52 protein-coding genes, 2 pseudogenes, 1 riboswitch and 1 other annotated feature (1 of these 56 running past the window's edge) are annotated in these 57671 nt (G+C 34.6%); of the genes and pseudogenes, 36 read left to right on the top strand and 18 right to left on the bottom strand.

The window, feature by feature from the left end:
* Nucleotides 1-732, top strand: partial view of a glycoside hydrolase family 18 protein gene (locus SB717_RS00270; protein ID WP_410902940.1) — the 3' portion only. 531 nt of this gene lie to the left of the window's left edge; 732 of the gene's 1263 nt are visible here — the last part of the coding sequence; its start codon lies off the left edge, out of view; the stop codon is at nucleotides 730-732.
* A gap of 119 nt (nucleotides 733-851) precedes the next feature.
* A complete protein-coding gene (locus SB717_RS00265) occupies nucleotides 852-1187 on the top strand; it encodes a L,D-transpeptidase (RefSeq protein WP_013056432.1) in 336 nt (111 codons plus the stop codon).
* Nucleotides 1188-1334: 147 nt separating this feature from the next.
* Here SB717_RS00265 and SB717_RS00260 read toward each other — a convergent pair whose 3' ends face one another.
* The 3 genes from SB717_RS00260 to lgt all read right to left on the bottom strand — a co-directional run bounded on the left by SB717_RS00260 (nucleotide 1335) and on the right by lgt (nucleotide 4910).
* A complete protein-coding gene (locus SB717_RS00260; RefSeq protein WP_410902939.1) occupies nucleotides 1335-2294 on the bottom strand; it encodes an aldolase catalytic domain-containing protein in 960 nt (319 codons plus the stop codon).
* Between the two features lie 473 nt (nucleotides 2295-2767).
* A complete protein-coding gene (locus SB717_RS00255; protein WP_410902938.1) occupies nucleotides 2768-3814 on the bottom strand; it encodes a YeiH family protein in 1047 nt (348 codons plus the stop codon).
* 280 nt (nucleotides 3815-4094) lie between these two features.
* The gene (gene lgt, locus SB717_RS00250) at nucleotides 4095-4910 is read right to left on the bottom strand and encodes a prolipoprotein diacylglyceryl transferase (RefSeq protein WP_410902937.1); all 816 of its coding nucleotides are present in this window, start codon (nucleotides 4908-4910) and stop codon (nucleotides 4095-4097) included.
* Between the two features lie 414 nt (nucleotides 4911-5324).
* On the opposite strand from lgt, the gene SB717_RS00245 reads away from it, so the two are divergent.
* The gene (locus tag SB717_RS00245) at nucleotides 5325-6143 is read left to right on the top strand and encodes a mechanosensitive ion channel family protein (RefSeq protein ID WP_074682993.1); all 819 of its coding nucleotides are present in this window, start codon (nucleotides 5325-5327) and stop codon (nucleotides 6141-6143) included.
* A gap of 226 nt (nucleotides 6144-6369) precedes the next feature.
* Nucleotides 6370-6723: a hypothetical protein gene (locus SB717_RS00240; protein WP_410902936.1), complete on the top strand. Its 354-nt coding sequence runs from the start codon at nucleotides 6370-6372 to the stop codon at nucleotides 6721-6723.
* Nucleotides 6724-6863: 140 nt separating this feature from the next.
* Here the strand turns inward: SB717_RS00240 and speG are convergent, their stop codons facing one another.
* Nucleotides 6864-7388 carry a spermidine N1-acetyltransferase gene (speG, locus tag SB717_RS00235; RefSeq protein ID WP_013056444.1) on the bottom strand — a complete coding sequence of 175 codons (525 nt, stop codon included), beginning with the start codon at nucleotides 7386-7388 and terminating at the stop codon, nucleotides 6864-6866.
* 175 nt (nucleotides 7389-7563) lie between these two features.
* Between speG and SB717_RS00230 the strand changes: the two genes are divergently transcribed.
* Entirely contained in the window at nucleotides 7564-8883 is a 1320-nt protein-coding gene (locus SB717_RS00230) for a DUF1565 domain-containing protein (RefSeq protein ID WP_410902935.1), read from the top strand.
* A 173-nt stretch (nucleotides 8884-9056) separates the two neighbouring features.
* Here the strand turns inward: SB717_RS00230 and arsC are convergent.
* Both arsC and SB717_RS00220 read right to left on the bottom strand, forming a co-directional pair.
* Nucleotides 9057-9470, bottom strand: a pseudogene (gene arsC, locus SB717_RS00225) (arsenate reductase (thioredoxin)); the annotation flags it as partial.
* 108 nt (nucleotides 9471-9578) lie between these two features.
* Entirely contained in the window at nucleotides 9579-9956 is a 378-nt protein-coding gene (locus SB717_RS00220; RefSeq protein ID WP_264133440.1) for a winged helix-turn-helix transcriptional regulator, read from the bottom strand.
* Between the two features lie 102 nt (nucleotides 9957-10058).
* Here SB717_RS00220 and SB717_RS00215 point away from each other — a divergent pair, with 102 nt between their 5' ends.
* Nucleotides 10059-10718 carry an MBL fold metallo-hydrolase gene (locus SB717_RS00215; protein ID WP_074682989.1) on the top strand — a complete coding sequence of 220 codons (660 nt, stop codon included), beginning with the start codon at nucleotides 10059-10061 and terminating at the stop codon, nucleotides 10716-10718.
* 11 nt (nucleotides 10719-10729) lie between these two features.
* A complete protein-coding gene (locus SB717_RS00210; protein WP_074682988.1) occupies nucleotides 10730-11536 on the top strand; it encodes a carbon-nitrogen family hydrolase in 807 nt (268 codons plus the stop codon).
* 215 nt (nucleotides 11537-11751) lie between these two features.
* On the opposite strand, the gene SB717_RS00205 is transcribed toward SB717_RS00210, so the two are convergent.
* A complete protein-coding gene (locus SB717_RS00205; RefSeq protein WP_410902934.1) occupies nucleotides 11752-12795 on the bottom strand; it encodes a PocR ligand-binding domain-containing protein in 1044 nt (347 codons plus the stop codon).
* Between the two features lie 311 nt (nucleotides 12796-13106).
* Between SB717_RS00205 and SB717_RS00200 the strand changes: the two genes are divergently transcribed.
* Together SB717_RS00200 and dhaK are read left to right on the top strand one after the other, a co-directional pair.
* The gene (locus tag SB717_RS00200) at nucleotides 13107-14240 is read left to right on the top strand and encodes a glycerol dehydrogenase (RefSeq protein WP_014460629.1); all 1134 of its coding nucleotides are present in this window, start codon (nucleotides 13107-13109) and stop codon (nucleotides 14238-14240) included.
* 1 nt (nucleotide 14241) lies between these two features.
* Nucleotides 14242-16005 (top strand): dihydroxyacetone kinase subunit DhaK, encoded by a 1764-nt coding sequence (dhaK, locus tag SB717_RS00195; protein ID WP_410902933.1) that lies wholly within the window; start codon nucleotides 14242-14244, stop codon nucleotides 16003-16005.
* A gap of 613 nt (nucleotides 16006-16618) precedes the next feature.
* On the opposite strand, the gene SB717_RS00190 is transcribed toward dhaK, so the two are convergent.
* Nucleotides 16619-17464, bottom strand: a complete 846-nt coding sequence (locus SB717_RS00190; protein WP_410902932.1) for an isocitrate lyase/PEP mutase family protein — start codon at nucleotides 17462-17464, stop codon at nucleotides 16619-16621.
* 96 nt (nucleotides 17465-17560) lie between these two features.
* Nucleotides 17561-18037, bottom strand: a complete 477-nt coding sequence (locus SB717_RS00185; RefSeq protein ID WP_074682985.1) for a DinB family protein — start codon at nucleotides 18035-18037, stop codon at nucleotides 17561-17563.
* Between the two features lie 160 nt (nucleotides 18038-18197).
* On the opposite strand from SB717_RS00185, the gene SB717_RS00180 reads away from it, so the two are divergent.
* The 3 genes from SB717_RS00180 (at nucleotide 18198) to SB717_RS00170 (ending at nucleotide 21804) form a co-directional block, all read left to right on the top strand.
* Nucleotides 18198-19109 carry a DNA-3-methyladenine glycosylase family protein gene (locus SB717_RS00180; protein WP_410902931.1) on the top strand — a complete coding sequence of 304 codons (912 nt, stop codon included), beginning with the start codon at nucleotides 18198-18200 and terminating at the stop codon, nucleotides 19107-19109.
* A 332-nt stretch (nucleotides 19110-19441) separates the two neighbouring features.
* The gene (locus tag SB717_RS00175; RefSeq protein WP_074682983.1) at nucleotides 19442-20548 is read left to right on the top strand and encodes a HesA/MoeB/ThiF family protein; all 1107 of its coding nucleotides are present in this window, start codon (nucleotides 19442-19444) and stop codon (nucleotides 20546-20548) included.
* Between the two features lie 17 nt (nucleotides 20549-20565).
* Nucleotides 20566-21804, top strand: a complete 1239-nt coding sequence (locus SB717_RS00170; RefSeq protein ID WP_074682982.1) for an MFS transporter — start codon at nucleotides 20566-20568, stop codon at nucleotides 21802-21804.
* Nucleotides 21805-22071: 267 nt separating this feature from the next.
* Here the strand turns inward: SB717_RS00170 and SB717_RS00165 are convergent, their stop codons facing one another.
* Nucleotides 22072-22506, bottom strand: a complete 435-nt coding sequence (locus SB717_RS00165; RefSeq protein ID WP_410903429.1) for a hypothetical protein — start codon at nucleotides 22504-22506, stop codon at nucleotides 22072-22074.
* A gap of 18 nt (nucleotides 22507-22524) precedes the next feature.
* Nucleotides 22525-22875: an ASCH domain-containing protein gene (locus SB717_RS00160; protein ID WP_410902930.1), complete on the bottom strand. Its 351-nt coding sequence runs from the start codon at nucleotides 22873-22875 to the stop codon at nucleotides 22525-22527.
* Between the two features lie 514 nt (nucleotides 22876-23389).
* On the opposite strand from SB717_RS00160, the gene recA reads away from it, so the two are divergent.
* The 6 genes from recA to SB717_RS00130 all read left to right on the top strand — a co-directional run bounded on the left by recA (nucleotide 23390) and on the right by SB717_RS00130 (nucleotide 28885).
* The gene (gene recA / locus SB717_RS00155; RefSeq protein ID WP_410902929.1) at nucleotides 23390-24430 is read left to right on the top strand and encodes a recombinase RecA; all 1041 of its coding nucleotides are present in this window, start codon (nucleotides 23390-23392) and stop codon (nucleotides 24428-24430) included.
* A 497-nt stretch (nucleotides 24431-24927) separates the two neighbouring features.
* Nucleotides 24928-25956 (top strand): ROK family transcriptional regulator, encoded by a 1029-nt coding sequence (locus tag SB717_RS00150; protein WP_074683248.1) that lies wholly within the window; start codon nucleotides 24928-24930, stop codon nucleotides 25954-25956.
* A 60-nt stretch (nucleotides 25957-26016) separates the two neighbouring features.
* Entirely contained in the window at nucleotides 26017-26397 is a 381-nt protein-coding gene (locus SB717_RS00145; protein WP_410902928.1) for a VOC family protein, read from the top strand.
* Nucleotides 26398-26498: 101 nt separating this feature from the next.
* Nucleotides 26499-27704: an MFS transporter gene (locus SB717_RS00140; RefSeq protein WP_410902927.1), complete on the top strand. Its 1206-nt coding sequence runs from the start codon at nucleotides 26499-26501 to the stop codon at nucleotides 27702-27704.
* Between the two features lie 266 nt (nucleotides 27705-27970).
* Nucleotides 27971-28201 carry a hypothetical protein gene (locus tag SB717_RS00135; RefSeq protein WP_410902926.1) on the top strand — a complete coding sequence of 77 codons (231 nt, stop codon included), beginning with the start codon at nucleotides 27971-27973 and terminating at the stop codon, nucleotides 28199-28201.
* A gap of 18 nt (nucleotides 28202-28219) precedes the next feature.
* Complete coding sequence (locus SB717_RS00130) at nucleotides 28220-28885, top strand: DUF3885 domain-containing protein (protein WP_410902925.1); 666 nt, start codon at nucleotides 28220-28222, stop codon at nucleotides 28883-28885.
* Between the two features lie 190 nt (nucleotides 28886-29075).
* Here SB717_RS00130 and SB717_RS00125 read toward each other — a convergent pair whose 3' ends face one another.
* The gene (locus SB717_RS00125) at nucleotides 29076-29267 is read right to left on the bottom strand and encodes a hypothetical protein (RefSeq protein WP_410902924.1); all 192 of its coding nucleotides are present in this window, start codon (nucleotides 29265-29267) and stop codon (nucleotides 29076-29078) included.
* Between the two features lie 106 nt (nucleotides 29268-29373).
* Here SB717_RS00125 and SB717_RS00120 point away from each other — a divergent pair, with 106 nt between their 5' ends.
* The 3 genes from SB717_RS00120 (at nucleotide 29374) to SB717_RS00110 (ending at nucleotide 30858) form a co-directional block, all read left to right on the top strand.
* Entirely contained in the window at nucleotides 29374-29643 is a 270-nt protein-coding gene (locus SB717_RS00120; protein ID WP_074683242.1) for a hypothetical protein, read from the top strand.
* A gap of 345 nt (nucleotides 29644-29988) precedes the next feature.
* Nucleotides 29989-30174 carry a hypothetical protein gene (locus tag SB717_RS00115; protein ID WP_410902923.1) on the top strand — a complete coding sequence of 62 codons (186 nt, stop codon included), beginning with the start codon at nucleotides 29989-29991 and terminating at the stop codon, nucleotides 30172-30174.
* Between the two features lie 240 nt (nucleotides 30175-30414).
* A complete protein-coding gene (locus SB717_RS00110; RefSeq protein WP_410902922.1) occupies nucleotides 30415-30858 on the top strand; it encodes a hypothetical protein in 444 nt (147 codons plus the stop codon).
* 326 nt (nucleotides 30859-31184) lie between these two features.
* Here the strand turns inward: SB717_RS00110 and SB717_RS00105 are convergent, their stop codons facing one another.
* Nucleotides 31185-32561, bottom strand: a complete 1377-nt coding sequence (locus SB717_RS00105; protein ID WP_410902921.1) for an amino acid permease — start codon at nucleotides 32559-32561, stop codon at nucleotides 31185-31187.
* A 43-nt stretch (nucleotides 32562-32604) separates the two neighbouring features.
* Nucleotides 32605-32819 (bottom strand) — a binding site (T-box leader).
* 522 nt (nucleotides 32820-33341) lie between these two features.
* Here SB717_RS00105 and SB717_RS00100 point away from each other — a divergent pair.
* Nucleotides 33342-33857 (top strand): DinB family protein, encoded by a 516-nt coding sequence (locus SB717_RS00100; RefSeq protein WP_410902920.1) that lies wholly within the window; start codon nucleotides 33342-33344, stop codon nucleotides 33855-33857.
* A gap of 773 nt (nucleotides 33858-34630) precedes the next feature.
* On the opposite strand, the gene csaA is transcribed toward SB717_RS00100, so the two are convergent.
* Together csaA and SB717_RS00090 are read right to left on the bottom strand one after the other, a co-directional pair.
* Nucleotides 34631-34960 (bottom strand): chaperone CsaA, encoded by a 330-nt coding sequence (gene csaA, locus SB717_RS00095; protein ID WP_410903428.1) that lies wholly within the window; start codon nucleotides 34958-34960, stop codon nucleotides 34631-34633.
* A gap of 300 nt (nucleotides 34961-35260) precedes the next feature.
* On the bottom strand, nucleotides 35261-35668 hold the full coding sequence (locus SB717_RS00090; protein WP_144646316.1) for a hypothetical protein: 408 nt from the start codon (nucleotides 35666-35668) through the stop codon (nucleotides 35261-35263).
* A 1076-nt stretch (nucleotides 35669-36744) separates the two neighbouring features.
* Nucleotides 36745-36845: riboswitch (SAM riboswitch) on the top strand.
* 81 nt (nucleotides 36846-36926) lie between these two features.
* On the opposite strand from SB717_RS00090, the gene SB717_RS00085 reads away from it, so the two are divergent.
* The gene (locus SB717_RS00085) at nucleotides 36927-38054 is read left to right on the top strand and encodes a 5-methyltetrahydropteroyltriglutamate--homocysteine S-methyltransferase (RefSeq protein ID WP_098623050.1); all 1128 of its coding nucleotides are present in this window, start codon (nucleotides 36927-36929) and stop codon (nucleotides 38052-38054) included.
* Between the two features lie 357 nt (nucleotides 38055-38411).
* On the opposite strand, the gene fabF is transcribed toward SB717_RS00085, so the two are convergent.
* The gene (gene fabF / locus SB717_RS00080) at nucleotides 38412-39647 is read right to left on the bottom strand and encodes a beta-ketoacyl-ACP synthase II (protein ID WP_074683234.1); all 1236 of its coding nucleotides are present in this window, start codon (nucleotides 39645-39647) and stop codon (nucleotides 38412-38414) included.
* A 122-nt stretch (nucleotides 39648-39769) separates the two neighbouring features.
* Here fabF and SB717_RS00075 point away from each other — a divergent pair, with 122 nt between their 5' ends.
* The 5 genes from SB717_RS00075 to SB717_RS00055 all read left to right on the top strand — a co-directional run bounded on the left by SB717_RS00075 (nucleotide 39770) and on the right by SB717_RS00055 (nucleotide 46117).
* Nucleotides 39770-40624 (top strand): helix-turn-helix transcriptional regulator, encoded by an 855-nt coding sequence (locus SB717_RS00075; protein WP_074683233.1) that lies wholly within the window; start codon nucleotides 39770-39772, stop codon nucleotides 40622-40624.
* A 1175-nt stretch (nucleotides 40625-41799) separates the two neighbouring features.
* Nucleotides 41800-43365: an L-glutamate gamma-semialdehyde dehydrogenase gene (pruA, locus tag SB717_RS00070; RefSeq protein WP_074683232.1), complete on the top strand. Its 1566-nt coding sequence runs from the start codon at nucleotides 41800-41802 to the stop codon at nucleotides 43363-43365.
* Between the two features lie 75 nt (nucleotides 43366-43440).
* The gene (locus SB717_RS00065; protein ID WP_098623048.1) at nucleotides 43441-44361 is read left to right on the top strand and encodes a proline dehydrogenase family protein; all 921 of its coding nucleotides are present in this window, start codon (nucleotides 43441-43443) and stop codon (nucleotides 44359-44361) included.
* 171 nt (nucleotides 44362-44532) lie between these two features.
* Nucleotides 44533-45921, top strand: a complete 1389-nt coding sequence (locus tag SB717_RS00060) for an amino acid permease (RefSeq protein WP_074683230.1) — start codon at nucleotides 44533-44535, stop codon at nucleotides 45919-45921.
* Between the two features lie 34 nt (nucleotides 45922-45955).
* Complete coding sequence (locus SB717_RS00055; RefSeq protein WP_178390268.1) at nucleotides 45956-46117, top strand: hypothetical protein; 162 nt, start codon at nucleotides 45956-45958, stop codon at nucleotides 46115-46117.
* 400 nt (nucleotides 46118-46517) lie between these two features.
* On the opposite strand, the gene SB717_RS00050 is transcribed toward SB717_RS00055, so the two are convergent.
* Entirely contained in the window at nucleotides 46518-47348 is an 831-nt protein-coding gene (locus tag SB717_RS00050) for an STAS domain-containing protein (protein ID WP_410902919.1), read from the bottom strand.
* A 316-nt stretch (nucleotides 47349-47664) separates the two neighbouring features.
* Here SB717_RS00050 and SB717_RS00045 point away from each other — a divergent pair, with 316 nt between their 5' ends.
* Both SB717_RS00045 and SB717_RS00040 read left to right on the top strand, forming a co-directional pair.
* A complete protein-coding gene (locus SB717_RS00045) occupies nucleotides 47665-47901 on the top strand; it encodes a pre-toxin TG domain-containing protein (protein WP_081351012.1) in 237 nt (78 codons plus the stop codon).
* 257 nt (nucleotides 47902-48158) lie between these two features.
* Nucleotides 48159-48935, top strand: coding sequence for a DUF4046 domain-containing protein (locus tag SB717_RS00040; protein WP_251462081.1), 777 nt, complete (start codon nucleotides 48159-48161; stop codon nucleotides 48933-48935).
* A gap of 89 nt (nucleotides 48936-49024) precedes the next feature.
* On the opposite strand, the gene SB717_RS00035 is transcribed toward SB717_RS00040, so the two are convergent.
* Nucleotides 49025-49249, bottom strand: a complete 225-nt coding sequence (locus tag SB717_RS00035) for a YczF family membrane protein (protein WP_045295366.1) — start codon at nucleotides 49247-49249, stop codon at nucleotides 49025-49027.
* Between the two features lie 132 nt (nucleotides 49250-49381).
* On the opposite strand from SB717_RS00035, the gene SB717_RS00030 reads away from it, so the two are divergent.
* The 6 genes and pseudogenes from SB717_RS00030 to SB717_RS00005 all read left to right on the top strand — a co-directional run bounded on the left by SB717_RS00030 (nucleotide 49382) and on the right by SB717_RS00005 (nucleotide 57474).
* A complete protein-coding gene (locus tag SB717_RS00030; protein ID WP_098623043.1) occupies nucleotides 49382-51004 on the top strand; it encodes a spore germination protein in 1623 nt (540 codons plus the stop codon).
* Entirely contained in the window at nucleotides 50994-52220 is a 1227-nt protein-coding gene (locus SB717_RS00025; protein WP_410902918.1) for a Ger(x)C family spore germination protein, read from the top strand. Before SB717_RS00030 ends, SB717_RS00025 begins: the two co-directional genes overlap by 11 nt.
* 21 nt (nucleotides 52221-52241) lie before the next feature.
* Nucleotides 52242-53354 (top strand): GerAB/ArcD/ProY family transporter, encoded by a 1113-nt coding sequence (locus SB717_RS00020; protein ID WP_410902917.1) that lies wholly within the window; start codon nucleotides 52242-52244, stop codon nucleotides 53352-53354.
* A gap of 211 nt (nucleotides 53355-53565) precedes the next feature.
* Nucleotides 53566-54678 carry a GerAB/ArcD/ProY family transporter gene (locus SB717_RS00015; protein WP_410902916.1) on the top strand — a complete coding sequence of 371 codons (1113 nt, stop codon included), beginning with the start codon at nucleotides 53566-53568 and terminating at the stop codon, nucleotides 54676-54678.
* A 211-nt stretch (nucleotides 54679-54889) separates the two neighbouring features.
* The gene (locus SB717_RS00010) at nucleotides 54890-55990 is read left to right on the top strand and encodes a GerAB/ArcD/ProY family transporter (protein WP_410902915.1); all 1101 of its coding nucleotides are present in this window, start codon (nucleotides 54890-54892) and stop codon (nucleotides 55988-55990) included.
* A gap of 365 nt (nucleotides 55991-56355) precedes the next feature.
* Nucleotides 56356-57474 (top strand): annotated as a pseudogene (locus tag SB717_RS00005) (GerAB/ArcD/ProY family transporter).
* Nucleotides 57475-57671: the final 197 nt, after the last annotated feature.

Genomic DNA, 57671 nt, shown 5'->3' with positions numbered 1-57671 from the left:
GCCTATCAAGTTTTAAATAATCCTCAGGCAAGAAACAATCTTGTTAATAATATTTTTTATTTAGTATCTAGAAAAGGATACGGAGGGGTGAATATTGATTTTGAACGTGTAAAGGCCGAGGATAGAGATCTTTTTACAGGATTTTTACGTCAGTTGGGTGAACGTTTAAAACCTGCAGGATACGTGTTGACCATAGCGGTTCCAGCCAAGACAAGCGAAGATATTCCTTGGTTAAAAGGGTATGATTACGGGGGAATAGGTGCAGTTGTTAACTATATGTTCATTATGGCATATGATTGGCATCATGCAGGCAGCGAACCAGGGCCTGTTGCACCTATTACTGAAGTACAAAGAACAATAGAATTCGCGATAAAAAGTATTCCTCGAAGAAAACTTATCATTGGAGTCCCGTTGTATGGATATAACTGGTCAATTCCTTACAGGCCTGGCACAGTAGCATCTGCTATATCGAATCAAAATGCGATTAAAACAGCGATGAGATATCAGTCGCCCATCCAATATTCTAAGGAGTATAAATCCCCATTTTTTCAGTATAGAGATCAAGCGGGGCAGATGCATGAAGTATGGTTTGAAGATGTAAGAAGCATGAGTGAAAAAATGGTGTTAGTTCGTAAATTTGGTTTGCAAGCAATAGGAGCTTGGCAATTAACACTTGGATTTACGCCAGGACCTTGGCTTTTAAAGAAATTTTTCACTATTAGAACGGTATAAATAGCACTAATTTTTCTGAATCAATTTAAATATTTTTTAGTTAATAGTTATTCGATATACGTTGTTAACAATAAAAAAATTCTATTTATAGTAACTTATAAGAAGTTGGAGGTACTACCATGGCAAAAAGGATAGATGTCTCAATAAAGCAGCATCAATTAAAACTATATGATGGAGCTAAATTAGTAAAGACATATCCTATTGCTGTAGGGAAAATGATTACTCCAACTCCAACTGGAAAATTTAAAATTATTAATAAAGATACTACCCCTCCAGCTGTATTTGGCCCCCTATGGATGGGACTGTCAAAACCTACATATGGAATACACGGGACTAATGATCCAGCTTCTATTGGCAGAGATATGTCACATGGATGTGTCAGAATGGACAATGAAGATATTCTAGAACTTTCCTCTGCAGTTCCCATTGGAACGCCGGTGTATATACATAAATAATAGTTTAAGAAGAGTACGACTGTTTATATTTAGCTAATTGTCGAGGTCGAGGGCATCAAAGTTTATGCATATACGATCCAATCATGGGGTTTTTGTATAATAATAAAAAAGTACCCCCATTAACAGAGGTACTTTTAGCATTTTAACTTATTTTAATGCTGGAGACGTAGTAACTTCTGGAGACGTTACTTTGTCATAAAAATCTACAAATTTGTCACGATCCTCGCTATCACGGTAAGCCATAGCAACACGTGGATGTTCATTCAGCACACCAGAAATCATGTAAGGAATAATATAGCCCCATTCCCACTTTTGACGCATTTCAAGCATATGCTTTTCAATTACTCCAAGAATCGGCTTCATTTCATAGCTTGGTTTTGGTATGTAGCTAACAAGCAGCTCTGTGTTACAGTTACCAGCTGCACGCCCCATACCATAAACAGATGAATCAAGGAATGTAACGCCATTACGCATCGCAGTTAATGTATTAGCAAAAGCTAGCTGCATGTTGTTATGCGTATGGATCCCAAGCTGTTTGCTAGGAATCATAGCTTGGAACTTTTTCACTTGATGCTCAATATCCGCAGGGTCTAGGCTTCCAAAGGAGTCAACAATATATACAACATCTACGGGGCTTTTCTTTACCATTTCAAATGCTTCAATAAGCTGATTTTCCGGTACGCTAGATAGTGCCATAATGTTAAGTGAAGTCTCATAGCCCAAATCGTGAAACATTTTTATAAGCTCTAAGCCTTTATCTACTTCGCGAATATAGCATGCCACTCGAATCATATCTAACATACTTTGTTCACGCGGCAGGATGTCATTCGGATCTACACGACCAATATCTACTAAGGCAGATAGCTTCGTGAACTTTTTCTCAGGGATAATTTCTTTGAGAAAGTTATCATCAAGAAATCTCCATGGATTGGGCTCAGTTGCTTGAAGAAGCTTAGGTGAATTTTTATAACCAATCTCCATATATTCAACGCCGGCTGCGCTTAGGCCGTTATATAAGTCTTGCACAAATTCAACGCTAAAATCCCAATTATTAATTAAACCTCCGTCACGAATGGTACAGTCTATAATTTTGCTATTATGTTCCATAATAGTGATTTCCTCCTATGTAGTCTATTTATGTATTATTTTAAACTTTATCGCTTTTATGCTTTTAAGCACTAAACTCTCCTACTGTGTTTATACCATGACTGATTCAAAGGCGTCAATGTATTTTCTACATGTGTCTCTGCTTTACTGTATTTTATGGGTAGGAGATGCTTCGGCTTTTTATCCGATTGATGCTCTTAAAACAACACCAAGTTCAGCAGTACAACCCCTAGTATATACAAAAACAACCTTTATTACATCACTACCTACTGCAAAAAAGGTTGTTTTTTAAGTGAAACTGTTTATTAAGGAGGGAACTGCCATTAGTATCTAAGTTATAGGTTTAGAGTGCTCTATAATTAATCGATAAATTTGGGAAGAGATTCAAAACATGAGAAATAAGAGACTTTTTCCACATTAACAGTTGTATAAGAAGTATTAGCTGTTGCTTAATCATTCTAATTTACTTGTCTTTACATCATCCAAAATGTAAGGAATGATAAGAGTATAGAGGTAATAAACATCGCAATCAACGGCTTTAATGCTTTTGTTCGAAGAGCCTTCATGCTTACATTTAACCCTAATCCGACCATAGCCATTGTTAAAAGAAAGGTAGTTAGAGTTGAAATATTATTCATGATCGTTTTAGGTATTATAAGGTGCTTACCAACGACATAACTCCCAAAAATACTCATAATTATAAAGCCTATTAAAAACCAAGGGAATTCAATCTTCGTATCCTTTTCAGTTTTTCCTGTTCGCTTCATCCAGTATATTAAGATAAAGCTTAATGGCACAAGCAAGAGCACTCTGCCTAACTTAGCCAACAGGCCAATAGCCAGGGCATCGCGTCCAGCCGGTGCTGCAGCTAGAGCTACATGCGCAATTTCATGGAGGCCCACGCCTGACCAAATTCCATATTGAATATTCGTTAAATGTATATAAGGTCTTAAAATGGTATACCCAATCGCAAATAGAGTTCCCACTAAAGCAATAACACCAGCTCCGATAGCTGTATCTTCTTCTTTTGCTTTTACAATTGGAGAAACAGCTGCAATAGCTGCAGCACCGCATATTCCTGTTCCTATCCCTAAAAGAAGGGATAAACCGCTATCAGCCTTCATCCATTTGGCTAGAAAAACCGTTAAAACAATCGCAAATACAGCCGTTCCCACATCGCGAAGCACCAATCCTAACCCGTGATGAATAACAACATCAATATTAAGCTTTAGTCCATATAAAACAATCGCATAGCGCAACAGCTTTTTAGAAGAAAACTCAATTCCACATCTTATTTTTTCAGGGTACCCCCAAATTTGACGATAAATGACTGCTATTATAATTGAACAGGCTAGTGGACCAATATGATCGAATCCCGGGACTTTCGCTAATCCATAAGCCAGTAAAGCAAAAAGAAAAGTAAAAGCAATTCCTCCGGCCCATAAAGAAATATTAGATGACGTCTGGGTATTTATTCGTGAGAATACAGTCCGCTTTTGGGCTTTATTTATATTTATCATATCTTTCATCTCCAATATAGATTCTTATCAAGCAAAGTTTCACACAAGAAATATGTACCTTAACTATAAAAGACAGTTTATCATTAGTAAAATACAGATAAATCATAATTATAATTAATAATAGTAATGATTGCATCAATAAAAGCAGCCACCTGATTTTCAATGACTCTGAAGATCAAGTGGCTGCTTTTATTGGTTTGTATTCTTTAATACCTGCTTTTATATTTAAAGCATTGTCCATAGACTACTAATTCTACAGACGAAGTGAAAATGTATATTCTTATGAGAGAGAGGCAGCCATGCTAATTGCTAGACCTTTTTTGCGTCTATACCATAGCAATATCAAACTGCCTAGCACGCAAAGGAAAGAAACTAACTGAGCTATTCTGATATGAGAAGTTAGCATTAAGCTATCCGTACGCAATCCCTCTATAAAAAATCTTCCTATCGAATACCATAGTAGGTAAGTAAGAAAGACTTCGCCTCTTTTTAATAAGGATTTTCTTAGTACAATTAGCACAAGAACACCTATAATGTTCCAAAGTGATTCATAGAGGAACGTAGGATGATAATAAGTTCCATGGATATGCATTTGGTTAATAATAAAATCAGGTAAATGTAAAGTTTCTAAAAACTGACGTGTAACAGGTCCGCCATGTGCTTCTTGATTCATAAAGTTTCCCCACCGGCCAATAGCTTGGCCTAATAATAAGCTAGGAGCTAAAACATCAGCCATTTTCCAAAAAGAAAGATTCTTTTTTTTGCAAAACCATATGGCTGTTAGTACAGATCCAATAATTCCACCGTGAATGGCTATGCCCCCATGCCAAATTGCGATAATTTCACTCGGGTGTTCTTTATAATAACTCCATTCAAAAAGCACGTAATAAATTCGAGCAGTAACGATAGCAATGGGTAGTGCTAGCAGAAGTAAATCAGAGATGGTTTCTGAAGAGATACCTCGTTTCTTTCCTTCTTTCGAGGCTAACAAAAAGCCTAAGAAAGCTCCTATCCCTATGATAATTCCATACCAATGAACTTCAAGTGGACCAAGGTGGAAGGCGATAGGGTTTAAAGGTTGTGTGTGCTGGTTCATGTCTTTTCTCCTTTACTTCATATCGGTTTTCTTACACTTTTTAGAGTAATATTAAATTAGAGTGCCTTTTTAGTATATCTAATTAAATAAAGAAAGGGCAACTTTTGCTTACGAACGTCCACTATTTATTTGCCCAGTTTAGTGTAACAGAATAGTCTCCTTAGAATTGTCAAAATTAAAATAAGATAACTACAAAAGTGATGAGAATTAATCCATAAAGTTATTAAGACGCCTTCTTAACTAGAAGATAATTTGAAAGACTATCGCCGAATATAACAGACCTTCAAGAAGCGTAGATACCGCTTCTTTTTTTGATGAAACCGTGCTATTATCATTAAGGTTTGTAAGGAACAGAAGATTTTTGTCTTTACGTACATTCTTTTGGTATAGTGTTAGAAATAAGGAGTGGGTAAGTTGGTTTTTACTGAATTTTTCCAGCAGTTTCCCGTAAAGGTTTTAACGGTAGGGCTGCTGATTGTACTTATCGTTTATTTTATTCGCAAATTCATTAAGCTTTTCTTTGATAAAACGAGCTTTTTAGATGAAAAACGAGAAGAGACGCTCATGCACTTTTCTAATCAGGTCACAAGAGTATTAGGGCTGGCTTTTTTCTTTATTTATGTGCTTAGCCATTTCTTTGACTTCGGAAAGATTCTCACTAGTTCGGTAGTGTTGGCCAGTGCCCTGGCAATAATCCTCCAGCATATCATCCGTGACTATATAATGGGACTGACTTACTTGTTTGAACGCCAGATCCACCACGGAGATTATGTTATTCTCAACGGAAACCGTCAAGGGAAAATAGAAGAAATTACTATGCGCTACCTAAAGATTCGCCAGTATGACGGCTACCTCTATACCGTCTCATATAGCAACATTACGGAACTTCAGAACGGAACCCGAGGAAGACGCCGGGTAAATGAAAGTCTTATTCTCAACTATAGACAAAACCCGGACGATGCCTTTAAAGTAATGGAGCAGGTAGCACAAACATGTAACGAGAAATATGGACAATATTTGCTGAAAGATGTGAATGGAATCCCTATAGAAAGTTTTCGATTCAATCAAATTACTGAACTGAACGTAGGTTTTAAAGGTCACCAATATTCATTATCGGGCCTTGTGAAGGAAGCTGATTTTGTTGAAGCGAGCCAAAAGGTGCGATATGAACTCGCAATGGCTGCCTACAAAAATGACCTTATGATGGCTGAAAGCTTCGAGACAAGCCATTAAAATAAAACTCGTACTTTATTTATATACAAGTTTTTATATTTAAGATAAAAACACCCTTTTGATTTTTCAAAAGGGTGTTTTTTATTTTTGAAAATATCTATTAAGTATCTCTCTAGTACAGGTTAATTATCTGAAACAGAACAAATTAATTAGTACATCTAAATTATTCTTCTGGTGACATGGTAAAATTAAACAAAGCACTTAAAAAGGTAAAGGGGGATTAACTATGGCGCAAAAATCTCATTATACAAAAATCAATTCCGAAATGTGGGATGAATGGGCTTCAGCTGGAGGAGAATGGTCATCAGCTATTAATCATCAAGAATTTGCAGATGCAACTCAAGGTCATTTTGATATCTACTTAACACCTTGTAAGCCTGTTCCACATAACTGGTTTATTCCATTTAAAAAAGCAAAAATATTGGGACTTGCTAGAGGAGGAGGACAGCAGTGCCCAGTCTTTGCAGCCCAACATGCGAAAGTTACGGTTTTTGACTACTCTGATAAGCATACAGAGCAACAAAAATACATCCCAATATTTGAAGGCCCGAGACCGGATGTTTATAAGCATGCAGAATAGAAATTTGTATATGATTTACAGCTTAAAAAGAGAAAAACTCCTGTTGCGTCTGAACAGGAGTTTTTCTCTTTTCATTAACAGAAGTCCAATCTCATTCTTTCTTCTTTTTTAATGAGCAGGAAGCTTATACTAATTCAACCTTAGTTTTTATTTTTTGTTTGTAAATATTCTTTTTGAAACATACACATTCTTATAGCGTTATGATAGCTTCCATCGACAAAAAATTCATCTTTTAACTCACCTTCAATAGAAAAACCGACCTTCTTATAGATATGAATTGCTTTTTCGTTTTCCTTGTCTACAATTAAGTAAAGTTTATGCATATTCAATACCGAAAAGGCATAATTCATTGCTAGGTTTGTGGCAACCATGGCGTAACCATGACCTTGATATGTAGGGTCAATGATAATTTGAAACTCTGCTCTACGATGAATATAATCAATTTCAACCAATTCCACTAATCCAAGCATATCCCCGTCCTTTTCTAGTATGAAACGACGCTCACCTTGATCGTGAATATGTTTATCATATAAGTCTTGTAGCTCTACAAAAGCTTCATAAGGCTCTTCAAACCAATAAGACATAATATTTGCATCATTATTGAGTTCATGGACAAATTTTAAATCTTCTCTTTCCAAAGGACGTAACTTAAGTTCCTTATTCATTTTTCAAACCTCCATATTCTAGCATTACTTTAGCACTTTCCGTTTTAAATGTAAAAGTTGCTGTAGTTTTAAAAAATAACAAGACATAATGCGATGTTTTACATACTTATTAAAAGAGCCATAGTATAATTTAAAGATCTTGTAAGTGAAATTCATTAACTTTAAGGAGTATCTTATGAAAAAAGCAGCTGGTATTTTTCTTATTTTACTGTGTTGTATAAACCAAAGGGCTGAGGCAGCTAATCAGCCTTCAGTAGAACCTATATATCATGAGATCTACGTTTCTCCTACAGGGGACGACAAAAACTTAGGTACTAAAAGCAAACCTTTTAGAACATTAAGAAAGGCAAGTGCAGCAGTTCAACCCGGAACTACGGTTTACATCAGAGGTGGTATTTATTACGAACAATTAATTATTAGCCGTTCAGGTACTAAACAAGAGCCTATTATTTTTAGGAACTATAAAAGTGAAAAGCCCCTTATTAGTGGAGAAAAAATAAAAAGCCGTTCTATAGATGGAGGGCTAGTTAGCATAAAAAATAAGAGCTACATAACAATTCAAGGTTTGAATATAGGTCATTTTTCTACTTCTAAGCAACAAAATACACCATGTGGTATTTTAGTAGAGGGAAGTGGAAAGAACCTTCGAATCATTAATAATCATATTTTCGATATTAAGACTGCACATAAAAATGGAAACGCTCATGGAATAGCTTTTTATGGTTCTAAAGCGCCGCGTTCATTAGAAAACATTGAAATATCGGAAAACCTACTTGAAAACCTAACCTTAGGTTTTAGTGAAGCGTTGACTCTAAATGGGAATGTTAAAGATTTTATGGTCAATGCTAATATAATTCGAAACGTTAATAATATTGGGATTGACGTAATTGGCTTTGAGAAAGTAGCTCCTATTGAGAAATATGACCAAGCCCGTGAAGGACTTATTAGTGAAAACCATATTTACAATGTCAGCAGTTATTCAAACCCTGCTTACAAACATGAATACTCCGCTGGCGGAATCTACGTAGACGGAGGAAAAGATGTTGTTATTGAGAATAACGTTTCAAGTCATAACGATCTAGGAATAGAAATCGCAAGTGAACACCATGGTAAACAAACTAGAAATGTTCAAGTCATACGGAATATGATTTATAAGAATCGTTTTACAGGAATTTCAATTGGAGGCTATGATAAAAAACGTGGAGGAACGATAAATACTCTTATTGAACATAATATTTTATATGGAAATGATACGATGAACATGGATGGTGGTCAATTACTGATGCAATATCATGCAACTCATAACACTATCAACAATAATATTATGGTTTCAGTAAAATCTAATTTGCTTCTCGCCAATCTTCATTACTCAAATAAATATAATCAGCTTAATAATAATATATATCTAAATAAAAGTAGAGATACAGCGAACCGATGGATATGGAAGGGGCAAGAAATAGAAAGTTCTACTATCATATTTCCTAGGCTTTTTTAATGACAGTTTCTTTTCAGAGGATATCCTTTAGCCAGTTGCTTGCTGGTATTCTGTTTGAGGCTGGAAAATTATTTACTGCACTATCTGCTAGTTATACTTTTTATTTTAATATAAATAATTACTTGTTAGGAAGAAATAAAGCAGTCTATACAAATAGACTGCTTCTTGATTAATTATTTACCTGTTTCGGCAAAACGCTGAATACGCTCACCAATTTCATCACGTACACGTTGAAAGAACGCCCATTTCTCTTCATCTGTTCCTTCTGCTTTTGCAGGATCATCAAATCCCCAGTGCTCTCGTTTCACATGAGAAGGTGTTACGGGGCAGTGATCTGCTGCATGACCGCATAATGTAACGACCAAATCCGCATTATTTAAAATTTCAGGGTCAATAATATCAGATGTTTGGTTTGAAATATCAACACCAGCTTCTTTCATTACTTTTACAGCGTTAGGATTTAATCCATGAGCTTCTAACCCTGCACTGTGTACATCCCATTCATCATTACTTAGATATTTTTTTGCCCATCCTTCAGCCATTTGACTGCGGCAAGAGTTACCTGTGCATAAGAAATAAAGTGTTTTTTAGACATGTGTAAAATCTCCTTTATGACGTGTTATGAAATAATTGATAACCAAATATATAAACCAACCATAATAAACAATGTTGGGATGGTTAAGATAATACCTGAATTATTGAGACTCGTTTATTCCTTCTTCCTGCTTGCTTATATAAGCATTCCCCCATTGTTCTAAAGATTTAAGTATCGGGACAAAGCTTTCTCCAAGATCTGTTAAATAATATAAAACCCTTTTAGGGTTATCGCTTGTTTCTTCTCTTTCAATCAATCCGTTTTTTTCCATATCTCTAAGCTGCAGTGTAAGGATGCGCTGAGTAATACCCGGTATTTCACGGCGCATTGCATTATAGTACATAGGTGATTTTGATAATAAAGATAAAATAATGCCTTTCCATTTACCGCCCATAATATGCATTGCTAATTCAATTGGACAGGCTTGCTTTACAGTTAACGTACAAGGACCGTATTGATCACTTTTAAAGTCTGCCATTTTCTCACCTCAATCGGTAGTAACAAATTTGTGCCTTCTTGTTACTCCTATTTTTTCTAACTACACTTATGATATCAAATAAATCAAAAGAAGGTGTATGAATTGGAATTCGTTCAAATCTCCGAGCATATTTATAGGCTCACTTATGAAACCGTCGTTGGTATTCCAGTTAAGATTAGCACATGGTACGTAGTGGATGGTGAGGATGTTTATATCATTGATACTGGAATGGAAGACTATGCGTATGCACAGTTGAATGCAGCAAAATCTTTAGGCATCCCTAACAGTATCTTACTGACACATGGCCATTTAGATCACATTAATGGTGCCAGGTATTTAAAAAACCATTTAAATATTCCTATTTACGCCCACGAAATTGAAATTCCGTTTATCAATGGTGAGAAGCCTTATCCAAACAAGGTAGAAAAAGAAACAACAGGCGTGGAACATCAAGTTGAAAGTCTAAGTGATAACATCATTAAAACGTTACCTTTAGATGTATATTTAACACCTGGTCATACGCCCGGACATGTGATATACCACCATAAAAGTGACAATGTGCTGCTAACTGGAGACTTATTTTTTTCTAATGCTGAATCTTTACATCCACCGATTCGAAAGTTCACAGTTGATATGGATGAAAACATTAATAGTGGACGAATTATAGACAAAATTAAACCTTCTACTATTTCTTCATCACATGGCGAAGATGTCAAATATAACTGTGATTTATATCCTATTTATAAATTTATATATGAATAAGAGGGAGAAAAATGAAAATACAATTATTTCAAATGGAGATTATAGAAGGAGAAATTAAGCAAAACGAAAACCGTATTGAGTGCTTATTTGAAGAAAAGCTGGATATAGATACTGAGGTTGTTGTAATACCGGAAATGTGGAATACGGGTTATGATTTAAAAAATGTAGCAGAAAAAGCAGATATCGATTTAAAGAGAGCTTTTCCTTTTATTCAAAGTTTAGCAATTAAACATCAAGTGAATATCATTGCAGGTTCAGTTTCGAATAAAAGGCATAACAACATCTATAATACAGCCTTTGCGGTATCAAAAACAGGGGAGCTAATCTATCAAAAAGATAAGGTACATCTTGTGCCGATGTTAGATGAACATTATTATTTAACGGGCGGAGATGAAGTTCCGGAAGTATTTGAGATTAACGCTATTAAAGCTAGCCAAATTATATGTTACGACTTACGTTTTCCAGAAATTACACGCTATCCAGCGTCTCAAGGCGCAAAAATCATATTCTACGTTGCACAATGGACTACCAGAAATATAGACCATTGGAGAACACTGTTGAAGGCAAGAGCTATAGAAAATGGTGTATACGTCATTGCATGTAACAGCGTGGGGAAGGTGAAGCATAAAAATCATGCTGGCAATACATACGCTGGACATTCAATGGTCATCGATCCAAATGGAAACATTATAGAAGAGGGGAGAGGCCAAGAAGAAATCATAACAGCAGAAATTCATCTACAGAAAGTTACAGAACAACAAAAAAACATCCCAATATTTAAAAACTTGAGACCGGACGTTTATAAGCATGCGGAATAGAGATTTATAGCGGAAAGACAAAAAAACCACTGTGTCTGATGAACTGAACCCTAAAAACAGATTTTCTCTTAAAAATATTGGAAGTGAATCTGTTAAGGAATTAGGATCTAGACCGATAAAAGAGATTTTTCTTTTCCATACTGAGAGCACCCTTTTTTAGAATACTAGTATCAGTATGGAAAAGTTATATGTTTCTTACGTCAGGACTGAAAATTCTACAGCTTTTCTTGATAATATTTCCGATAGACGTTAGGAGTTATATTTTCATATTTTTTAAATGTCTTGATGTAATACCCGGGATCGTTAAAACCCAATTCATCGCTAATCTGTGCAATAGACAAATCCGTTTTTTCTAATAATTGCTTGGACCATTCTATTTTTTTGAGCGAAATAAAAACAGAAAAATTCATACCCGTTTCTTTGGTAAATATACGGCTGAAATAACCTGTGCTAATGTGACATAAATCAGCCATCTTTTGCTGAGATATTTTTTCTCTTTTATGTTTATAAATGTAGTCAAAGGCTGGCTGTAATACTTTGTTTTTACATACTAAGTGATCGTTAATAGATGTTTTTACGTAAGCATTAGTAACTGTGTTGGCTAATTCCTTTTTTATATTTTGAATATTATCTAGAGAATAACCGTAAGAAATATCTTCAGTAGAAACGTCCTCTTTTACTGGAGCCATCTTTTCATATACTTCTAAAATTAAGTTTTTATTCATAGCTTCCTCTACAATGTAGTTACAAAGCCTATGTAACATTTGAGCAGCTTCGTTAATTTCTGTATAGGATAGAGTAGGAATAGAATCATATAAACGCTGTATTTCCTCATTATTATTTAACTTCTGTTCAAATCCCTTTGATGGAACAGTAAGCATTTGTTCCAAGGGAGGATGTTTGTCACCATCCTTAATTTTCACTTCTCCCGCCATGATAGCGCCTACATATTTATCATCAATTATAATGGGAATGGCAATATCGACAATATTCCAGTGGCATAAATAGATATAAGGAGCATTGGTTCTAACTGCTTCTAGTCCTCCCCGTGCATCGCACTTTTCACAAAGTTTTGCCGTATCAGGATTTTTACGCATAGTCTCACAAAATGGACGTACACCACTGTGTTGAGAAATGGGCATTCCTTTATAATTAACCGTGACAATCGCTAATTTTGTAACAAGCGCAAGCGAATCTTGAAGGTTTCGCCATTTCTTTAAATCTAGTATTTTATCTAAATTCATGTAAGTAGTTTTCAATGATGTTTTATCTCCCTTGCTTCTACTTCCCGTGTGGTAGTTTGGATTACCTATTTGAGAATACCTTTATTTTATTCCTGAGTTCGTAAAATAAAAGAGTGTTCAGCGATAAAGGTAAACTCTTTCCAACGTGAACTTAGCAGTATTTTCACTTGAAATAATGTCATAATAATACCATATTAAATGAAGATAGCAAAAAAATACGATAAAAGGTTGTAAAAACTCGTCATTTAAGACTAATGTAATCTTACAAAAAAGATAGTAAAATTCCGATTGTAAGGGATTACAAAGTTAATTAGGAGGTTTTATTGATGAGAAAAGCATTTATTAGTCCTTCAAAATACATTCAAGGTGAAGATGAGATTTTAAATTTAGGTTATTTCGTGAAAACGTTTGGTACCTCTGCACTTTTAATAGCACATCCTGAAGATATTAAACGTGTACAAGACAAATTAGATGCAACAGCAGAAAAATATGGTATTACATTTTTTGAAGGCGGATTCAATGGCGAATGTTCAAGGCCAGAAATTTCTAGATTGCAGGAAATAGCAAAAGAAAACAACTGTGATTGTACAATTGGTTTAGGTGGTGGTAAGGCAATTGATACAGCAAAATGTGTAGCAGAGGGAGAGGGATTAATTATCGTCCCAACAATCGCTGCTACGGATGCACCTACAAGTCATTCCGCAGTTATCTATACACCAGAGGGTGCTTTTGATGATTACGCATACTTTAAGCAAAGTCCAAGTGTTGTATTAATTGATACAACAGTCATCGCTAATGCACCTACTAGATTCTTAGTATCTGGTATGGGGGATGCATTATCCACTTATTTCGAAGCAAGAGCAACAGCACGTTCTTTCTCTAATGTAAATGCTGGATTACCTTGTGGAGTGCGTGAGGACTTATGTGCACCAGCAAAAGGTACAAATGCAGCGTTAGTTTTAGCAGAACATTGCTACAACACTCTGTTAGAGGACGGGGTTAAGGCAAAAGCTGCAAGCGATCATAATGTTGTTACTCCAGCCTTAGAAAACATTATTGAAGCCAATATCTTATTATCAGGATTAGGGTTTGAAAGTGGTGGATTAGCTGGAGCACATGCGATTCATGATGGGCTTACTCTTTTAGAAAGTGCGCACCACTACTTCCATGGTGAAAAAGTAGCTTTTGGTACATTAGCACAATTGGTATTGGAAAATGCGCCAACTGAGGAAATAGAAGAAGTGTTAGATTTCTGTTTAGCAGTAGGACTTCCAGTTTGTCTCGCTGATATTGGAGTGGAACAAATTACACAAGAAGAGTTAATGGAAGTAGCTAATAAAGCTTGTATTCCAGAGGAATCGATTTATTCTATGCCATTCCCTGTTAATCCAGAGTCAGTAGCTGCAGCTATTCTTGCAGCAGATCAAATTGGAAACGATTATAAAAAGAGGTTGATATAAAATGAAAAAAATTATTAATAAACCGGAAGATGTTGTACTTGAGATGTGTAAAGGGATGGTTCTAGCACATCCTGAACTGAATTTAATTGAAAAATATAAAGTCATTAAAAAAGACCAAATTAATAAAAGTAAAGTAAGTATAATTAGCGGGGGCGGAAGTGGGCATGAACCTGCTCACGCTGGATATGTTGGGAAGGGTATGTTAGCTGCAGCAGTTTGTGGTGATGTATTTGCTTCACCTTCTCAAATACAGATTTATCAAGCCATTAAAGAAACAGCTAGCGATAAGGGAACTTTACTAGTGATTAAGAACTACAGTGGTGACATGATGAATTTCAAGAATGCTGCTTATCTTGCAGAAGAAGATGGCATTCAAGTGGATTATGTAAAAGTAGATGATGATATTGCTGTACAGGACAGTTTATATACAGTTGGAAGACGCGGAGTAGCTGGTACTGTTCTTGTTCATAAAATAGCAGGTGCAGCAGCAGAACGCGGCTATGATCTACCAAAAGTGAAAGAGGCAGCAGAAAATGCTATTGCAAATGTTAAAAGCATTGGCTTTGGACTAACTTCTTGCACAGTGCCTGCTAAAGGAACTCCTACTTTCGAGATTGCAGAAGATGAAATGGAGTTTGGTGTTGGTATTCATGGAGAACCTGGTATTTGTCGTGAAAAAATTATTTCAGCAGACGAACTTGCAGAGCGCATGGTAACGGCATTATTAAAAGAAATAGGGATAGAAGATGGAAAAGGAGAAGTGGCTGTCCTAATTAATGGATTTGGAAGCACACCTCTTCAAGAACTGTATTTATTAAATCATTCTGTCATTCGTGAACTTTCACGTAGAAACGTAACGATTGCAAGAACGTTTGTCGGGAACTATATGACAGCCATCGATATGGCCGGTGCTTCTATTTCAATTATGAAATTAGATGAGAACTTAAAGAGTCTTCTATCTGAAGAATGCGATACTCCTGCGCTAAAAATCAAAGGTGAAGTACCAGCTGTTACTTATGATGAAATCATTGGTACCGCGGAGGCCCCGAAAGTGTCTTATGAGGTGCAAACCAACAAAGAATATTCCGTAGTAACGGAAAATCGACTGACGTTGAATAATATTATTTTTATGGTTGACCAAATGAGTGAATGTATTATTAGAAATGAAGTACCATTCTGTGAACTAGATTCCCATGCTGGTGACGGAGACTTTGGTATGAGTGTTGCTAAAGGGTTCAAACAGTTGAAAGCTGAATGGCACGAAATTCTAGAAAATAAATCACATGATATTGGCAACTTCTTAGAGGCTTGTTCTATCGTTATCATGGAGTACTGTGGTGGAGCATCGGGCCCTATTTGGGGATCAGCATTTCGTGCGGCTGGAAAGAGCACCGAATCTAAAACCGAACTGACTTTAACAGAATTTGCTGAAATGGTCCAAGCGTCTGTAAAAGGAATTCAAGCAACAGGAGAACGTTCTTTTGGACGTGGAGCTGTTGTGGGAGATAAGACTTTAATTGATGCCTTAGTACCTTATGCAGATACGTTAACATCAAGTGCTGTTGAAGGGGAAAATTTGAAAGATGCTCTTGTCAAAGCAGCAGAAGCTGCTGTTGAAGGAGCAAAATCAACCGAACAGATTGTTGCACGTATGGGGCGCGCCGGTACAGTTGGAGAAAGAAGTCTTGGTTATCCAGACGCGGGTGCACATGGTTTAGGCGTAATCTTTACTGAAGTGGCTCAAGTAATGCAAGAAAAACAGTAAAACTTGGTATTATCCCCATCAAATATAGTGTAAAGAAATTACTCTTTGAGAGTGAAGGCTACACTATATTTGGAGGGGGATTTTTTATGGTTTACTAAGGATGAGCTTTAACTGATTTAAACTGGAAGTGGTGAAAATATATAAACAAAGAAGTCAGGTCGCGGATATCTAGCTCTAGTCTGTTGAAAGCATAGTTAAGAAGTACAATAGCCATCATCCTTTAGCGTACATCAATACCCTTGGATTGATGTTTAAGAATACGGTATTGTTCTTCTAGAGCCATCCAAGATAGAATCTGTGGAACTCGCGTTACAGTTAAACTAACAATAAGATACTATAGAGGAAATAAATACAGTTTGATGACTAGTTACTTCCTTAGTTTCTCAACCACCTACTGAGAAAACGTTGACAGACAAACAGTGTATAAAAAGCTGCATACTCCGGAAAAGGGCCCTTGACAGAACCGCTCTGCATCAAGGTTTTTTTATGATGTTTTCCAGAAATGCGTTTTATGGTAACTGTTTAAGTATAGTTCAAACAGTAAAAGAACTACTGTATATTTCAGTAGTCCTACCAGTTCTATAAAGGCAAGCTAAATTAAATTTGATAAATTCTATTCAGGATTCCCAATTAGTTCTGTTATCGCATCATAACTCATATTATCATTCATTAATCGTTGAAAATTATTATCATAAAGGATATCTTCAGTAATTCTTTGTAATAATGTAGCAGTTGCTCTAAAAGGGGCGGATCCAGTACTTATTCTTTCAATAACAACTTGCGATAATGTATTAATAGAAGGCAAGTTTGGCCCAGACAAAAGATTAATGGGACAAGATAGTTCTTGTCGAACTTTTTTAATGGATTCCATGTCATATAGTCCAGGAATAAAAATACAATCTGCTCCAGCCTTTTGATATGCTTTTCCCCTATTGATGGCTTCTTGAAGTCTTAGATCCGGATCTCCTATATTTAACCAATACAAATCAGTGCGCGCATTAATAAATAATGGGGCTTTTAGCGATTTGGATAGTAATCTAATTTCAGATATTTTTTCTACTTGCAACGAAACATCTAAAATAGGACTATCTAAATCTCCCGTCCCATCTTCTAGGTTTATACCAATTCCTCCTGCTAAAATAATTTGTCTTGTATTATCTACCACTTCATTAGTAGACCTTCCATAGCCAGACTCTAGATCTACACTGACAGGAATATTGACGGAATTAATAATTCTCTTAACAGCTCCTAACATTTGTTCAAAAGGGATTTTTTCACCATCATTATATCCTAAAGACATTGCTATGCCAGCACTGGTTGTTGCAATAGCTGGAAACCCATTTTTCTCAAAAATTTTAGCACTAATAACATCCCAAGCATTAGGCAATACAAAAGTATAGGGTCTTTTGTGAAGTTGTTGAAACGTCTGAAATTTAAGTAAATGCTTTTCATTATTCACAATGGTTCTTCCCCCTTTAAGTAAACAACTTTATGGCTTTGTATGAGCGTTCTTTAGAGCAGAGAAAAATAAAACAACGGGAGATTAATCAGAAACTTAATCCCATATTATAGGACGTTTAACTTTTGCAGTTCTTAAATAATCTAAAAGTTGTCCTGTATGTACTGATTCATGATAAGCAACTCGTAACAACATGTCTCCTAACTCTCGAATATATCCCATCTCCGATCGATCTATTTTTATCTCTGTTAGCTGCTTTTCATGAAGGAGGCCTAAAAACTCTATAAATTTTTCCCTATATGGTTGAGCAAACTTTAACGCTTCTTCAACAGAACTAAATGTTACTTCCTTATAAGGATTATGCTTCTCTGTTAGAGAAAGGTTAAGGGGTTTTTCTAACATTTGATGATAGAGGTATTCTCCTTCAAGAACATGATGTATCATCTCCCTACATGACATTGCCTCTGGATCAGGGCGCCAGTCTAACCTATCTTGAGGTATTGACATCCATACTTTTATACTTCGACGTCTCACTTCTTCAAAGTTTAGTAAAATAATACTCATCGCATCCATTTTTGCTCACTCCTTTAGTTTTACTATAAATATAACATATCCAAAGTATTACAATGAAAAATATGGATGGTTTTATAAATATTATCTGTTTATTTAGATTAATCATTAATTTTTCAAGAAAGCCTGTTAATATAGATTTATTAAAAATTAGGAGGAACTTATGAGACAAAAAATAATTAGAATTAATAAACCAAGCATATATAATTTTAAATTAATTTTAAGGTATATAAAAAACTCGCCCTCCTTTGTAATCGAGAAGGTTATTGAAAACACATATTGTAGAGCTTTTGTAATAGGAGGAAGAACGTACCTAGTACTAGTTAGGGACGAAGGAATCGATAGTAAGTACTTGGAAGTTAAAGTTATTGGGGAAGAAGTTAAAAATAATCAGCTTCAACTAGTAAAGGAGAAAATCATCACAATATTTTGTCTGGAACAAGATATAATCAAAGCACAAAAGTTTATAGCTAATGAATCTAAGATCGGAAAATTAATAAAAATGTACGAAGGGTTTAGACCTGTTTTATTAGGAGGTGTCTACGAATCCACTATATGGGCAATCATCGGCCAACAAATTAGTGCAAAAGTTGCTCATAGGATTAAAAAGAGTTTGTTAGAAAAAACAGGAGCTAAAATAATAATCAATAACTGTGAATATTATACAGATTTATGCCCCCACAAGGTGGTGAAGTTAAATATAAACCAACTTCGTGACTTAAAGCTAAGTCAAAGGAAAGCTGAATATATTCATGAAATAACTAAAGCCATTATAGATGAGGAGCTAGACTTAAGTTGCTTATATTTATTAGATCGTGACGAGGGTTGTAGCTATTTAATGAAACATAGAGGTATAGGGAAATGGACGGCAGAGTCAATACTAATGAGAGGTATAGGACGTCAAGACATTATACCCGCAGGAGATTTAATTATACGTAAAGTAGTAGGAGAGATTTATGAGTATAATGAATTATTAACAGAATCACAAGTTAGAAAAATATCTACTCAATGGAAAACTGCGGAAACCTGGATTACTCATCTATGCTGGTTTTACATGCAAGAAAAAATATTATAAATGGAATATTTGTCGGTTTAAAATAAACGAAAAAAAGTATAATTTACCTGTTTTTGTTTGAATATTATAAAAATTGGATTTAATTGTTGAAAATACCTTTTTAATGCAATATTATGAATATATCTTTTAAGAAATGGAGGTGTTAGTTATGAAAGTAAAAGTTAAAAAAACAACTAATAAAGCTGCAGTATTAAACGGTATTCCAGGCTAAAACGTTATCATTATGTGAACTACTTACTTATTGTTTAAACTTCAAGTCTGTAAATATAGGGAACTATCATATGATAGTTCCCTATTTCAATAATTAAGAGAAATGGAGTGAAATGTAGAAAATGAAGCCTAAGTTCAAAGAGACAATCCCTGTATTTTTTATAAATGATGAAATCCATATTGGTGAAGAAGATGGAGTAGCAGGAGTTATTGAAGATCCCAGTGGAAGTATTAAGTATTTAATTTCTCTTATTAACGGAAAAAATTCTATAGAAGAAATAATACATTTAGTCCAAGAAAAGTATCCAAATATAAAAGAAAATGAGGTATTGGAAGGGGTAAAGGCATTAGATACAGAGAAATATTTAGAAGATAATTCTTTAAATCCTCAATCTATAGGAGATTATGAACTCGAAAGATACAAAGCAAACCTTAATTACTTTTCGCTTTTTACGTCTTTAGAGGACAATAAGTACAATGTGCAAGAAACTATCATAAATACTAAGGTTGCTTTGCTCGGAATCGGAGGTTTAGGTAGTCAAATACTATATCATCTATCTGCATTAGGTTTTCATAACATTAATGCATTGGATTTTGATACTTTGGAATTAAGCAATTTTAATAGACAGTTATTATATTCTGAAAAAGATATTAATAAGTTAAAAACGGAATTAGCAAAGGAAAGAATATCGCGTTTTAATCCTAATGTTAATTTAAACGTTACTAATAAGCGTATAGAATGTGCTGAAGATGTAATGGCACATATTGAAGGTAGTGATTATGTAATTTGTGTAGCCGATAAACCAACCCTTCATATACAGGATTGGGTAAATGAAGCAGTAGTGAAGTTAGGAAAGCCGTTGGTTTCAGGTGGAGTCCTAAACACAAGAGGCAGATTTTATTCTATGTTACCAGGAAAAACTGGGTGTGTAGAGTGTCATAAACAAACCATAATTGAAAGTGATGTTATAGTTAATAAGCAACTTGACAGTATGCATCAGATAAATTTTCAACGAAATAATGCTGCGATTAGTCCTAATGTAGCTATGTTGGCTGGTGCTATTGTAAATGAATTTTTAGGGTTGGTAACAGGTATTCAAACTCCAACATCATTAGGGAAGATGATGGAATTAAATTTCCTTACATATCAAACTTACCCTATTTCAGAGTGGAATAAGAAAGAGGATTGTCCAGTTTGCCATTCCGCACCTGTAACAGTAGGTAAATAATTATGATGGGGGGGTAAATGTTGAAATCTTATGAAGTACTAAAGAACAGAGATTTTTTATGCTTATTTTTAAGTGCCACAACAAGTAAGTTGGGCACGTCTTTTTTTCAAATTGCACTGCCTTTATTAGTATATGATTTGACTAAATCACCAAGTTTAATGGCATTAACATTTGTTTTAGAAATTACGCCTCAAGTATTGTTTAGTTTGTTAGGCGGAGCCTTAGCTGATCGTATAAGTAAGAAATACATTTTATTAATAGGTGATATTTTATCAGCCATTTTAATTATTATCATACCTCTTGCAGCTTCAATAAACGTGTTAGATATATGGATTGTATATGTGGTAGCTTTTTCAATATCAGCTGTCAGTGCATTTTATCATCCAAGTTTTGAATCAGTCATACCAGAAATTTTAGAAGGTGAAAATTTAATACAGGGTAACTCTTTATTCAAGTTATCAGAGACAATTACAACCTTTGCAGGCCCTTCAATAGCAGGCATTTTAATTGCTTTGGTTGGAACTCATAACTTATTATATTTTAATTTTTTCACGTATTTTCTTTCTGGAATATTCATTGGCTTAATAACTAAGAAATATAAAAGCCAGAATTCAGTTAATAGTTCTATAATGAATTCAATAGCTGAAGGAGTTAAATACGTTATAAATACTAAAAAGATTTTGATAGGGACTATTCTCATATTCTTAATCAATGTGGGTTATGGTGCTATGGAAGCTTTATTTATGTTTCATCTAAAGGATAATTTACATTTATCGGCACAGTATATTGGTTTAATATTTTCTCTACAAACCTTAGGGTCATTTGTAGCAATTTATGCTGCAAATAAACTAAATAAATTACCACGGGGAAATATAATTATCTATTGTGGTGTGATAATAGGTTTAGGGCAAACTATCCTTACTTTTTCAAACACTGCAGTTATTTTGTTAATAGCCTGTAGAATTGTAATTGTCGGTTCGGTAACATTATTAGCAATTAATTGGTTTACCCTTAGGCAAGAGATTGTGCCATCAGCCTTATTGGGAAGAGTAATTAGCTCAACTCGTATGTTAGCTTTTTTGGCTTTACCGATTAGTGGAATGTTAGCAGGTGTTGCAGCCGAATATATTAGCGTCTCTTTAATTTTTATTTCAGCAGGCATCCTAACGATTGTGGCGTCTTTAATCGGCATTAAGACCTCTCTATTTGAGACCCAACAATCTATAGACCAACCTATTAATAGTAGCAACAAGTAGATAATTACTTGGGTTGACTTGAAACATATTGATATTTAGTGTATTCTTCTATAAGAACTTCATACTTGGAGTTTAAACAATAAGTAAGAACCCCTTTAACATATGGTTAATAGGGGGTTTTTAATTTTTAATCCAAATATGTATCTGATATACAAGCAAAAATCTTTTTTATACCGAAAATATGAGTTATGTTAAGTAAAACGTAAAGTATTTGATAAAAATAATCAGTTTAACTATTTACTCTTAGTGATGACAAATGGATGGATGTCACCAAAAAGCTGGCTTACCGACCATAAACCAAAGCATAGTCATTAATAGGATGATATAAATCCAAATAGATCGCTCTAGTTTAGCTGCCAGTTCTTTTTTATTTTGTCCTTCCTCCTTGTACTTTCGAAGTGTTGGTGAAAAAGCACGGGCCAGAAAGAACAGGGAGCAAAAGAGGAAAATCAGTGTCATTATAATCCACGGCGTAGTCCACGTCCATGGGCCACACATAACGAGGAGTATCCCTGTGATAACAAGAACATGGCCCGTATGTTTTGCGAGCCTAACAACAGATTGAAATGTGATCAAATAGGCATTCACTTCTTGTTCTCTTGAACTATGTAGTTTTTTAACAATTGGTAAGAGAATAAAAAAAGGCCCAATCGATAAAATGACACTAGAAACATGAATATATACTAATATACGGTACAACAAATCCATTTCTTTTACCTATCAATCGTTAACTAATCTGAACTCATGCACCCATACCCTCATTTGCGGAAGCCAAGGCATCCCAGGATGATAAGACAAAATAGATTGTTTATATTCCTCTACTGTAGCATAGCCTTCCTGGCGAGCATTTTCATCTGTTAATTCACCTAGGGATTGAGAATAAACCCGTTCCACTATAAACTTTTTATCCCCTAGGACCATTATCTCTCCTACATCAGCATATCTTCCATTTCGGCGAGTTGCTGTTTTGCTGCCTTTGATTACTTTATTTACATCATCCGGCATTGTTACAAGTCGATCGATTGTACATGTTTTTGGTGGCAATTCATTTTGTGCTTCATGGTTACTCATTAAAAAAACTCCTTTCATTTCTTGTCTCTTATTTAATGTATCACATTTTTAATAAAGAATTTCATTTGAATTTATTAGGTTGAAATTTTCTCTAATAAATCTATTATAATTTATCCCTTTTGTTAGTCGATAGTCTAAGCACATAACATAATGTATATAAGAGGATGAATTATTTTTTGAGCGTATAATAAGGGTTATTTTATAGATTGAAGTTTCGATAACTATAAATATTAAAGGTATCAACTTGTTTTTTACAAAAATAAGATATTTCTTTAGCTAGTTCGTAGAAAACTTTCTTCTTTACAACTAGATGCGGTTATTGTATGATTAAACAACAAGAACATTTGTTCGATATTAAGGGTTTAGAGATAAATAAAGGAACAACAGAATAAACCAAGACAGTTAAACACAAAATTTTCTCGCACGGAGCAAAAAAATTTGAGCCAACTCTTATTATTTATCCAAATACATTGTCGTTTACTGTAAACGTAATAAAAATCGGAGGTTTCAAATCATGAATGATAAACAAGCAGCACTAGACATGGCTCTAAAACAAATTGAAAAACAATTCGGTGCAGGATCAATTATTAAGATGGGGGAAGGCACACATACAAAAGTTGAGGCATCTAGCTCAGGCTCATTAGCTTTAGATATAGCTCTTGGAATTAATGGTTATCCCAAAGGAAGAATTATGGAAGTGTATGGACCCGAAAGCTCAGGTAAAACAACAGTTTCCTTACATGCAATTGCAGAAGTACAAAAAAATGGAGGTCGAGCTGCCTTCATTGATGCTGAACACGCACTTGATCCAGTTTACGCAAGAAAACTAGGTGTAGATATTGATGAGTTACTTTTATCTCAACCAGATACTGGTGAACAGGCACTTGAAATTGCTGAAGCATTAGTTAGAAGTGGTGCTGTAGATATTATTGTTGTTGACTCAGTAGCAGCATTAGTTCCTCAAAAAGAAATTGAGGGCGAAATGGGAGATTCTCATGTAGGTCTACAAGCTCGTTTGATGTCTCAAGCACTTCGTAAACTATCTGGAGCAATTAATAAGTCTAAAACCATTGCTATCTTCATCAACCAAATCCGGGAGAAGGTAGGCGTTATGTTTGGAAATCCTGAAACAACGCCAGGTGGAAGAGCGCTAAAATTCTATTCTTCCGTTCGCCTTGAGGTTCGCCGCGCTGAACAACTTAAACTGGGAAATGACATAGTTGGTAACAAAACAAGAATTAAAGTAGTCAAAAATAAGATGGCACCTCCTTTTCGCATTGCTGAAGTAGATATTATGTATGGAGAAGGTATCTCAAGAGAAGGAGAAATCTTAGATATTGGTTCTGAAGTAGATATTGTTCAAAAGTCTGGATCTTGGTTTTCTTATAATGGGGAACGTTTAGGGCAGGGACGAGAAAACGCTAAGGTTTTCTTAAAAGAAAACCCTGAAATTAGAGAAGAAATTAGAAAAAACATTATTGATTTTAAATATGGTAATACTGACAACGATAACGATAATGATATTGATAACAATAGCGAAAACGAAAGCCAATAAAAGCATACAATTCCTTACACTCAGCCGTTCAGTTATATGAAGGAAAGCAAAAGGTACCCTTCATATATATGCTTAAAAACCATTTTATGAAGCTACCTAAGTTTCTGATTACGTGGTACGGAAACTACGAAAGAGTTGCTTTTTAAAAGTGATTATGAAAACTAATGATATTTTATGTATCAGAGTGCCGTCTAATATATCATTAAAAATTAGGTTGGATTAAAATAAAAAACCCTTGTCACATGAACGTGTGTGGCAAGGGTTTAATTTTTGTTCTTTTTCATAATTTTATAAAATTATATAGAAATGCCACCTTCTTTTGTTATTGTACTGTATTCCTTTCAAGCAAAGAAAATGTAAGTAAGGAAGTAAACAATTAAGCACATTGCTATGACTTTTAATAAGATATTTTATGAAAGTAGTGGATAACATTAAAGTTCTTCTTGTATACTTATTAAAGACATTTAATAAGTTGAGTTTAATAGGAGGTATTAGCAATGAAAAATATCCCAAATTTAACAGGTAGTACAACTTTGTTTAAAATTCGGAAAGGCTTTATAAAATTAGATAATGTTACAAAAGTAGAATTAAGCAAGAAAGTAGGAATAAGTTTTCCCACTGTAAGTAAGTTTCTTGATCAAATGGAGAGCAATGGAGAGATTGTATTAATTGGATTAGATAAGTCTAGTGGAGGGAGAAAAGCAAAAAGATATAGGTACAATTCCGACTACATGTTAGGCTTAGCAATATTTTTAGAAGAAAGAGAAACACAGTATACAGTTTTTAATTGTATGGGTGAAATAAAGAAAAAGGGACAGGTAGAGAGTGTCTTAAACAAAGATAGTTTAGATCAATTAACCAATTATATTCAAGAAATCTTAATAGAAAATCCGACAATTAGTTCGATAGCTATTGGTCTTCCTGCTTCTGTTGATAACGGTAATATATTTCACATACCCAAATATGATCATCTTCAGAACTTTAATTTAAAGGACTATTATGAAGAGTATTTTTCTATCCCCGTCACAGTAGAAAACGATATGAATGCAGCTGTTCTAGGCTATAAAAATAATAATAATATAAATGAAATAAACTCTCTTGTTTATTTATATTTGGGTCAAAATGGCCCTGGAGTGGGGCTATTGGTTAACGGATTGGTATTAAGAGGTACTACCAATTTCGCCGGGGAAGTTTCGTTTGTTCCTTTGTATAATAAATACAATTTTCAACAAGCATTCGAAAAAGGCCATAGAGAGAGAACACAGTATGATCTGCAAGAAGGAGAAATAGATGCGATTAGTAGGTTAGTGGTTACATTTACAGCGACTATAAATCCTCATACCATCATTTTTTCTGACCAAGAGTTTAATCAGATAATACTTGATCAAATTAGTGATCAAAGTTCCAATTATGTTTCACAAAAACATCTGCCTAAACTGATTATGAGTAATTGGAAACAAGATTATCTATACGGATTACAAAGTCTTGGGATTGATCTCATGATGAACGAAACAAGCAGAAACTAGAATCCTTAAATGAAATAGATGCAATGCTAAATAAGCTAACACTAGATGGAGGGAAATCAAATGAGGATTGAACATGTAGCTATTTGGGTCAGTAATTTAGAAAGCATGAAAGAGTTTTATGAAACCTATTTTAAAGGAAAAGCAAATCAAAAATATCACAATAAAGAAAAGGGGTTTGAATCGTATTTCCTTCGCTTTGAATCAGGTACAAGGTTAGAAATTATGCGTAGGATTGGAATTAATGAAAAAAATTCAGATGAGATGCTAGGATGGGCTCATATTGCTTTTTCTCTAGGCAGTAAGGAAGCAGTTGATGAATTAACAACGAAACTAAAAATGGATGGCTATAAACTTGTTAATGGTCCTCACACTACAGGAGACGGTTATTATGAAAGTGTTATAGAAGATTCTGAGGGGAATCTTATTGAGTTAACAGTATAGGAAAGGCTCAAGGTTTTAGAGCTATTTTCGAAACATACAATAACAGTTTAACTTACTTAGGGGAGAGCAAGTAGGTTATTTATCATCATAGGAGGGGAACAATGAATTATTCATTAGATCGTCAACAAATTAAATTATGGCATCTGTCTATTTATTTTATTTTTGCATTACCGGGATTTTCTATGGCCTCGTGGGTATCACGTACACCTACTATTAGAGATGCATTAGGCGCTTCAACAGCTCAGATGGGGTGGATTATCTTTGGGATGGCTGTAGGATCTATAGTAGGCCTTATGAGTGCTAGTCATCTTATTGCCCATAAAGGTGGACGTTTTGTCATGGTAACAGGCCTAGTCATTAGCTCCATAGGGCTTATAATTGTAGGCGTAGGCGGCTCATGGATTATCAATAGTATTATAGTATTTTTAGGGTTAGCTATTTTCGGATTTGGAAATGGAATATGTGATGTTGCGATGAATGTAGAAGGGACAGCCGTTGAAGGAGTTACTAAAAAGTCTCTTTTAACTGGTTTTCATGCGGCATTTAGCGTGGGAACACTTCTTGGTGCAATTGTCGGGTCAGTAGCTACCAAATCTGGAGTTTCAGTACCAGTCCATATAACATTTGCTGCAATAATTACTGTTCTATCTATTATATTTTTAGCTCGATTTGTCCCAATAGGTACTGGAAAGGAAAATAACGACGATTCTAATGAGCCACCTATGAGTGCTAGAGAAAGGATGGCTGTATGGAAGGAACCAAGAACAATTTTAATTAGTATTATTGTTCTTGGAATGGCATTTGCAGAAGGGTCTGCTAATGACTGGCTACCACTTATTATGGTTGATGGATATAGTGTTACACCTACCATGGGTTCATTCGCTTTTGGACTATTTGTAGCAGCAATGACTATAGGCCGAGCAATAGGAGGATTGTTGCTCGATCGATTAGGAAGAGTACTAGTTCTCCGTATATCTGCACTTCTTGCAATTGTAGGCCTACTTATCGTTATATTTGGAGGAAACTATAAATTTGCAACTATAGGAATCGTATTATGGGGACTCGGTGCAGCGTTTGGCTTTCCAGTAGGGTTGTCAGCTGCAGGAGACGATCCACGTGGAGTGGCCGCTAGGGTTAGTGCAGTAGCTACAGCAGGCTACCTTGCATTTCTTGTAGGGCCTCCTTTTTTAGGGTTCGTTGGAGAAATGATCGGATTGCTTCGTGCCTTAATCGTTGTACTAATTACCGTAACCATAGCTGGTTTGCTATCTCAAGCTGCTAAGCCTATCGGTAAGACAAATAACTAAAAAATTAGAAACAGGGAGAGCTTGTATAAGATACAGAAGGGACTTCTATCTTTCCTGTATTATTAAATAATATATTAGGCGAAAAATACCTGTTACTTTCTACTATTACCTTTTTAACAATTGTATAATATTTTGATATTAAAACTAAAGATATATAATTTTTTTGTGCTAACTAAGACTGTGTACGATACACATTCAGGTTTTTATGATTGAGAATTAAGTTATAAAATCAAAATTTGATAAGGGACTGACAAAGAGAGAATACAATGAATGAATCAATTGTGAATGAGTTAATAAATAGACTTTCTCCGTTATCATCTGAAAAAGAATATGTTGAATTAGCAGTAGATTTAAATGACATTTCTGAGAGTAGTAATAAGATTGAGCGATTAATTAAAAACTTTCTTAGCTCTTCATTAGATAAAGAAAAAGTTATAGAACAATTAATTGAAATAGAATTGGAGCTTGTCCATATTAATTGGCACTATAAAAATTAAAAAAATGGAGAAAAATACATGAGCACTAACACTCTGCCTTCATTTTTAGAAAACTATTTTGAAGGATTAACTTTAAGTCCAGCCTTGTTTTATTCGTGGAAATATAGCATTCGCTTTGAAATATCACATCCATTAATTTCATATTACGAAAAGGATTGTTTGAAACAAGCTTTTCATCGATCCATTACATTATTCCATAAGGTATTTGAAGAGGAGGATGAGATTCTTTTTGTTACGGATGTACATACTATGAACAAAGATCTTTTCCTTCAAAAAAGACCTTTAAACGTTTATTTAAAATACATAAAAGATAAAAAGCGGTTATATCAATTAAACCATCACCGTTTTCCAAGCGTATTCCAGGATGAAGACGAAGATGATCAATCTTTGACTCATCGCTTTGTACTTTCTTGTAAGAAAACAGAATTGAGATATGTGCAACTTTTACAGGCCATTAATTATGAAGACTTTGCTCATCCATCTACTATTATGAAAAGTAATCCCCAAAGTGGTTATGATATTTATTTTATTAATCTCTCTAAGAAAATGATTTTTCATTTGTATGATGATCGCGGATGTGATATCTTGGCCTCCAATAAAGAATCTATACGTTTTCTTTATGAAGAATATAATAATTGGATTTTGGATTATAATCGAGAAGAAATTGACCTTTTGTTTACTTGATAGAGTAAGCGATCCTGTCTTAGAAAAGGGTAATGATATTTGGTTTGAAGTTGATAGAAAGGCAAGAAGACGAAGAGAAAGAAGAGTTTTTACATGATAAACTATATCAGTCATATTGGGATTGGGAAAAAGCCTCTAATAAAAATAAATAGATAAATACAGCGCGCATAAAAGCCCTTTAGAAGGGGTTTTATGCGCGCTTTAAATTGTATCGGGGTGGAGGACCATAACCTTGTTTACGTAGATTTCTTTTATAATCGTGGTTAAGGCGATGCAGTGCCTTATCCCGTTTTTTAGGAGAAAAAAGTTCAAACATGACTCTTTCTTGAATTCTCCTCTCAAAAAAGGTTCTTACAACAATTTCTTCTATATCTTTATTCATTTAATGCCCTCCTTTATACACCCTTATTATACAAATATTTCATTCGCGACTGAAATCATGCCAACCTTTTGATAAAATGTAACGATAAGGAAGGAGAAAGAAGTACATGGATACTAATCAACTACCGACAAGAAGTGAAAGACATAAAACGAAAGAGAACTCATCTCAGCTTAGTGCTGCATTTGTATTAGGGACGTGCTGGATACTCTTTACACTGACTCCTGAATCATGGAGGTCTCCAGGGACTTACATTGTTATCGGCATAATTGCTATTTATCTATCAAGTAAATTAGATAAATTTAAATGCTCCCGAACAGTAAAATGGACGATTGCTCTTTTAGTTTATGTCATTGGATTCATTTTGTATGTTCTATAAAGGAAACAAGTACTATACATATAGCGTTTCTTCATTATTCTAACATCTTTATATTTGATCATTACGTTTATCATCAACATCAAAAACATAAAAGGGTGTGAACTAAGAAAAAGACTAGTTAAGTTTATTGCACTGTTTATTTCCTTTAGTGCTGCTATATATTTTTTTAAATATATTTTTCGGCCATCTCAAATAGATATTTATGATTTTAGCACGCCTTTAGCGATGGCTATTAGCTTAACTTTTTTTGATTTAATGTTCTTTAAAGATAAAGAACGCTAATTAATGATTGTGGTTCCTTAGTTTCTACGATTTAAATGTTATTTATAGAAAGGGAGAAATTTAATGAATATTTTTGATTGTCTAGATGAACTGCAGGTAGAATTGTTTAAAGAATCAATTGAAGAAATTGAAGCTAAGTATTATGAATTATGTTCTACTGTCGTGGAAGGTAATACAGCGAAACGGATTCGTAATATAAATTTAGATACTTTTCAAACACGATTAAAGAGGAGGTCATTACATTGTTAACTATTAAGAACTTTCATTTGTTGAACAGTCTTTCGCCGGACTTTTCATGGAGTAGAAAATTTCGAACTATTTTCCAATGGCGGAGCCATACAGTTATCTATATTACAGATAATAGATCTTCGTGATAGAAGTTGGGAAAACATTAGAATTCAAGTACATGATATTAACTGAATAGTGATTTTTGGGTAAATCACTAATAAAAAAGGACATACTAACGTTATCTAAAGAAGAGGTGTTGCTATGGAATCTCCTTTTGAAATGATAACCAATGTGGACAAGGTTGAAAATGCTTATTATATAGAAGTGAAACCAGGTGAGTACAATGCAAAGTATTGGAATAAAGAATCGGTCTATTTTGCTGATGAAGCTTTTGCTTATTTCTACACCACGATTTGCAAGTATGTACCACAGTATCAGCCTACCCAAGTGACAGAAATCAAAGCAGAAACATGGCTGAGGGTCAGTAATCAGCTGCAAGAACTCGCGTATTTTTTGAGCACCAACCCGCCTATGATTAAACTAAAGAAATGGATTGATTTTAGCAAAGTAGAGGAAACGTACAAACAGTTTGATCATCACAAAAACAAGTACATTCCTGATTTAATTAACATGATTAACGAATTTACAGCGTGGATAACAAAGGTATGTCAAACACAATCGTACATCACCATTTTGGGCACTTAATGGGAATCGATGTTGCTTATTATAATCTACAAGCTATGCAGAAAATGAAAGAATTGCTCAAAACGAATATGCCATCTTGTATGGCTTATTACGCTAAAGAAATAAACTATACTCACAGCGAAAACAACTATAAGGAGATGCAAAGAGTATCTCACACTTACCAGGCTTTGAAACCTTAGAGGCTTGGAATGAAGAGCAAAAATCCCAAAAACAAATCGTGAGTTAAATCACTAAAAATGCTCTCAGATGAATTAAGTGATTCTATAAATCAAAAAAGCTACTTTAAAAAGTAGCTTTTTGATTTAAGTTTTTGAAGAATTTAGAATCTAATTGGTATCATTCAGCATTTCAAGAGAAGTAGGTTTGGTGTTCTTTTTGAAAAATGAAAGAATTACCATTACAAGAACGAATGCTACACAAACTATAGAGCTTAACCTATTCGCACTGTCTATGAGAAAGACTATGAAGCTAATAATTAATGTACATGCGGCAAAAAGCGTTAAATAAGGAAAGCCCCAAAGTTTAAAATATGGTTTTTCTTTATATTGAGGACGTAGCTTTAGCTGAGCTAAGCAAATACTAATCCATATAAGAGAAACTGTAAATCCAGGAATAGCTAATAAATAAGAAAAAGCTTTTTCAGGATATAAGTATACGAGATACGTTCCCAATAATAAAAATAGGACACTGAAAGTTAAGCTGTAAACAGGTACGCCTTGTTTATTTACATAGGACAGACTTTTAGGAGCATCTCCCGACTGAGATAAAGAATGAAGCATCCTTGTACAGCCATAAATACCTGAATTGGCTGCTGAAAGGACAGCTGTTAATAAAATAAAGTTCATAACATGAGAAGCCCCTTGAATCCCGGCTGTTTCAAATACTTGGACAAAAGGGCTAGCATTTGCATCAATTTTATCCCATGGTATCAAGCCACAGATAATAAAAATAGGCAAAGTATAAAACAGAACTACTCTCCACATCACGCCTTTAACTACCCCTGGTAAGACCTTTTCAGCATCTTTTGTTTCCGTAATAGTTAAACCAATGAGTTCTGATCCTCCATATGAGAAAATGACTACAAGTAATGTAGAGAAAACGGCTTTCCAGCCATTTGGCACAAAATCACTATAATTGTGAAGGTAATGAGAAGATGAATTATTACTTGGCATAATTCCAAATAGTATCGCTATACCTAATAAAATAAAAGCAATAATAACAAAGATTTTAATACCAGCAAACCAAAACTCAATTTCTCCAAAAGACTTTACGCTTGTAGCATTAATTAAAATAAGTACAATTGAACAAATGAGACAGAGAATCCATAAAGGAATAGAAGAAAACCAATATTGCAGAAAACTACCTGCAGCGATGACTTCAATAACGCACACAGTAAGCCACATAAAGCAATAAGTAGCTCCCGTTACAAAAGAAAAACGTCTTCCAAAAGCTTTTTGAATTAGATCTTTCATATTGTGGGATGGGTATACAATAGCCATTTCAGCCAAAGCTCCCATTACAATGAGAAGCAATAGTCCAGCAAATAGATACGAAAAGATAACCGAAGGTCCTGCTAATCCAATTGTATCGGCACTCCCTTTGAAAATCCCTGTTCCAATCATTCCTCCAATAGCAATCATTCGAATGTGTCGCGGTAATAATTGCTTTTTTAACGTATTCTTTGATGCAGTATTTTCTTTCATGATGCCCTCCTTTTAACATAAAAAAGTCCCTGCTGAATTATTCAGCAGGGACGAAAATTTCGCGGTACCACCCTATATTGTAAAAACATCTTACCTCTTAATTAGCATAACGGTTTTATCCGTCCTCTCTAAAATACCATTAGAAGAGGAAGCTCTAGGAGTGAATTTCAACTCTAATCTTTGTACTGACTTCCACCAATTATCAGCTCTCTATAACAGGGAGATTAGAATTACTTAAGATCCTATCTTAGCTTTTGTTTATTAAATTAAAGTGTATGTAATGTATATCATCATAGTTAGTTTGAAATTAAATGTCAATATGTTTTTATCTATTTACAGCTATAAGAAAAGTTATTAGATTTTACATAAAGATAATCATTACCACTATTCGGTATTTAATCATTCCTTTTCCAATCAGTTGTACTGTAATTGAATTGTACGCTTTCCTATAATAGAAAACCTACTGTGCAAACAAGAGTACAGTAGGTTTTTAAATCAGAATAAAAATGGTGAGAATATATCTCAATATTGTATTTTATCCTAAAGAATAGAACAAGGCAAGAGTTATTCTTTTCTTTTACAACATTTGAATTACACATATACAAAACCTTTAATAATAGGAATTTTAAAGGTTTGTTACTTCTTATAATTCATATTAAGTGAACAAAAAACTCCTTTAAACAAAAGGTCTGGAGGATATTTTTATAGAAGTATAGTTAAGTTGACTACTGATACCTTGTGTAATGTCGATAATGAATTGGGAAATAGGGGGAGTTTCAAATGTCACATCACTTATTAAAATTGTGCGACTACCATGTATGGGCAAACCGAAAAATTTTCGATCGATTAAAAGAACTTTCTGAGGACATTTACGACAAGGAAATTCAAAGCGTTTTTTCTTCTATATCGAAGGTGATGGCGCACATTTATGTCTCTGACAACATATGGTTAGATTGTATTTCTGGTGAAAGGTTTGATGAAGCATTTGCGTCGGCTAATCAACTGAGAGAACAGATTGAAACGAAAAGAATCGAGGAAGTAGAAACGATGTTTTTCGATTTATCTGGCCGGTACAAAGCGTTTCTCAATCGTCAAGAAGATATAGAAACCGCCTTTGTGCTTGAAACTTCATTTGCTGGACGACTCGAAACCCGTTTATCTGATGTAGTACAACATGTTGTCAATCATGGAACATATCATCGTGGCAATATTACAGCTATGCTACGGCAATTGGGCCATCCCGGTGTTATGACTGATTATATTTTATATTTATATGAAAGGGATACAAAAGAGTAGTTTCTCCTCTATCTAAAAGGGGTAGCGTCAGGAAATGCGGATTTACAACGTTAAGGGAATTCTAATATTAAAAGGCCCAATCCCTAGGTATTAAACTAGAGAAATTGAGCTTTTTTCGTTCCTCCATTTTTATATTTTTATAAGAAACGAAAAAGCACCTCCCGTACAAATAGAAAGGTGCTTTCTCGTCACAATCATTTATAAATAAAAACCTAGTTAATCAAAGACTTTGATATGCAGAGAAATGCTCGCTGACAAAATTAACTTTTGTTTTTCATATAATTCCTGATTCAACGCAAATTTTGGCGTTGTAGAAACCTTTATTTTCTTGTTATCTCTTACCATCTCTTTGAAGGAATCCTCTTTTTGAGAGTTCTTTCTTATTGTAATCTAAAAGCTATGCAGAAAGTGAAATAAGCGCTTAAAAACGAATATGGCTGTATGGAAGCGTGTTAGGTTTCAATGGATTAGATAATGCCAAATTAATTGATGCTTTTTTATCAGCAACCAAACACTTGGTAATATCTCCAAGTAGTGCATAGTAAAGCTTAAAACAATGTAAAGAAATGATCGAATATGATTCTATCAAAGCTTTTGAACTTGGCTTTTAAAGTATTAAAGAATTCACTAATTATCCCTGAACTAAACCACACAGATTAAATTGTTGCTACGTTGCGAGTTCATACACCTAAATATACAGATATATTGGAGATATTGGAGAAAGAACTTGTTAAGTAATAAAAAAAGTGCGAGGAATGTATGGATTCCTCACACTAAGCAACTGGTGTACCATTTTTAACGGTCCCATCGGGCTTCAATAGCACTACGTCTCCTTCTTCTGGAACGCCACCAATCACCAATACTTCAGATTTAAAACCTGCTATACGCATAGGAGGAAAATTCACCACAGCAACCACTTGAGAGCCTATTAATTGTTCTGGCTTGTAACGGCGCGTAATCTGAGCTGAAGAACATTTTACTCCAAGCTCACCAAAGTCTATCTCTAGTTTTATTGCCGGCTTTCTTGCTTCTGGAAATGGTTCAGCTTTGACTACCGTACCAACACGAATATCTAATTTTAAAAAATCCTCAATTGCTGCCATTATAATCACCTACACCTTTATTATTTCGAGCTACATTTAATAAAATTTTAATGTACTCGTTTGGGCTTTAATGATTGTAACATAAGCAGGAGACGCATTTTTGTTCTGATTTAAGAAGACTTTGTCTAATTATAAGATATAAGGTAGCAAAAGACGTCAGACCATTGATAGTGTACTAACGCGGTAACATCGCTGAACTAGACACCGATTAAGAAATAAAATGGTGATTTTTTGGCTTTGTAGTTACCTTAAAACTGTATATAGGAACCTTTATCTTTAAAATCTCTCCATGAGTAAAGTTTATTTCTCATTAGATAGATTAAAAAATCTTTGATTAACAATTTGAAAAGGATATAACAAAATTTGTCTGAGAGTTAAAATTGTTACATACTGGAACGGATTAATTTTTTTGAGTTTAAAAACTTTTATCTCTTTTAATTTTGGCAAAACTACAAATGTAAAGACAACATGAATAATGAAGTTTACAGTTATATATAGAGGAAATTTACCGTACGTTGACTTAAGTACCCACATTGACACAGTAAAAAACGGTCCCCAAGTCCATACATCTTCACCAGGGATTTTTGGATGTATACTTTGTCCAAATGTCCAAAAGCGCTTCCTCTTGGCATAAGAATTAAGATATTTGGTTACTATACCAATAGCAATTGATGCAGGAAAAAAGCGTTTAAATTCATTACGCTTCATAAATAAAAAAGTTGACCATCAAGTTATAACTAATAGGATCAAAAATAGTCTATTTTTTTTCATATCATATACACTTCTATATTTATAAGGTGCACATTTATTTTAAAAACAAACATGTAATTACTTGACATTTATTGCTCTAATTATTTCATTTAAGGAACACGGAAACACACTAGAAAAACTATCTGGTTCTAAAAGCCTAGACGTTGCTGAACTCAATGATGGATCCTATGTACAGCTTTTATAAGAAGAACTAATGCAGCTGGATATATTATAGAAAACATGCGTTAGGTCATGGAAAGTTTTAATTTTTTCACATGGTATAATTATTAGAAATTATATCTCATAAATAGCGCAAAGTGATCAATATTGTGTGTATGAAAATTGCAGTGTTTCCGTTATTAGTTACATAAATCGTTGGAGCAGGGTCGTAAAATTTGCTGACACTCATTATAGAGAAAAAGGGAGTAAGTATTTAATGAATCAACGTAAGATTCTAATACAACGTCCGTAAAAGTATACATTTTTATTTAACATGATGTGCCTTTTTGAAACATATAAAAAAGAAAACCCTTGAGAGGAAAGGGTTTTCTTTATGAAATATGCAAATTTTTATAAGTTATTGATAGGATAGGCATTCTGCAAATCAAGTCAATGAAAGCAATGTATAAAAAATGCAGCTTATAGCTATAGACCCTTATTAAAAAATGGTATGCTAGGTACAAAATGAAAAAATCTATGTCCCTGTTAAAAAGAAACCCTATATTTAAATAATGGGGGTGCTCTTATACAGTAAAATTTGTATGACAATCTTTCAAATAATATGTTATACTAGCTATAGACCTAATCTTTCTTACATTTTAGTATAGAAAACCTAAATTCCCAAGGAGCACCCTTATTCTTCAAAACCATTAACGATGAGGGTGCTTTTTCCTGTCTTAAAAGTTAACGGTAGGAATTCCTTTCTGTTAAATAAATAGATATTTATACTAACCGATATTTCTGATTTTTTAATCTTTTAATTGACAAGCTAGAGAAACACGTGTAGTATTGTCCCTAGTTAAATAAATTGAATATTCTTATCTCGAGAGGTGGAGGGACTGGCCCTAGGAAGCCTCGGCAACAGACTGTTAAAGTACTGTGCCAATTCCAGTAGCAATTTGCTTGAAGATAAGAAGAGAACCCATAACGATTATTAACCTCTTCTTATTTTTAAGAAGAGGTTTTTTATTTTAAAAAGAAAGAAGGAAACAAACTCATGACAAAGACACTAGTGAAGGCTCCATTTAAAGCTGATCACGTAGGCAGCTTTTTACGACCAACTACTCTCAAAGAAGCAAGAAAAGCGTATGCAAATGGTACAATTAATAAAGCAGATTTAAAATTTGTAGAGGACAAAGAAATTGAAAAGCTTGTCCAGAAGCAAATTGAAGTAGGTCTTAAATCTATCACGGACGGTGAATTTAGACGTTCTTGGTGGCATTTGGACTTCCTATCAGGCTTAGAAGGTGTAGAGCAGTTTGAGACAGAATATATCAGCCAATTCAAAGGTGCAAAAACCAAAAATAACGCAATTAAGGTAGTAGGTAAAGTGGACTTCAATCATCATTATATGGTGGAACATTTCACGTTTTTAAAAGAAGCTGTCGAACGACATGGTGATGGAAGCCAAGTCGCTAAATTCTCAATTCCAAGTCCAAACATGTTATTTACTCGAATTCAAGAAGATACATATTACAATGGAAACAGAGATCAATTTTATCATGATACTGTGGCTGCTTATCAGAAAGCGATTCAAGCCTTTTACGACGCAGGCTGCCGTTACCTACAATTAGACGATACTTCGTGGATTGATTTTGTTTCTGAAGACCGTATCAATACGGTTGTTGAGAAGCTGGGTATGGACGTAAAGGACATTATTGATACACGAGTAAGCTGCTTAAATGATGCTATTTCTAAAAAGCCTGAAGATATGATCATCACAATGCATATTTGTCGTGGAAACTTCAGATCTACGTACATCACAAGTGGTGGTTATGATACTATATCTGATGCTATCTTTGCTAACTTACATGTAGATGGACTTTTCCTTGAATATGATGATAACCGTTCAGGAGATTTTGAACCGTTAAAAAGCTTTACACGCAACAATCAAACCGTTGTATTAGGGTTAATAACATCTAAGTTTCCTACATTAGAAGAAGCTAAGATTATTAAGCAAAGAATTAAAGAAGCAAGCGGATATATTCCTTTAGAAAACTTGTCATTGAGTCCTCAATGTGGATTTGCGAGTACCGAAGAAGGAAACGAATTAACAGAAGAGGAACAGTGGAATAAAATTAAACATGTAATTCAAATTGCTCAAGATATCTGGGGAGCTAACTAAAGAGGAATATTTGTTATTTGCTTATAGGTTCGGTGGTGTCGAGCTCTCGTAGTTAGTTAGGCACTGTTTCTGCTGGCTTACTAACTTTTGAAAAGACTCTTTAAACCAACTAAGCTAAAAAAGTTTAAATTCGTCATTTTACTATTTATTTAGTTGGAAAATGGAGATCTAATTCTTCATTAACAAATTTTTCTATCTAAAGTTGTAATATTAATAATGCAGAAATGAACAAATTCTTAAATAGTAGAAGAGGCCTGTATCTAAGGGTATACCGACTTGTCTTTTAACTAACATAAGATAAAGGAGCAAAAACAGCATTTTTCTGATTTTGCTCCTTTTATTACACTCAAAATATATTCACTCGTATTTCTTTAAAATAATAACAGCATTATGACCTCCAAATCCAAAAGAATTAGATAAACCAGTATTTATTTTCACCTGGCGAGCAATGGCTGGCACATAGTCTAAATCACATAATGGATCAGGAGTTTCTAAGTTAATTGTTGGAGGAACGATGCTCTCCTTAAGGCTCATTGCCAAAGCAATTGCTTCAATTCCACCAGCTGCTCCTAGCATATGACCAACCATTGATTTATTAGCTGTTATTGGAATCTGATAAGCTTGTTTTCCAAATAGGGCCTTAATAGCCCTGGTTTCAGAGATGTCACCTACCTTTGTACTTGTGGCATGAGCACTAATAACATCAATTTCCTCAAGAGGTATGTTTGCATTTCTTAAAGCTGCTTTCATTGCAAGATAAGCACCTTTACCCTCTGGATGTGTAGCAACCATATGGTGTGCGTCTGAACTTGCACCGTATCCAATGACTTCTGCATGAATGTTTGCTCCTCTGCGTAAAGCATGAGATAGGGATTCTAAAATTAGAATTCCAGCTCCTTCTGACATGACAAACCCGTCACGCCCTTCATCAAATGGACGGCTAGCTTGAGTAGGATCATCATTTCTTGTTGATAATGCGGTAGCATTGCCAAAACTGGCTACTGATAAGTCTGTTATAGCAGCCTCTGTTCCACCCGCAAACACAGCATCCACTTCTCCAGAACGAATGAGTCTAAAGGCTTCCCCAATAGCAGTATTCCCAATAGCACAAGCAGAAACTGGTGACATAGAAGGACCCATTGCATTCCATTTGATGCTAATTTGTGCTGCAGCAGCATTAGTAATCATAGCTGGTACAAGAGTTGGACTGACTCTCCTAGGTCCTTTCTGTCTAAGTGCATCAATATTTTCAATTAAGGTTTCAATGCCGCCTATACCTGAACCTACGTATACACCTAACCGTTCTGGATTGATATCATTTAGATCTAATTTAGAATCTGACCAGGCTTGTTCAGCTGCAGCTAAAGCAAATTGGGAAAAGCGATCTAAACGCCTTGCTTCTTTCTTTCCTAAAATCTCATCTGCATCAAAATCTCGAACGACTCCTGCAATTTTTGCTTTATAATCAGCAGTATCAAATATATCTATAGAGGAGATACCAGACTCTCCTTTAATTAGATTGTTCCAAAATGTTCTAATGTCATTTCCAATAGGAGAGACCACTCCCATACCCGTAATCACAACTCTTTCCACTTTTCATCACTCCAAATCAATAATATACTTGTATTTTACAGTGCTTTTATCCTATTACAAGGGACTGTTTATCCTGGTATAACTACTACTAGGGTAAATTGGTATGATGAGGAGTTTTAAAAATGAACGATAAAACTAGACTTGAGGCTTTGTCTACATTCCTAAAAGCTAAACGTGCTCAAATTAAGCCAGAGACTATTGGGTTACCAGCTGGTACTCGAAGAAGAACACCCGGATTACGAAGGGAAGAAGTTGCACAATTAGCAGGGGTAAGTACCACTTGGTACACATGGTTAGAGCAAGGAAGAGATATAAAAGTTTCTTCTATCGTACTTGACTGTATTTCTACAGCTCTACAACTAAATAGCGATGAAAGAGACTATTTATATGATCTGGCACTAGAAACAAAGTTAGAAATTGATCATTCAAAAAAAGAACAATCAGAGCTTAGCCCTTCTTTAAAACGAATACTAGATGAATTAACCTATTGTCCGACTATCGTTACAGATCGACATTGTCATATTGTAGGCTGGAATTCCGCAGCTTCTCATGTTTTTCTAGATTTTCAACAAATCCCAAATGATCAAAGAAATCTAATTCAATTAGTATTCGCCCGAAAAGAATTAAAAACATTAGCTGTCAATTGGGAGCATTTTGCGAAAGGTTTTCTGTCTATTTTCCGTACCTATTATGGACACTATCTAGGCGATGAATGGTACAACCAGTTTATTAGTCATATGAGTCATTTACATCCGGAATTCCAGACCTTATGGAATGAAAGCCAAGTGAGTAAAGCTCCCGAAATGGTTATTGAATTTAGACATGCAAAGGCAGGGAAAATGTTATTTAATTTAACTTCCCTCCAAGTTCAAGGAGATATGGATTTGCGGTGTAGCATCTACACACCCGTAGAGGAAACGGATACGGAAAATAAGTTAAAGCGCTTAATGAAAAGAGTTTCTATGGAGAAATTATAGAGGAATTTTATTATATCGTGCAGATTAAGATGACAGTCTCTTACTTGGAGACTGTTTTTTCACTCAAATAAAAGTATAAAATTAAAGTTTTTGAGCAATCTAAGAGGATAGGAACCCCAATTCATACTATTCTTCATGTATGATGTTCTAAAGAAAAAAGCTACTTCCCCGAGTATAGGAGTAGCTTTTTTCTTTAGAAATAGCCTTCTTCTTTTTGAGTTTACATAAGTTTGATTTTAGGAACCGATTAAAATTTTTCTATAAAAAATAAATGTATTTACTCGAAGATTAATTAACGCTAAAAACTAAGGATATTTAAGGCATAATTGTGATCTTCATATTTCACGACAATCATTTTACTAGAAGAGCGTTTAAGCGGATAAAACTTTCAATATTCCTTATTCAAAATTACTTGGCTAGGAGATGATTTTATAGACGTTTTTATCTTTAGAGAAATTTAGAAACTATAAGTAGCTTCATATTTACATAACTGAATAATTTTTCTAAATTAAAGACTTATCAATAATGATGCTATTGAATACAGTGTCATTATTTTTTTATTTAGTGAAATTTTTTGCATTCTCTTTAAAGCCTCATCTACGTTTCAAGAGAAATTTCTGCTGTAATCTACTTTATTATGAGCTATGAGAACAAAAATATTACATAATTTTATTGATAGCATCTTATTCATCATAATATTTGGAAATAGTTTTTAACAGCTTTCAATGGGTGTAAGGTTAAAATTTATTAAAATAAAGATTTAGTTTATTTAGACAGCATTTTTAAAGTGATAGTCCATTAGCAAAGCTATTAGCCCGTTTTGGAGTATCTGAATATTAAATGTCGAAAATATGTCAGGTTATCTAACCATATATTTGCATAAGACATTAAAAGTAATATAATTATTCTACATTTTAAACAAAAGTGTTCAAAAATAAAAAAATGAACATTTTTGTAAAAAAAGTGTGTACAAAACCTATCAAAGGTGTTTATAATACATTCTTATAAAGATTAAATGTTCTAAAAATTTTAACTTTTTATAATGTTTTGCTTTAGAACTGATTATCCCATATGGTGAATAATTCTAATTCAAGAGTAGTATTGGCCAGTACTACGGAACACATTGACTTTAACATCAAAAATTCATTAAAACTTTTAAGGGAGAGAGTAGTACAATGACAACAACTTTTACAGAAATCAAAGCATATAAACACGAGCCTTTTACAGACTTCACACTCGAAGAAAATAAAAAGGAGTTTAAAAAAGGTTTAGAAACTGTACAAGCTGAGCTTGGAAAAGATTATCCCCTAGTTATTGGTGATGAGTTAATTACCACAGATGAAAAAATTACGTCAATTAACCCATCAAATAAAGTTGAAATTATCGGAAGAGTCTCTAAGACGAATCAAGAATTAGCTGAAAAGGCTATGCAAACAGCTCTTTCTACATTCAATACATGGAAAAAAGAAGATCCAGAAGTACGCACGAACATTTTATTCCGTGCAGCTGATATTATCCGTCGTCGTAAACATGAATTCTCAGGCTATTTAGTTAAGGAAGCTGGTAAGCCTTGGAATGAGGCTGATGCAGATACGGCAGAGGCTATCGATTTTCTTGAGTTTTATGCTCGTCAAATGTTGAAATTAAAGGATGGAGTGCCGGTACAAAGTCGTCAAGGAGAAGAAAATAAATTTAATTATATCCCACTTGGTGTAGGCGTTATTATTTCGCCGTTTAATTTCCCATTAGCTATTATGGCGGGAACTGCAGCAGCTGCAATCGTTACAGGAAACACAATTTTATTAAAACCTGCTGATGCAACTCCTATCGTAGCAGCGAAATTTGTAGAAGTAATGGAGGAAGCAGGGCTTCCTAAAGGAGTACTAAACTTTATTCCGGGCGTGACACCTGAGATTGGTGACTATCTAGTTCAACATCCTAAAACACGTTTCGTTTCATTCACAGGTTCTCGTGAAGTTGGTTGTCGTATTTATGAAAAGGCATCAAAAGTACAACCAGGCCAAAAGTGGTTAAAACGTGTTATTGCTGAAATGGGTGGAAAAGATACAGTGGTTGTTGATAAAGATGCAGATTTAGATTTAGCAGCGTCTTCTATTGTGTACTCTGCATTCGGATTCTCAGGACAAAAATGTTCAGCTGGCTCTCGTGCTGTGGTACATCAAGATATATATGACATTGTACTTGAGAAAGCAGTTGCATTAACAAAGACCTTAAAAGTAGGGAATCCAGAAGAAGCATCTACTTATATGGGACCTGTTAGTCACGAGGCTTCTTATAATAAAGTATTATCTTATATTGAAATTGGGAAAGAAGAGGGGCGTTTGATGACTGGTGGAGAATCAGATGATTCTAAGGGTTACTTCATCCAGCCAACAATTTTCGCAGATGTCGACGAAAAAGCGCGCTTAATGCAAGAAGAAATTTTTGGTCCAGTAGTGGCTTTCTGTAAAGCACGAGATTTTGATCATATGATGGAGATTGCAAACAATACTGATTATGCTTTGACAGGTGCATTACTTTCTAACACACCTAATCATATTGAAAGAGCAAAAGAAGAATTTCATGTAGGTAATCTTTATTTTAACCGTGGTTGTACAGGTGCAATTGTAGGATACCATCCGTTTGGTGGATTCAATATGTCTGGAACTGATTCAAAAGCAGGAGGACCTGATTATTTAATCTTGCATATGCAAGCAAAAACAACAAGTACAGCACTTTAAAAATATGGGGACAGCTTTTCGAAGCTGTCCCAACTAAAAATAATAGGCGTACATAAATTTAGGGGGGGAATTTTCATGTTAGCAGAGGTTTCAAAAAATGTTTTTCTTCATGTTTCTCAAAATAGAGTACTAAATAAGGCTGCAAAAAAATGGGGTCTTAAATTTGGAGCTTCTCAAGTTGTAGCGGGGGATACAATTGAGAGCGCCATCAGAAAAGTAAATCAATTAAATCAAAAGGGGTTAGTTTGCACTCTCGATCATTTAGGAGAATTTGTATCCAGTAGAGAAGAAGCTGTAGAAGCAACACAGTATAACGTGCGTACATTAGAAGCTATGGGGGAATCAGGTGTAAAGTGTAATCTATCCGTTAAAATGACCCAGCTTGGTTTAGATATTGATTCAAATTTCTGTTTGGAAAACATGCGTCGAATTCTTGAAACGGCAAAAAAGTATAATAATTTTGTACGAATTGATATGGAAGACTATGCACATTGCCAAATTACTTTGGATATTTTAAAAGAATTACGTCAAATATATGGTTATGATAACGTAGGGACAGTTATTCAAGCATATTTATTTCGAGCTGAGCAAGATGTAAAAGACTTAAAAGGCATTTCTCTTAGGTTAGTTAAAGGGGCTTATCAAGAATCTCCTACAGTAGCTTATCAAGAAAAGACGGAAATAGATAATAATTACATGAGAATTATTGAAGAACATCTATTAAGTGGAAGCTATACAGCCATTGCCTCTCATGATCATAATATTATCGAAAAGGTAAAAGAATTTGCTAAAAAACATCACATTAATCGTAATCAATTTGAGTTTCAAATGCTATACGGATTTAGAACCGATATGCAGTTGAGTTTAGTTAAAGAAGGCTATAAAATGCGTGTGTATGTTCCTTTTGGAAATGACTGGTTTGGATATTTTATGCGTCGTATGGCAGAAAGACCACAAAATGTTGCATTTGCACTAAAAGGCTTTTTTTCTAAATAAATATCCAAATATTCTTAATATTTAATTATTGTTGAGGTTCTGTCAAAAAAATTAAAGAGCCTTTGTTATGTGATCAAAGGCTTTTTCTGATGACTTTCTTCTCTACTCAACTATTAAAATTCCTTTCTTTATGGATAGGAATATTAATTTTTAAAAAGGAGGTTATAAAATATGCATGATCAACAGCCTGAGCTCAAAAAAGAACTAAAAACGCGGCATATTACCATGATTTCTCTTGGTGGTGTCATTGGTGCTGGACTATTTATTGGAAGTGGAACATTAATTAACACTGCAGGACCCGGTTCAATTATCTCATACGCATTTGCTGGTTTATTAGTCATTTTAGTAATGCGGATGCTAGGTGAAATGTCAACAGCCAATCCATCCAGTGGGTCGTTTGCTACTTACGCCAGAGAGGCACTTGGACCATGGGCTGGATATACTATTGGTTGGTTGTACTGGTTCTTTTGGGTTATTGTTATTGCCGTAGAAGCAATAGCTGGTGCAACAATTATTCAATATTGGTTTCCTTCTTTGCCATCCTGGTCCGTGAGCCTAATTCTAACCTTTCTGTTAACTTTAACTAACATATTTTCTGTTAAATCTTTTGGTGAATTTGAATATTGGTTTTCTTTAATTAAAGTGGTAAGTTTGGGTCTGTTTTTAATCCTTGGGGGAGCTATTATATGTGGTTTCATACCAGGAGTAGAATCACCTGGTACATCAAACCTTCTCGACAGAGGTGGATTCCTTCCCAATGGAATAAGTTCGATCTTCTTAGGAGTAACTGTTGTAATGTTCTCATTTATGGGAACAGAGATTGTAGCCACAGCCGCAGGAGAATCACCTCATCCAGAAAAAGCAATTATATCCGCAACAAATACCGTCATCTACAGAATTTTACTTTTCTATCTTGGCTCTATCCTGATTCTTGTAACAGTTCTTCCTTGGGATTCTTCTAGTTTGATGAAAAGCCCTTTTGTATCACTCTTAGAAATTGTCAATATTCCAGCAGCAGCTCAAGTAATGAATTTTATCTTGTTAACAGCTGTACTTTCTTGCTTAAATTCAGGTCTTTATACAAGTTCTCGTATGTTATTTTCTATGGCTCAGAAAGGAGATGCTCCTAAACTGTTTTTAAAGGTAAATAGAAAAGGAATTCCCTTTAATGCAATTATAGGCTGTACAATTATTTCTTATATCAGCGTAGGTTTTAATTATTTTTCTCCTGATAAGATTTTTTTGTTTCTAGTCAATGCTTCTGGGGGAGTGGCTCTTCTTGTATATTTGGTAATCGCTTTCTCTCAATTACGTATGCGTAAAAGTTATGAGAAGAAGCATCCTGAGAAACTTAAAATAAGAATGTGGCTATTTCCTTACTTAACATACGGCACGATTGTTGGTATTACTAGTATTTTTATCACAATGCCTTTTATTGATTCTTTACGTACACAGTTCTTTTTAACTTTACTAATAGCCCTATTCATTGTAGGATCTTTCTTTCTTACAAGAAGCAGAAGGAATATAGAAAAAGTAAAAATAGAGAAAAATATTTCTTGAATTTAGAATAAATACAAATAAAGGAGCTATTTTTATGTGGATAATCACTACTTATTCAAATCTAAACAACACTACAATGTTTGAATACGAAAACGAAATAGAAGCAAGAAGAATTTTTAAAGAGATTCAAGGCTGTAAGATTCTTTCGGAGGTTATTTATCTTAGCGACCCTAAAGTAGCTGTGAATGCATATTAATCTATCGTATAGAACAACTGGAATTTCAATCTTTAATTATATATATTTAAAAAGCCGTGGGAACTAGTAATTTTCACGGCTTTTATCTCCTATATACATTATGTTAACTAGCATATAAATTTTATATTTTTTTCCTTTATGCTTATTCTTATTAAGGGGTTGAATATAAAGAGGGGAAAAATGAAAAAGAACTGTGGTGTTACTAGGATGCTTCTTGATTTATTTAATTTTGGACGGTAGTTAGTGATCAAGGGTTAGGAACAATACTTAGGGGCTCTTTTTTCATTATATTTATGGGCAAAGAAGTTTATGGTTCTCTTCTGTTGCAGAATCTGTTAGCTTACTCATTGTTGTATTATCTGTATTTCTTTAAGGTTACTCTAATCTATGCTCATGTTATTTAAACCATTGTATTGAAAGCATTTGTGTAAGCTACAGCTTGATGTAGGCTTGCAAAGGTTTTAACATGATCAATCTTAATCCCTAGGTCCACCATTGTTTGAGCAATTTCTGAGCGTATACCACTAAGTACAACATTTACTCCTATAAGTTCCAAACCACGAATAACTTTGAACAATTGATCTGCGACCATGGTATCAATAATGGGAACAGCAGATAAATCCATAATGAGCCAAGCTAAATGGTACTCACTGCTTTTGGTTAGTGCGTTTTCTATCAAGATTTGAGCTCGCTTTGTATCCAAATCGCCAACTAAAGGTAGAATACCAACTGTTTCAGTCATACGAACGATTGGAACAGAAAGTTCATCAATGGCATACTGAGCATATTTGATATTGTATTTATAATCATTAAGATAAGACTTACTAATATATTGGACAGCACAATCGATAATTGCATTAAAGTAGGAGATTACAGAATAAAATTCTTTAATGGAGACAACCTGCTTATCCAATTCCTCTAGTATTATCTCTCCGATAATATCTCGATAGTAACTAATTTCTTCTAGAGCAAGATCTAAAGGAAGCTCACGTTCTACCAAAACGTTGGCCATCTTTCCCGCCCACTTTTCAATGAGGATAGCAGCTGTTTCTTTATCTGAAACAATTGATTGGGCGTAAATCGTTAAAAGGTCAAGTCGAAAAGGTGTTAGTTCTGTATGAATATCATGAAACTCCGCAAGATTTTGTCTCTTTCTATCTGCAAGTTCCTCTTTTTGTTGAATAATTTTATCTTTAACCGTTTGTAATCGTTGAACATTTAGTAATTTCACAAGTCACTTCCCCTGATAGTTGTAATATATAAGGTATAAATAAGCCCTCTACCTTTTAAAGGGAAGAAGGCTTGCTCTTCATTGTACCACATGTTATTACCTTTCAGCCGCTTATAACTAGTTTAGGAAGCAATTACCTGTTTTTTGAAGTAGCTGTTATAGATAGATTCCATTTGTAGCACCCAAGCATAATAAATACGAGAACAGAATTGGTAATGGCTGAGTAACCTAAATTCCACCATCCATAGTGAAAACATTCCCAGGTTTCAAGGAGTAACGTAATAATTTCATAAAGTAAGATGAACATAAACAAAAAATTAAAGAAAGAAAAGCTGCCATTGAAGTTGAGAGACAAAGAGAAGCCAATAAGCTGGGGAAAGAAAAAGGGCTGGATATTTCAGGAGAACTTACTGGATATTATGATTTTAAACGAGCGGTAGACGGAGTTGATCCGGTTACGCATAAGGAACTGTTTGCTAAACAAAGAGTGACAGCTAGAGCCATGGCAGCAGGGAGCCGATATTTTCTTAATTCAAAAGGAGCTTGGCCATAGTGCCGTAAAACAACCGGGCGATACCTGGAGAAGGTTCTGCAACGAGAACAAGAAAGTGGGCTGATGTGGAAGGAACAAGATTTTTAACTATTATTGTAAACTGACAATATATTTTAAAAAAGGGCTACTGATTTTTTTCCAGTAGCTTTTTTTGTCTTTCTAATATGTATATTATGCATTTTTAATTCCATTCGTATATAAATTCCATTATTATACATAATAATGGAAATATATTTTCTCAAAAGGGGCTTTCGGTAGTGAATAGAGAACAAGTCATTGAAATTTATCAAGATGTTCTAGGCAAGAGAAGAAAAAGATTTCCTAATTATTTCTTTGTAGGTAATGAAGGAAAAAAATATATGCGTTATATGACATGCTATTTACTTGAGCAACACTTATCAATCCCCATCGATGAAATCCCTTTTCAAGTAGGTGCTAATACATTATGGTCTCATCGTCTCAGACCCCCTGCTATGCTATATGGATGGAATTATTATGAAGTCATTGATAATGCCTATCCAGAAAAATTTAAACCTTGGCAATTCCAACAAACTCCTGATAAATATTGGGAGGGAGAAGAAGGAAAGAGAAGAGCTATTGAGGCAGTAAGATATGTAATAGAGGAAAAAATGAAGATTCCTATGGACGAAATACCCTTTCAAGTTAATTTTAATTTTTTTAGACAACATGGTTTAGGTGGCGCCTTTACGCTTTTAGGCTATTCCCCCTTTCAAATAGTTGAAGCGATTTATCCTAGTGTCTTTAGGCCTTGGCAATTTGCTCATGTTCCCATGAATTGTTGGAAAAATGAAGAATATATTCGAGAGGCAATGGATGATTTCTTATTCAAACAGCTTAATTTCTCTTCCTATCAGGAGGCTTTTCACCAATTAAAGAGAAGTCATTTTACCGATTTTCAGTTAACTGGTCTCTTTCAAATGGCTTTTGATTCCAGAATGAAAAATGTAAGGAAATGGATAAATAAACAACTAAATAACACAGATGATGAATTATTTTATAAGAATCTTGATTAATGAAAGAACTGATTGAAACGGGTAGCCTGAACTAAATTACCATTGTGTCCATTTCCTATTTTTAAAAATGATAATTGATGAGTATATGGTTACTTGCTTTGATTTTTCTTCTTCATAAAAAGATATAAAGATTCAGCAAAAAAAAGAAAAAGAAGAAAAAAGAGTACAAATAATTCAGCGACTTCCATTACCCTAAATGGACTCATGGCGTTGTACAACGCCTGAGAAACATCAAATCCTTGAACAATATCAATACCTAAAGAAAAGCCCATTAAACATCCCAACATTAAAAGGCTAATACCTATGATTTTCATATCTATCACGCTCCATATAATAGGTTCTTCCGTTTCTTCTATGATGATACATAAATATTTATTGTTAATTTTTACATAAAAAACTCTTATATGGTTAAAGTAATAAAAACTGAAAGAAGGGTGCTTAAATCTATGCCTTCGTTTTTTAAAGATCGCAAACCAAAAAAGAAACGGCCACAGGGTGACGAGAATCAAACTACTGATCATCAAATAGAACGGATACAGGTTTCGTTATCAGGCAACCTTAACATGATTGAGCAGAAAACGGGAAACAGTTCAGATGTCGTTATTCGTGAGATAAAAATGGGGGGGGATTCTGACATTAAAACGGCGATTGTCTATGTAGAAGGAATTGTAGACAATCAGTCGATTCAAGAATATCTACTGCAATCTATGATGAAGGATGATCATAAAGAAGTAATAAATCAGCAAAATGCGATAGACCTGCTTTCTAAAGATATAATGACAATTGGAAACATATCTCCCATCACTAACTTCGATGATTTATTTGCATCTTTAATGGCAGGCGATACTCTTATTTTAGTGGATGGAGTAGATCAGGCACTGAGTGCTAGTACCAAAGGTGGAGAAAAGCGTTCCATTGCGGAATCTACTACCCAAATGGTAGTGCGAGGACCAAAAGGAGCATTTACCGAGTCTCTTGGGACCAATACAGCTATGGTACGCCGCATCATTAAGACCCCCGATTTATGGATGGAGTCTTTAAAAGTTGGGCGTGTAACTAAGACAGATGTGACGCTTATGTACATACATGGCATTGCTAATGATAAAGTCGTCAAAGAAATTCGTCAGCGATTACATCGAATTGATATCGACAGCATTTTGGAATCAGGATATATTGAACAACTAATAGAGGATCAAACATTGACTCCTTTTCCCACTATGTACAATACAGAAAGACCTGACGTTGTAGCAGGGAACCTGTTAGAAGGGCGGATTGCTATATTTGTAGATGGGACCCCTTTTGTACTCATTGCGCCAGCTATATTTATGCAATTTTTCCAATCGGCTGAAGATTATTATGCCCGGTTTGACATTGCTACCTCGATTCGGCTTTTGCGTATTTTTATGTTTATGATTTCGCTCATTGCGCCAGCTACCTATGTTGCTGTTACAACCTTTCACCAAGAAATGGTTCCAACCATGCTAATTGTAGCTATTGCGGCACAGAGGGAATCCGTTCCTTTTCCAGCGTTTGTAGAAGCCGTGCTTATGGAAATAACCTTTGAAATCTTACGCGAAGCAGGGATACGTTTACCTAAAGCTATTGGTTCGGCAGTATCTATTGTCGGAGCCCTTGTAATAGGTCAAGCAGCTGTTCAAGCAAGTATTGTTTCACCAGCAATGGTTATCATTGTATCCATCACAGCTATTGCTAGTTTTGCCACACCATCTTTTGATATGGCGATTTCGGCCCGTTTAATTCGTTTTTTGTTTATGATCGGTGCAGCCACATTTGGATTCTACGGCATCATTTTGTGTCTTTTAATGATGGTTGTCCATCTATGCAGCTTACGTTCATTTGGAGTACCCTATATGGCTCCATTTGCTCCCTTCATCCCCGTAAACAATGGAGATACTGTTGTGAGATTACCGTGGTGGACACTGAGACAAAGACCGCGATTAATTACTGCTAATACGGTTCGAGAAGGGACAAATCAACACCCACACCCTCCTGCATCTCGTGGTATGGTGAATCGCGATTTTGAAGAAGGTGACAACAATGAAGCGTAAAGGGGTTTTTCTTTTATTGATGATGACAATGACGCTCTTGCTCACAAGTTGCTGGAGTAAAAAAGAATTAACGGACCTTGCTATTGTATCAGCCATGGGTATCGACGAAACGAAAGATGGAAGATTTCACATAACACTTCAAATTATTAATCCAGGAAACGTGGCAGGAGGTATGCAAGGAGGAGGAGGCAGCCAAAGCCCTCCTATTACCATCTATTCGGCTTCAGGGGATAATATAGTAGAAGCAAGCAGACGGGCTTCAGGCAGAATCTCTCGACGATTGTATTATGCTCATACAAACTTAGTCGTAGTTGGAGAAAGACTGGCCAGAAAAGAAGGGCTTAATACGTTAATCGATGGTTTAGATCGGGATCCGGAATTTCGAAATACTTCCACTCTTGTGATTGCGAAAAACTCGACCGCAGCTGACCTTGTCAAAACATTAACGCCAGTTGATAAAATTCCAGCAAATAAAGTGCTAAAAACCTTAGAATTTACGGAAAGAAAATGGGGAGAGAATGTAAAAACATCACTCCAAGAAGTGATGAAGAGCATTGAGTCTCCTGGAAGAGGAGCTGTCGTATCAGGATTTCGTCTAGTTGGTAATCCCCAGCAAGCACAAAAGCTAGATAACCTTCAGGAAAGTGCACCCGCGGCAACGCTTCGCGCTTCCGGAATTGCTGTCTTAAAACAGGGAAAACTAGTGGATTGGCTGTATGGAAAACCAGCAAGAGGAACGGTATGGATTCTCGACAAAATTCAAGGAACGGATATTAATATTAGTTGGGCAGGAAAGAAAGAAGCTATTGCTTATCAAACTGTACGACAAAAAACAAGTGTATCTGCCCAAGTGAAGAATGGGAAACCCCATATTTCTGTTCATACACGTGTTGAAGGAGATATAGGCGACATGGAGGTACCTGTTGATATTACCAATCCGAAGGTTATTACAAAAATCGAACAATCTTTGAGGAAAGAAATTAAAAAAGAGCTAAGTGTAGCTATTGAACGTGCACAAAAAAACAAAACGGATATTTTGGGATTTGGCGAAGTCGTTCACCGTACTAGACCAAATCAATTTAAAAAATTAAAAACAGAATGGAATGATGTCTACTTTCCAAAGTTAGATGTAGATATCACAGTGGAAGCCTATGTACGTCGAGCTGGCTTACGAAATAAATCGTTTCTTTCAGGAGTAAAAGAGAATCAAAAGTAAGAAAAAGGAGGTGCCAGTTAAATGGAGAAAGCAAAAATTAGTGCCAGTCAGCTCTTTATTTTAATGGTCCTGTTTGAGCTGGGGAGCGCTTTACTGGTACCTCTCGCCATCAGAGCTAAACAGGATGCATGGCTTGCGATTCTGTTCGGCATGTTAGGAAGCTTTATTTTATTTTTAGTTTATCATAAACTTTACACCTATTATCCCAACCTCTTACCTACAGAATATATGCAAAAGATTTTAGGGAAAGTGCTGGGTACTGTACTTGCCTTTGTTTACATTCTTTATTTTATGTATGATGCTTCAAGAGTTCTACGTGATTTTGGTGAAATGCTGTTAACTTTTGCCTATCCTGACACGCCTTTATTCATCGCAAATGCATTATTAATGCTTGTCATTATTTACACCATTAGAAAAGGAATTGAGGTCATAGCTCGATCCGGAGAACTGCTTTTTATTTTTATGTATATCCTTGCGGTTGCTGGTTTTATATTAATTATATCTTCTGGATTAATCGAGATTAAAAATTTACAACCTGTTTTGGAAGAAGGGTTATTACCATCGGTAAAGGTTGCATTGTCTGAAACGTTATATTTTCCGTTTACTGAAGCTATTGTGTTTACAATGATTTTGCCGTACTTAAATGATTCTAAGAAAGCAAAGGTGACTATGCTATGTGCAACAGGATTAAGTGGCATCAATTTAACTATCACCATGCTTATTAATATTAGTGTACTAGGAGTTGATTTGACTGCACGTTCACAGTTTCCTCTTCTTAGTACGGTACAAAGCATTCAGGTAGCTGATTTTTTAGAACGGCTTGATGTATTTTTTATGCTTGCTATGGTGATTGGGATTTTTTTTAAGATTACCATATTATTTTATGCAGCCACCCTAGGAACAGCTAACTTATTCAAAATTAAATCGCCTTCAAGGTTAGCGTATCCTTTAGGTATTGTTATTCTATTTTTATCTGTCACAATCGCGAGTAATTTCCAAGAACATCTCCATGAAGGATTATATATAGCCAAGTTTATTCTGCATATTCCTCTATTCACCATAATTCCTCCTATCCTTCTTTTTGTAGCTTTCATAAAAAACAGGAAGAAGTATAGGAGGAAACACATTTACTAGCTAATCTTCATATGAACATTGTCGTTATTGTTACATTCCTTAGTAAGGTACTTACCGGTAAAAAGAAACTTTTTAGTCTAGAGTTAACCTTAAAGCAAATCTACTATCTACTACATAATATTCAAAATTCAAAAGTGATGAAAATTTCAAAAAGCGACTCAAGAAGACAAAAGGTTTCTTTAAATAAAAACAAAAAGGAGGTTCCAATTGTATGGAAAAAGCTAAGATTAGTTCTAGTCAGCTCTTTATCTTAATGGTTCTGTTTGAGCTTGGGAGTGCTTTACTAGTACCTCTTGCGATAGATGCAAAGCAAGATGCTTGGCTTGCAATTCTCCTTGGAATGGTATTCAGTTTCGTTCTATTGTTAATCTACCACAAGCTTTATACCTATTATCCTGACCTTTTGCCTACAGAATATATCCAAAAGATCTTAGGGAAATTATTAGGTACCGTACTGGCTTTTGTTTACATTCTTTATTTTATGTACGATGCCTCAAGGGTTCTACGTGATTTTGGTGAAATGCTATTAACCTTTGCTTATCCTGACACACCTTTATTCATTGCCAATGCATTATTAATGCTTGTTATTATTTATACAATCAGAAAAGGAATTGAGGTCATAGCTCGATCCGGAGAACTGCTTTTTATTTTTATGTATGTCCTTGCGGTTGCTGGTTTTATATTAATTATATCTTCTGGATTAATCGAGATTAAAAATTTACAACCTATTTTGGAAGAAGGTTTATTTCCTGTCCTAAAAGTGGTATTTACTCAAACGTTGTATTTTCCATTTACAGAAGTCATTGTATTTACCATGATTTTACCGTACTTAAATGATTCTAAGAAAGCAAAGGTGACCATGCTATGTGCAAGTGGATTAAGTGGCATCAATTTAGTTATTACAATGCTCATTAATGTTTGTGTATTGGGAGTTGATTTAACTGCACGTTCACAGTATCCACTTCTTAGCACAGTGGAGAGCATTCAAGTAGCTAATTTTTTAGAACGGCTTGATGTATTTTTTATGCTTGCTTCAATTATCACTATCTTCTTTAAAATTTGCTTATTATTTTATGCAGCTGTCATAGGTACAGCAAATTTATTCAAGGTTAAATCACCTTCAAGGTTATCGTATCCTTTGGGGCTAATCATTCTCTTTTTGTCTATTACCATTGCGAGCAATGTTCAAGAACATAACCACGAAGGACTGAAGGTGGCAATGTTCACTATACACATTCCTCTTCTTGGGGTTATTCCTCCTTTGCTTCTTCTTGTAGCTTTCTTGAAAAATAGGAAGAAGCATGGAAAGAACACATTGAACTAGTTAATTTTTATATAGAATATTGTCATTTACATTGAGATCCCTAGTGAAATCCTTACCCGGGCAAAAAATACTTTTATTCCAGAAAGGATCTGAAAGCAAACTTAATTTCTACTACATAATGTAAAAAGGATTTCAAGTGACGAAAAAGTCAAGGAACAATTCAAAAGAAACAGAAAATCGCTTTAATAAAATCGAAAAGGAGTCCAGTTGAATGGAAAAAGCCAAAATTAGCGCTAGTCAGCTCTTTATCTTAATGGTTCTGTTTGAACTGGGTACTTCTTTACTATTACCTGTCGCAATGGAAGCAAAACAGGACGCATGGTTGGCTATCTTACTTGGGATGCTTAGTAGCTTAGTTCTATTTGTAATTTATTATAAACTTTATTCGTATTATCCAGATCTTTTGCCTACAGAATATATGCAAAAAATCTTAGGTAAAGCAATAGGAAGCGTACTGGCCTTTCTTTACATCTGTTATTTCATCTATGATATGGCAAGGGTTTTACGTGACATTGGAGAGATGTTGTTGACATTTGCCTATTCTGATACTCCTTTATTTATTGCCAATGCTTTACTAATTCTAGTTATTATTTATACGGTTCGAAAAGGGATTGAAGTAGTAGCTCGATCAGGAGAGATATTTTTTATATTTATGTATGTACTTGCTGTCACAGGGTTTCTACTAATTGTGTGTTCGGGATTAATTGATTTTAAAAACTTACAGCCAGTACTTGAAGAAGGGATTTTACCCGTTTTAAAAGTTGTTTTTATTCAAACCTTATATTTCCCTTTTGGTGAAGCAATTGTGTTTACCATGATTTTACCTTATTTAAACAATCCTAAGAAAGCAAAAGCGACCATGTTATGTGCAACAGGATTAAGTGGCATCAATTTAACTATCACCATGCTTATTAATATTAGTGTACTAGGAGTTGATTTGACTGCACGCTCACAGTTTCCTCTTCTTAGTACGGTACAAAGCATTCAGGTAGCAGATTTTTTAGAACGGCTTGATGTGTTTTTTATGTTTGCTCTAGTCATTGGTGGCTTCTCTAAAATCAGTGTCCTGTTCTATGCTTCTATGATAGGTACAGCCAACTTATTTAAAATTAAATCACCTTCATGGCTTTCTTACCCTATTGGGTTAATTGTTCTTTTTATGTCTCTGACGATTTCTAGCAATTTTCAAGAGCACCTTCATGAAGGAATAGGAGTAGAGATGTTTTTCTTGCAAATTCCTTTCCTCGCGGTTATTCCTGTTCTGCTTTTCCTTGTTGCATTCTCGAAAAATAGAAGGAAGCAACAAGCATGACAGCTTTGTTTGCTGACTCTTTGAATGATATAAATCTTCCAGCCCTTTGAATCATTATAAGCTACTAGTACATATCAAAATGGATGTAAATTATGTGAGGTGATTTTTCTGTATACTTGGTTTTATGATCATTTTATCAACACAATTCTATTTCCTCTTACTTGTATAGTGATGGTAGCTATCATGTTGAGTACATATACGTACTTTAAATTTAAAAAAATAAATAATAAATAGTTCCTAGAGCTTATTGATTTCAAATATGGATATTGCCCCTTTAAAGCTTGACTATTTATACAAAATATAGTCATCACTTATATTAATGATTTTAAAAAAGCTCGTAGCTATCAACAGGAGGGAATTGTCTAGTGGAAAAAGCAAAGATTAGTGGAAGTCAACTATTTACCTTAATGATATTGTTTGAATTCGGAAGCGCTTTTATCCTTCCTATTTCTATAGAAGCTAAACAAGATGCTTGGATTGCAATTCTCTTTGGAATGATAGGCGGGTTACTTTTATTTTTAGTCTACTATCAACTGTATCGTTACTATCCTGACTTATTACTTGTCGAATTCACACAAAAAATCATGGGGAAATGGATTGGTCGTCTTATTTCATTTCTTTATATTTTTTACTTTGCAAACATTGCTTCCAGAGTAATCTGAGATTTTGGAGACATGTTGTTGACATTTGCCTATCCAGATACTCCTTTATTTATTGTAAATGCCTTACTGATAATTGTTGTTATCTATACTGTGAGCAAAGGAATTGAGGTTTTGGCAAGAGCGAGTCAACTTCTGTTTAGTCTGTTCTACCTATCTGCTATCTCTGGATTCATTCTTATTGTATGTGCTGGTATAATTGATTTTACAAATTTACAACCTGTATTAGAAGAAGGTATTTGGCTTCCTCTAAAAGTTGCTCTGACTCAAAATATATATTTTCCATTTGGAGAAACGGTTGTATTTTTGATGATTTTACCGTACATAAAAAATATGAGCAAAGGAATTGGATTAAGCGCTATTGGATTAACAGGTATCAATTTAATGATTACCATGATTATAAATGTCAGTGTATTGGGAGTAAGTCTTACTGCTCGCTCACAGTTTCCTCTTCTAAGTACAGTAGAAAGTATTCAGGTGGCTGATTTTTTAGAGCGTCTTGACGTGTTTTTCATGCTTACAGCAGTTATTGGGGGATTTTTTAAAATAAGTGTGTTTTTCTATGCTACTGTAATAGGTACAGCAAATTTATTTAAAATTAAATCTCCATCTAGGATATGCTTTCCCTTAGGACTTGTTCTTCTACTTTATTCTTTAAGTTTAGCAAATAATTATGAAGAACTTTTACAAGAAGCGCTTAAAATACTACCATTTTCTTTAAATATACATTTTCAAGTCATACTTCCTCTTTTGCTCCTTACTGTAGCTTTCTTCAAAAATAGAGGAAAGCGTAAGAAATCTGATGTTACTCTACATCAACTTTAGGTTTAAAAAATAGAAAGTAAGAAATATAAAATACACTAAGGAACTATCAGCCTGATCTTTCCTTAAGAGAAAACAATCCAATTCCCACGGATTGTTTTTTCTCTTTTTAAGCTGTTATGTTATACAAAGTTAGTTTCTATAGAGTTTGCTTAACAGTTATCAAAAAATAGAAACACTACATACTATACGCGTAAGTT

It is taken from the genome of Priestia sp. SIMBA_032 (assembly GCF_046535215.1).
Lineage (GTDB): Bacteria > Bacillota > Bacilli > Bacillales > Bacillaceae_H > Priestia > Priestia aryabhattai.
Note: the sequence above shows the minus strand (reverse complement) of the source record. Positions and strands in the feature narration are given on the sequence as shown.

What these genes read in the sequence shown, in the direction of transcription:
- SB717_RS00265 (WP_013056432.1), top strand. Translation starts at nt 852, where the DNA reads ATGGCAAAAAGGATAGATGTCTCAATAAAGCAGCATCAATTAAAACTA.
- SB717_RS00210 (WP_074682988.1), top strand. Translation starts at nt 10,730, where the DNA reads ATGAAAATACAATTATTTCAAATGGAGATTATAGAAGGAGAAATTAAG.
- dhaK (WP_410902933.1), top strand. Translation starts at nt 14,242, where the DNA reads ATGAAAAAAATTATTAATAAACCGGAAGATGTTGTACTTGAGATGTGT.
- SB717_RS00100 (WP_410902920.1), top strand. Translation starts at nt 33,342, where the DNA reads ATGTCACATCACTTATTAAAATTGTGCGACTACCATGTATGGGCAAAC.
- SB717_RS00105 (WP_410902921.1), bottom strand. Translation starts at nt 32,561, where the DNA reads ATGAAAGAAAATACTGCATCAAAGAATACGTTAAAAAAGCAATTATTA.
- SB717_RS00160 (WP_410902930.1), bottom strand. Translation starts at nt 22,875, where the DNA reads ATGAGTAACCATGAAGCACAAAATGAATTGCCACCAAAAACATGTACA.
- lgt (WP_410902937.1), bottom strand. Translation starts at nt 4,910, where the DNA reads ATGAACCAGCACACACAACCTTTAAACCCTATCGCCTTCCACCTTGGT.
- SB717_RS00170 (WP_074682982.1), top strand. Translation starts at nt 20,566, where the DNA reads ATGTTGAAATCTTATGAAGTACTAAAGAACAGAGATTTTTTATGCTTA.
- SB717_RS00030 (WP_098623043.1), top strand. Translation starts at nt 49,382, where the DNA reads ATGCCTTCGTTTTTTAAAGATCGCAAACCAAAAAAGAAACGGCCACAG.
- SB717_RS00065 (WP_098623048.1), top strand. Translation starts at nt 43,441, where the DNA reads ATGTTAGCAGAGGTTTCAAAAAATGTTTTTCTTCATGTTTCTCAAAAT.
- SB717_RS00260 (WP_410902939.1), bottom strand. Translation starts at nt 2,294, where the DNA reads ATGGAACATAATAGCAAAATTATAGACTGTACCATTCGTGACGGAGGT.
- SB717_RS00255 (WP_410902938.1), bottom strand. Translation starts at nt 3,814, where the DNA reads ATGATAAATATAAATAAAGCCCAAAAGCGGACTGTATTCTCACGAATA.
- SB717_RS00010 (WP_410902915.1), top strand. Translation starts at nt 54,890, where the DNA reads ATGGAAAAAGCCAAAATTAGCGCTAGTCAGCTCTTTATCTTAATGGTT.
- SB717_RS00110 (WP_410902922.1), top strand. Translation starts at nt 30,415, where the DNA reads ATGGAATCTCCTTTTGAAATGATAACCAATGTGGACAAGGTTGAAAAT.
- SB717_RS00200 (WP_014460629.1), top strand. Translation starts at nt 13,107, where the DNA reads ATGAGAAAAGCATTTATTAGTCCTTCAAAATACATTCAAGGTGAAGAT.
- SB717_RS00130 (WP_410902925.1), top strand. Translation starts at nt 28,220, where the DNA reads ATGAGCACTAACACTCTGCCTTCATTTTTAGAAAACTATTTTGAAGGA.
- SB717_RS00020 (WP_410902917.1), top strand. Translation starts at nt 52,242, where the DNA reads ATGGAGAAAGCAAAAATTAGTGCCAGTCAGCTCTTTATTTTAATGGTC.
- SB717_RS00055 (WP_178390268.1), top strand. Translation starts at nt 45,956, where the DNA reads ATGTGGATAATCACTACTTATTCAAATCTAAACAACACTACAATGTTT.
- SB717_RS00025 (WP_410902918.1), top strand. Translation starts at nt 50,994, where the DNA reads ATGAAGCGTAAAGGGGTTTTTCTTTTATTGATGATGACAATGACGCTC.
- SB717_RS00185 (WP_074682985.1), bottom strand. Translation starts at nt 18,037, where the DNA reads ATGGATGCGATGAGTATTATTTTACTAAACTTTGAAGAAGTGAGACGT.
- speG (WP_013056444.1), bottom strand. Translation starts at nt 7,388, where the DNA reads ATGAATAAGGAACTTAAGTTACGTCCTTTGGAAAGAGAAGATTTAAAA.
- SB717_RS00075 (WP_074683233.1), top strand. Translation starts at nt 39,770, where the DNA reads ATGAACGATAAAACTAGACTTGAGGCTTTGTCTACATTCCTAAAAGCT.
- SB717_RS00180 (WP_410902931.1), top strand. Translation starts at nt 18,198, where the DNA reads ATGAGACAAAAAATAATTAGAATTAATAAACCAAGCATATATAATTTT.
- SB717_RS00140 (WP_410902927.1), top strand. Translation starts at nt 26,499, where the DNA reads ATGAATTATTCATTAGATCGTCAACAAATTAAATTATGGCATCTGTCT.
- SB717_RS00120 (WP_074683242.1), top strand. Translation starts at nt 29,374, where the DNA reads ATGGATACTAATCAACTACCGACAAGAAGTGAAAGACATAAAACGAAA.
- SB717_RS00220 (WP_264133440.1), bottom strand. Translation starts at nt 9,956, where the DNA reads ATGGCAGACTTTAAAAGTGATCAATACGGTCCTTGTACGTTAACTGTA.
- SB717_RS00035 (WP_045295366.1), bottom strand. Translation starts at nt 49,249, where the DNA reads ATGAAAATCATAGGTATTAGCCTTTTAATGTTGGGATGTTTAATGGGC.
- recA (WP_410902929.1), top strand. Translation starts at nt 23,390, where the DNA reads ATGAATGATAAACAAGCAGCACTAGACATGGCTCTAAAACAAATTGAA.
- SB717_RS00115 (WP_410902923.1), top strand. Translation starts at nt 29,989, where the DNA reads ATGAATATTTTTGATTGTCTAGATGAACTGCAGGTAGAATTGTTTAAA.
- SB717_RS00230 (WP_410902935.1), top strand. Translation starts at nt 7,564, where the DNA reads ATGAAAAAAGCAGCTGGTATTTTTCTTATTTTACTGTGTTGTATAAAC.
- SB717_RS00145 (WP_410902928.1), top strand. Translation starts at nt 26,017, where the DNA reads ATGAGGATTGAACATGTAGCTATTTGGGTCAGTAATTTAGAAAGCATG.
- SB717_RS00240 (WP_410902936.1), top strand. Translation starts at nt 6,370, where the DNA reads ATGGCGCAAAAATCTCATTATACAAAAATCAATTCCGAAATGTGGGAT.
- SB717_RS00015 (WP_410902916.1), top strand. Translation starts at nt 53,566, where the DNA reads ATGGAAAAAGCTAAGATTAGTTCTAGTCAGCTCTTTATCTTAATGGTT.
- csaA (WP_410903428.1), bottom strand. Translation starts at nt 34,960, where the DNA reads ATGGCAGCAATTGAGGATTTTTTAAAATTAGATATTCGTGTTGGTACG.
- SB717_RS00085 (WP_098623050.1), top strand. Translation starts at nt 36,927, where the DNA reads ATGACAAAGACACTAGTGAAGGCTCCATTTAAAGCTGATCACGTAGGC.
- SB717_RS00175 (WP_074682983.1), top strand. Translation starts at nt 19,442, where the DNA reads ATGAAGCCTAAGTTCAAAGAGACAATCCCTGTATTTTTTATAAATGAT.
- SB717_RS00135 (WP_410902926.1), top strand. Translation starts at nt 27,971, where the DNA reads ATGAATGAATCAATTGTGAATGAGTTAATAAATAGACTTTCTCCGTTA.
- SB717_RS00060 (WP_074683230.1), top strand. Translation starts at nt 44,533, where the DNA reads ATGCATGATCAACAGCCTGAGCTCAAAAAAGAACTAAAAACGCGGCAT.
- SB717_RS00150 (WP_074683248.1), top strand. Translation starts at nt 24,928, where the DNA reads ATGAAAAATATCCCAAATTTAACAGGTAGTACAACTTTGTTTAAAATT.
- pruA (WP_074683232.1), top strand. Translation starts at nt 41,800, where the DNA reads ATGACAACAACTTTTACAGAAATCAAAGCATATAAACACGAGCCTTTT.
- SB717_RS00125 (WP_410902924.1), bottom strand. Translation starts at nt 29,267, where the DNA reads ATGAATAAAGATATAGAAGAAATTGTTGTAAGAACCTTTTTTGAGAGG.
- SB717_RS00090 (WP_144646316.1), bottom strand. Translation starts at nt 35,668, where the DNA reads ATGAAGCGTAATGAATTTAAACGCTTTTTTCCTGCATCAATTGCTATT.